49 protein-coding genes and 1 riboswitch (2 of these 50 running past the window's edge) are annotated in these 57,671 nt (G+C 35.0%); of the genes, 15 read left to right on the plus strand and 34 right to left on the minus strand.

Translation table 11 applies throughout. The features are described from left to right. The 4 genes in view from bshA to BLT04_RS05280 are tightly spaced (at most 27 nt apart) and all read left to right on the plus strand, a layout consistent with a single transcriptional unit that may run on beyond the window. Nucleotides 1-552, plus strand: partial view of an N-acetyl-alpha-D-glucosaminyl L-malate synthase BshA gene (bshA, locus tag BLT04_RS05265; protein ID WP_089754460.1) — the end only. It extends 597 nt beyond the left edge of the window; 552 of the gene's 1,149 nt are visible here — the last part of the coding sequence; the start codon falls outside the window, past its left edge; the stop codon is at nucleotides 550-552. Nucleotides 553-579: 27 nt separating this feature from the next. Beyond that, nucleotides 580-1,842, plus strand: coding sequence for a DUF2851 family protein (locus tag BLT04_RS05270; protein WP_089754462.1), 1,263 nt, complete (start codon nucleotides 580-582; stop codon nucleotides 1,840-1,842). Between the two features lie 6 nt (nucleotides 1,843-1,848). After that, nucleotides 1,849-2,070 (plus strand): PspC family transcriptional regulator, encoded by a 222-nt coding sequence (locus tag BLT04_RS05275; RefSeq protein WP_089754463.1) that lies wholly within the window; start codon nucleotides 1,849-1,851, stop codon nucleotides 2,068-2,070. A 2-nt stretch (nucleotides 2,071-2,072) separates the two neighbouring features. Next, nucleotides 2,073-2,585 carry a hypothetical protein gene (locus BLT04_RS05280; RefSeq protein WP_089754466.1) on the plus strand — a complete coding sequence of 171 codons (513 nt, stop codon included), beginning with the start codon at nucleotides 2,073-2,075 and terminating at the stop codon, nucleotides 2,583-2,585. 70 nt (nucleotides 2,586-2,655) lie between these two features. Here BLT04_RS05280 and BLT04_RS05285 read toward each other — a convergent pair whose 3' ends face one another. Together BLT04_RS05285 and BLT04_RS05290 are read right to left on the minus strand one after the other, a co-directional pair. After that, complete coding sequence (locus tag BLT04_RS05285) at nucleotides 2,656-3,390, minus strand: SIMPL domain-containing protein (RefSeq protein ID WP_089754468.1); 735 nt, start codon at nucleotides 3,388-3,390, stop codon at nucleotides 2,656-2,658. 220 nt (nucleotides 3,391-3,610) lie between these two features. Continuing rightward, nucleotides 3,611-4,357, minus strand: coding sequence for a hypothetical protein (locus tag BLT04_RS05290; RefSeq protein ID WP_089754470.1), 747 nt, complete (start codon nucleotides 4,355-4,357; stop codon nucleotides 3,611-3,613). Between the two features lie 180 nt (nucleotides 4,358-4,537). Between BLT04_RS05290 and BLT04_RS05295 the strand changes: the two genes are divergently transcribed. Together BLT04_RS05295 and BLT04_RS05300 are read left to right on the plus strand one after the other, a co-directional pair. Next, nucleotides 4,538-7,678 carry a UvrD-helicase domain-containing protein gene (locus tag BLT04_RS05295; RefSeq protein WP_089754472.1) on the plus strand — a complete coding sequence of 1,047 codons (3,141 nt, stop codon included), beginning with the start codon at nucleotides 4,538-4,540 and terminating at the stop codon, nucleotides 7,676-7,678. A 69-nt stretch (nucleotides 7,679-7,747) separates the two neighbouring features. Next, nucleotides 7,748-8,536, plus strand: a complete 789-nt coding sequence (locus tag BLT04_RS05300) for a hypothetical protein (protein WP_089754474.1) — start codon at nucleotides 7,748-7,750, stop codon at nucleotides 8,534-8,536. Between the two features lie 106 nt (nucleotides 8,537-8,642). Here BLT04_RS05300 and BLT04_RS05305 read toward each other — a convergent pair whose 3' ends face one another. The 7 genes from BLT04_RS05305 to folE form a co-directional block, all read right to left on the minus strand. Continuing rightward, nucleotides 8,643-9,152 carry a ferritin gene (locus BLT04_RS05305; protein ID WP_089754476.1) on the minus strand — a complete coding sequence of 170 codons (510 nt, stop codon included), beginning with the start codon at nucleotides 9,150-9,152 and terminating at the stop codon, nucleotides 8,643-8,645. A gap of 127 nt (nucleotides 9,153-9,279) precedes the next feature. After that, nucleotides 9,280-9,723, minus strand: coding sequence for a hypothetical protein (locus BLT04_RS05310; protein ID WP_089754479.1), 444 nt, complete (start codon nucleotides 9,721-9,723; stop codon nucleotides 9,280-9,282). Between the two features lie 189 nt (nucleotides 9,724-9,912). Beyond that, nucleotides 9,913-10,968, minus strand: a complete 1,056-nt coding sequence (locus BLT04_RS05315) for a hypothetical protein (RefSeq protein WP_089754480.1) — start codon at nucleotides 10,966-10,968, stop codon at nucleotides 9,913-9,915. A gap of 139 nt (nucleotides 10,969-11,107) precedes the next feature. Next, nucleotides 11,108-13,759, minus strand: coding sequence for a 4-alpha-glucanotransferase (locus BLT04_RS05320; RefSeq protein WP_089754483.1), 2,652 nt, complete (start codon nucleotides 13,757-13,759; stop codon nucleotides 11,108-11,110). Between the two features lie 127 nt (nucleotides 13,760-13,886). After that, the gene (locus BLT04_RS05325; protein ID WP_089754485.1) at nucleotides 13,887-15,053 is read right to left on the minus strand and encodes a T9SS type A sorting domain-containing protein; all 1,167 of its coding nucleotides are present in this window, start codon (nucleotides 15,051-15,053) and stop codon (nucleotides 13,887-13,889) included. A 291-nt stretch (nucleotides 15,054-15,344) separates the two neighbouring features. After that, nucleotides 15,345-16,811: a cysteine--tRNA ligase gene (cysS, locus tag BLT04_RS05330; protein ID WP_089754487.1), complete on the minus strand. Its 1,467-nt coding sequence runs from the start codon at nucleotides 16,809-16,811 to the stop codon at nucleotides 15,345-15,347. Between the two features lie 160 nt (nucleotides 16,812-16,971). Continuing rightward, the gene (folE, locus tag BLT04_RS05335) at nucleotides 16,972-17,640 is read right to left on the minus strand and encodes a GTP cyclohydrolase I FolE (protein ID WP_047401339.1); all 669 of its coding nucleotides are present in this window, start codon (nucleotides 17,638-17,640) and stop codon (nucleotides 16,972-16,974) included. Nucleotides 17,641-17,741: 101 nt separating this feature from the next. Between folE and BLT04_RS05340 the strand changes: the two genes are divergently transcribed. Together BLT04_RS05340 and BLT04_RS05345 are read left to right on the plus strand one after the other, a co-directional pair. Then, nucleotides 17,742-18,896, plus strand: coding sequence for a hypothetical protein (locus BLT04_RS05340; protein ID WP_089754488.1), 1,155 nt, complete (start codon nucleotides 17,742-17,744; stop codon nucleotides 18,894-18,896). Between the two features lie 84 nt (nucleotides 18,897-18,980). Continuing rightward, complete coding sequence (locus tag BLT04_RS05345; protein ID WP_089754491.1) at nucleotides 18,981-19,649, plus strand: hypothetical protein; 669 nt, start codon at nucleotides 18,981-18,983, stop codon at nucleotides 19,647-19,649. Between the two features lie 37 nt (nucleotides 19,650-19,686). Here the strand turns inward: BLT04_RS05345 and metF are convergent, their stop codons facing one another. The 7 genes from metF to BLT04_RS05380 form a co-directional block, all read right to left on the minus strand. After that, a complete protein-coding gene (metF, locus tag BLT04_RS05350) occupies nucleotides 19,687-20,646 on the minus strand; it encodes a methylenetetrahydrofolate reductase [NAD(P)H] (protein ID WP_089754493.1) in 960 nt (319 codons plus the stop codon). A gap of 81 nt (nucleotides 20,647-20,727) precedes the next feature. Beyond that, nucleotides 20,728-23,388 carry a methionine synthase gene (gene metH, locus BLT04_RS05355; protein ID WP_089754496.1) on the minus strand — a complete coding sequence of 887 codons (2,661 nt, stop codon included), beginning with the start codon at nucleotides 23,386-23,388 and terminating at the stop codon, nucleotides 20,728-20,730. A gap of 7 nt (nucleotides 23,389-23,395) precedes the next feature. Continuing rightward, nucleotides 23,396-24,487, minus strand: coding sequence for a fatty acid desaturase family protein (locus BLT04_RS05360; RefSeq protein ID WP_089754497.1), 1,092 nt, complete (start codon nucleotides 24,485-24,487; stop codon nucleotides 23,396-23,398). A gap of 81 nt (nucleotides 24,488-24,568) precedes the next feature. Next, entirely contained in the window at nucleotides 24,569-25,579 is a 1,011-nt protein-coding gene (locus BLT04_RS05365) for a homocysteine S-methyltransferase family protein (RefSeq protein WP_089754499.1), read from the minus strand. A gap of 134 nt (nucleotides 25,580-25,713) precedes the next feature. After that, on the minus strand, nucleotides 25,714-26,880 hold the full coding sequence (locus BLT04_RS05370) for an O-succinylhomoserine sulfhydrylase (RefSeq protein WP_089754501.1): 1,167 nt from the start codon (nucleotides 26,878-26,880) through the stop codon (nucleotides 25,714-25,716). A 71-nt stretch (nucleotides 26,881-26,951) separates the two neighbouring features. Then, the gene (locus BLT04_RS05375) at nucleotides 26,952-28,496 is read right to left on the minus strand and encodes an ACT domain-containing protein (RefSeq protein WP_089754507.1); all 1,545 of its coding nucleotides are present in this window, start codon (nucleotides 28,494-28,496) and stop codon (nucleotides 26,952-26,954) included. A 2-nt stretch (nucleotides 28,497-28,498) separates the two neighbouring features. After that, nucleotides 28,499-29,437: an alpha/beta fold hydrolase gene (locus tag BLT04_RS05380; RefSeq protein ID WP_089754509.1), complete on the minus strand. Its 939-nt coding sequence runs from the start codon at nucleotides 29,435-29,437 to the stop codon at nucleotides 28,499-28,501. Nucleotides 29,438-29,497: 60 nt separating this feature from the next. Continuing rightward, nucleotides 29,498-29,608: riboswitch (SAM riboswitch) on the minus strand. Nucleotides 29,609-29,795: 187 nt separating this feature from the next. On the opposite strand from BLT04_RS05380, the gene BLT04_RS05385 reads away from it, so the two are divergent. Further along, nucleotides 29,796-32,411: an MGH1-like glycoside hydrolase domain-containing protein gene (locus BLT04_RS05385; RefSeq protein ID WP_089754512.1), complete on the plus strand. Its 2,616-nt coding sequence runs from the start codon at nucleotides 29,796-29,798 to the stop codon at nucleotides 32,409-32,411. A 99-nt stretch (nucleotides 32,412-32,510) separates the two neighbouring features. On the opposite strand, the gene BLT04_RS05390 is transcribed toward BLT04_RS05385, so the two are convergent. Genes BLT04_RS05390 through BLT04_RS05405 form a run of 4 tightly spaced genes read right to left on the minus strand, consistent with a single transcriptional unit; the run spans nucleotide 32,511 to nucleotide 35,878 of the window. Then, on the minus strand, nucleotides 32,511-33,233 hold the full coding sequence (locus BLT04_RS05390) for a hypothetical protein (protein ID WP_089754514.1): 723 nt from the start codon (nucleotides 33,231-33,233) through the stop codon (nucleotides 32,511-32,513). Between the two features lie 56 nt (nucleotides 33,234-33,289). After that, nucleotides 33,290-33,784 (minus strand): hypothetical protein, encoded by a 495-nt coding sequence (locus BLT04_RS05395; RefSeq protein ID WP_089754516.1) that lies wholly within the window; start codon nucleotides 33,782-33,784, stop codon nucleotides 33,290-33,292. Between the two features lie 2 nt (nucleotides 33,785-33,786). Beyond that, nucleotides 33,787-34,278, minus strand: coding sequence for a hypothetical protein (locus tag BLT04_RS05400; RefSeq protein ID WP_139166212.1), 492 nt, complete (start codon nucleotides 34,276-34,278; stop codon nucleotides 33,787-33,789). A 28-nt stretch (nucleotides 34,279-34,306) separates the two neighbouring features. Then, nucleotides 34,307-35,878 (minus strand): hypothetical protein, encoded by a 1,572-nt coding sequence (locus BLT04_RS05405; RefSeq protein WP_089754520.1) that lies wholly within the window; start codon nucleotides 35,876-35,878, stop codon nucleotides 34,307-34,309. A 426-nt stretch (nucleotides 35,879-36,304) separates the two neighbouring features. Between BLT04_RS05405 and BLT04_RS05410 the strand changes: the two genes are divergently transcribed. Further along, complete coding sequence (locus BLT04_RS05410) at nucleotides 36,305-37,981, plus strand: T9SS type A sorting domain-containing protein (protein WP_089754522.1); 1,677 nt, start codon at nucleotides 36,305-36,307, stop codon at nucleotides 37,979-37,981. A 67-nt stretch (nucleotides 37,982-38,048) separates the two neighbouring features. On the opposite strand, the gene BLT04_RS05415 is transcribed toward BLT04_RS05410, so the two are convergent. The 7 genes from BLT04_RS05415 to BLT04_RS05445 all read right to left on the minus strand — a co-directional run bounded on the left by BLT04_RS05415 (nucleotide 38,049) and on the right by BLT04_RS05445 (nucleotide 45,080). Beyond that, complete coding sequence (locus BLT04_RS05415; RefSeq protein WP_089754523.1) at nucleotides 38,049-38,468, minus strand: OsmC family protein; 420 nt, start codon at nucleotides 38,466-38,468, stop codon at nucleotides 38,049-38,051. Between the two features lie 148 nt (nucleotides 38,469-38,616). Beyond that, entirely contained in the window at nucleotides 38,617-39,939 is a 1,323-nt protein-coding gene (locus BLT04_RS05420) for a DUF58 domain-containing protein (protein WP_089754525.1), read from the minus strand. A gap of 95 nt (nucleotides 39,940-40,034) precedes the next feature. Then, entirely contained in the window at nucleotides 40,035-41,066 is a 1,032-nt protein-coding gene (locus tag BLT04_RS05425; protein WP_089754527.1) for an AAA family ATPase, read from the minus strand. A 118-nt stretch (nucleotides 41,067-41,184) separates the two neighbouring features. Then, nucleotides 41,185-42,342 (minus strand): DUF4350 domain-containing protein, encoded by a 1,158-nt coding sequence (locus BLT04_RS05430; RefSeq protein WP_089754529.1) that lies wholly within the window; start codon nucleotides 42,340-42,342, stop codon nucleotides 41,185-41,187. 15 nt (nucleotides 42,343-42,357) lie between these two features. Then, the gene (locus BLT04_RS05435; RefSeq protein WP_089754531.1) at nucleotides 42,358-43,158 is read right to left on the minus strand and encodes a DUF4129 domain-containing protein; all 801 of its coding nucleotides are present in this window, start codon (nucleotides 43,156-43,158) and stop codon (nucleotides 42,358-42,360) included. After that, the gene (locus BLT04_RS05440; protein ID WP_089754533.1) at nucleotides 43,151-44,113 is read right to left on the minus strand and encodes a DUF4013 domain-containing protein; all 963 of its coding nucleotides are present in this window, start codon (nucleotides 44,111-44,113) and stop codon (nucleotides 43,151-43,153) included. The genes BLT04_RS05435 and BLT04_RS05440 overlap by 8 nt, the downstream gene beginning before the upstream one ends. Beyond that, entirely contained in the window at nucleotides 44,097-45,080 is a 984-nt protein-coding gene (locus BLT04_RS05445) for a stage II sporulation protein M (protein WP_089754535.1), read from the minus strand. Before BLT04_RS05445 ends, BLT04_RS05440 begins: the two co-directional genes overlap by 17 nt. Nucleotides 45,081-45,107: 27 nt before the next feature. Here BLT04_RS05445 and BLT04_RS05450 point away from each other — a divergent pair, with 27 nt between their 5' ends. Both BLT04_RS05450 and BLT04_RS05455 read left to right on the plus strand, forming a co-directional pair. Beyond that, nucleotides 45,108-45,854, plus strand: coding sequence for an RDD family protein (locus BLT04_RS05450; RefSeq protein WP_089754537.1), 747 nt, complete (start codon nucleotides 45,108-45,110; stop codon nucleotides 45,852-45,854). 172 nt (nucleotides 45,855-46,026) lie between these two features. Next, nucleotides 46,027-46,317: a GNAT family N-acetyltransferase gene (locus tag BLT04_RS05455; RefSeq protein WP_089754539.1), complete on the plus strand. Its 291-nt coding sequence runs from the start codon at nucleotides 46,027-46,029 to the stop codon at nucleotides 46,315-46,317. Here the strand turns inward: BLT04_RS05455 and BLT04_RS05460 are convergent. The 5 genes from BLT04_RS05460 to smpB form a co-directional block, all read right to left on the minus strand. Continuing rightward, nucleotides 46,306-47,277: a glycosyltransferase family protein gene (locus tag BLT04_RS05460; RefSeq protein WP_089754541.1), complete on the minus strand. Its 972-nt coding sequence runs from the start codon at nucleotides 47,275-47,277 to the stop codon at nucleotides 46,306-46,308. The genes BLT04_RS05455 and BLT04_RS05460 overlap by 12 nt on opposite strands. Further along, entirely contained in the window at nucleotides 47,274-48,098 is an 825-nt protein-coding gene (locus tag BLT04_RS05465; protein WP_089754543.1) for a UDP-2,3-diacylglucosamine diphosphatase, read from the minus strand. Before BLT04_RS05465 ends, BLT04_RS05460 begins: the two co-directional genes overlap by 4 nt. Before the next feature lie 57 nt (nucleotides 48,099-48,155). Continuing rightward, a complete protein-coding gene (locus BLT04_RS05470; RefSeq protein WP_089755535.1) occupies nucleotides 48,156-48,896 on the minus strand; it encodes a YebC/PmpR family DNA-binding transcriptional regulator in 741 nt (246 codons plus the stop codon). A 96-nt stretch (nucleotides 48,897-48,992) separates the two neighbouring features. Continuing rightward, nucleotides 48,993-50,483 carry an OmpA family protein gene (locus BLT04_RS05475; RefSeq protein ID WP_089754545.1) on the minus strand — a complete coding sequence of 497 codons (1,491 nt, stop codon included), beginning with the start codon at nucleotides 50,481-50,483 and terminating at the stop codon, nucleotides 48,993-48,995. Nucleotides 50,484-50,560: 77 nt separating this feature from the next. After that, nucleotides 50,561-51,019, minus strand: a complete 459-nt coding sequence (smpB, locus tag BLT04_RS05480; RefSeq protein ID WP_089754547.1) for an SsrA-binding protein SmpB — start codon at nucleotides 51,017-51,019, stop codon at nucleotides 50,561-50,563. 205 nt (nucleotides 51,020-51,224) lie between these two features. Here smpB and BLT04_RS05485 point away from each other — a divergent pair, with 205 nt between their 5' ends. Then, nucleotides 51,225-52,847: an ABC-F family ATP-binding cassette domain-containing protein gene (locus tag BLT04_RS05485; RefSeq protein ID WP_089754548.1), complete on the plus strand. Its 1,623-nt coding sequence runs from the start codon at nucleotides 51,225-51,227 to the stop codon at nucleotides 52,845-52,847. Nucleotides 52,848-52,924: 77 nt separating this feature from the next. Here BLT04_RS05485 and BLT04_RS05490 read toward each other — a convergent pair whose 3' ends face one another. Further along, nucleotides 52,925-54,619, minus strand: coding sequence for a T9SS type A sorting domain-containing protein (locus BLT04_RS05490; RefSeq protein WP_170828436.1), 1,695 nt, complete (start codon nucleotides 54,617-54,619; stop codon nucleotides 52,925-52,927). A 386-nt stretch (nucleotides 54,620-55,005) separates the two neighbouring features. Then, nucleotides 55,006-55,821, minus strand: coding sequence for a M48 family metalloprotease (locus BLT04_RS05495; protein WP_089754552.1), 816 nt, complete (start codon nucleotides 55,819-55,821; stop codon nucleotides 55,006-55,008). Nucleotides 55,822-55,929: 108 nt separating this feature from the next. Between BLT04_RS05495 and recJ the strand changes: the two genes are divergently transcribed. After that, entirely contained in the window at nucleotides 55,930-57,642 is a 1,713-nt protein-coding gene (recJ, locus tag BLT04_RS05500) for a single-stranded-DNA-specific exonuclease RecJ (RefSeq protein WP_089754554.1), read from the plus strand. Nucleotides 57,643-57,662: 20 nt separating this feature from the next. Beyond that, nucleotides 57,663-57,671: the beginning of a nicotinate (nicotinamide) nucleotide adenylyltransferase gene (gene nadD / locus BLT04_RS05505; protein WP_089754556.1), read on the plus strand. The gene runs 576 nt beyond the window's last position; 9 of the gene's 585 nt are visible here — the first part of the coding sequence; it begins with the start codon at nucleotides 57,663-57,665; its stop codon lies off the right edge, out of view.

The following is a 57,671-nucleotide window of genomic DNA, read 5'->3' on the forward strand; positions in this document are numbered from 1 at the left end:
CTGATTCACGTGTCAAATTTACGTCCGGTAAAACGCGTTGACGAAGTCCTGCAAATCTTTAAAAATGTTCAGAAAAAAGTAAAATCCAAACTAATTATCATCGGTGAAGGCCCGGACATGGAGAAAGTTAACCAGTTTTTGGAGGAAAATCCGGATTTAATTTCAAAAATTCGTCTTTTAGGTAAGGTTAATGATTTGTACAGAATTTTACAGCTTTCAGACGTATTTTTACTTCCTTCCGAACAGGAAAGTTTTGGTCTGGCGGCATTGGAAGCGATGGCGGCAAACACTCCGGTGATCAGCTCAAATGCCGGGGGAATTCCGGAAGTAAATATTCAGGGAGAAACGGGTTATCTGGCAGAAATCGGAAATGTAGAGGCAATGAGTAATTATACGATTAAATTACTGAGCAATGAAGAGCTTTTAACCAAAATGAAGAAAAACGCGAAAGAACAGGCGATAAAATTCGATTTAAAAAACATTCTTCCTATATATGAAGAAATGTATAGAACAACCATTGAAAAGTTTAAAAAAGAGTTGACAAAAGTATAATACATCTATTATATTTGCGTCACACTTATGACGGAAAAACTACTTCAATATCTTTGGAACTATAAGGTTTTCAAACATTTTGACTTCAAGGATATTGAAGGGAATTCCGTTGAAATAATAGATTTCGGGAAATGGAACACAGATTCCGGGCCCGATTTTTTATTGGCGAAAATTAAAATCAATAAGGTAATTTTTGCCGGAAATATTGAACTTCACGTAAAATCTTCCGACTGGATTTTTCACAATCACTCTCAAGATCCAAACTATCAGAATATCATTCTTCATGTTGTTTTTCAAAATGATACAGACATTGAAGAACTCAGCAAAAAGAATATTCCGACCCTAGAATTAAAAGATTATATTGATCCGGATATTTTTCATCGATATGAAAAATTATCAGAAGAAAATCAATTTATTCCCTGTGAAAAAATTGTAAGCCAAAATAAGATTCCGGTTAATTTTCATAAAGAAAATATTCTAAAAAAGCTGGAAGCAAAATCAAAGGAAATTGAGAAAAGTTTAGAGCAATACAAAAATAATTTTGAAGCCGTACTTTTCCATCATCTCGCCTACTCTTTCGGATTAAAAGTGAATGCATTTATTTTTAAGCAGATTGCAGAAAATGTCGATTTTACGATTATCAATAAAATCCGGCAAAACGAAACACAGCTTGAAGCATTATTTTTCGGTATTTCCGGCTGGCTTGAAAATCCGGTTGATGATCAAATGAAAATCTGGAAACGAGAATTTGATTTTATTACAGCTAAATTTACTATTTCTGATGTAAAAATTCATCCTAAATTTTTAAGACTAAGACCACCGAATTTTCCAACTCTCCGTTTGTCACAACTTGCAAATCTTTATTATCAGCACCAAAATTTGTTTTCAAAATTAATTAATTCCAAAAATTCTGATGATCTATTTGAAATTATAAAGAATGTAAAAGCTTCTGAATATTGGGATAATCATTTTAATTTCGGGAAGATTTCAACGGTAGACCAACCAAAGTTTTTAAGTAAAGACTTTATGGAATTAATTATTTTAAATGCAATTCTTCCCGTAAAATATACTTATCATAAATTTCATCGTGAAGAAATTTCAACTGAAATCCTCGATTTCTATAAAAAAATTTCATCTGAGAAAAACTCAATTATTGACAGCTGGAAAAATTTAGGAATACAATGTAAAACAGCGTTGGAAAGTCAAAGCCTTATTTATCATCATAAAAACTATTGCGAAACAAAAAATTGCTTAAATTGCGGTATCGGATTTAAACTTTTAAAAGAATAACCTCAAATGTTTGATAATATTCGTCATAAAATGGAAAGAGAATGGTTTGGCGTTCTCACAAGAATGGGAACCAAACTCGGAATTCCTGTTTCTAAACTTCGCGTTTTCTTCATTTATTCTACTTTTGCGACGGCAGGTTTTTTCTTTCTAATCTATCTTGGATTGGCTTTTATCTTATGGATAAAAGATATGTTTATTACCAGACGTCCTAGCGTTTTTGATCTATAATTATGGAATTTTTACCGATTACTTCAGCGGACGATTACAGAGTCCAAGAGATTTACAGCTCATATTCAAAGACCTTTCCGGAAGATGAAAGAAGGGACCTGAAAGAATTTACAGCACTTTTTTCTAAAGAAAATGTGAAAATAATTTCTGTTTCACATGAATCCAAAAATATCGGTTATCTGATTATCTGGGAACTGAGCAATTTTACTTTTGTGGAACATTTTGAGGTTTTTGCAGAGTTTAGAAGTCAAAAATTAGGTCCGTATATCACTAATTATTTATTCGAAAACTATCCCAGAATTATATTGGAAATTGAGCCCGAACATTTGGGTGATGATGCCAAAAGACGGTATTCATTTTATCAAAAAAATGGTTTTAATTTAATTGATGAAATGTACGTGCAGCCAAGTTATGGTGAAGGAAAAAATTCTATTAAATTATGGCTTCTGGCGAATTATTTTCCTGAAAACCTGAGCGAGGTCAAAGATGAAATTTACGATATTGTTTATCATTAAAATATAAATCCGAAGAGTGAATCTTCGGATTATCCATAGTAAACCTTGAAGGTTTGATTGTAATTAAAAATTAATTCACTTCATACTCCAATTTAATTGTAATACTCGCTTCTTTATCTTTAGAAGACGTGTTGAAAGTTCCGCCATAAGAATAATCTTCATTGGAATTGGGCGCTGTAATCTGAATCACTCCCATCGTTGCTTTTTTAAGACCACCTAAATGACTTCCTGAATTTTCCGCAATTTTTTCAGCACGTTCTTTTGCGTCTTTTGTTGCAGAAGCGATCATTTCCTGTTTTACGGTGGCAAGTTTTGTGTAAAAGTATAATGGCGATGAAGATGTAAATTCTATTCCGCGGTTAATAATTTCCGTAATATTCCTGGAAAGGTTTTCAATTTTCGCTACTTCTTTACTTTCAATGGAAACTGTTTGTGTAAGATTGTATCCCGAAAACTCGCCCTGAACATTATTTCCATTAGAATCCGTATAGTTTCTGAACTGCTTTTGAATATCTACCGAAGAAAAAACGATCTCATTTTGCTTAATTCCTTTTGACAGCAAATAGTCGTTGATGACTTTTCGATCCATTGCCAGTTCGTCGTAAGCTGATTTCAAATCAATATTATTTTTTGAAAAGCTTCCTGACCAGGTTATTAAGTCTGAGGTAAATTTTTTGGAACCAAGCCCTGTCACAGAAATTGTATTTTCAGATTTATTCCTGTTTTTAATCGCGCTTCCCAGAAGTCCGAGGCCAATGATAAATCCCAATGCCCCGATTGCAATCGCAATAATAGTTTTATTCATAAATATTTGTGAATTAGTTGATTTATTTTAATGAAAATAATATATCAATTCTCATTCCGAATTTTAAGATTTCTTTAACATTTAATTATTTTTGTTTGTCAATCTTAAACTTACACAAACAATTACTTCTTATATATTATTGTGTCGATAATTTCCGATAACTATTTTGAAAAATGCAAATCCACATAAAACTAATAAGATAAAAATTAGCCTTTTATTGTTACCTCTGCGTTTGAGGAGCGCGATACGACGAAATTCTTACAAAAACAGCTCTTTGAAACCTCATTAAATCTGCATCACTGCAAAATCCGTATTTCAAAATGTTCTGTCTTTCAAAACCACCGGCAAAAACGTAGTAAATAAAATTCTGAATCATTGACTTATCTACTTTTAAATCAGTGAAATACTTTTCACCTAAAGAACTTATCAGATAATTCATAAAATCAACATCGTCCCATTTATTTTTCACTTTTCCGATCGAAAAGCCTTGTCCTTTTGGCTGCACAAATTCTCCGGCTCTCGCTGCCAAAACCCGCGGATCAGATTTCTGAGCGATATAAGCTCCTAAATCACCTTTCAGCTTTTCAACTTTTCTTGGAGGATCAAGGTTTTTGGAATCTATTTTAAGATCTCCGGTAATTCCTTTCTTAATTTCAACTTCGGCAATTAAAGTGGCGGCTCTTGTAAGCATCACATTAAGCGGAGAACCGATATTTTCTTTGGTTACACTCTTATTTACACGCTCATACCCGGTTTTTACAAAACGAAGCTCATCACCTGCACGTCCTGAAACCATAAAATGGCCGTCCCGGTTAGAAACCACCCTTTCATCTGTTCTGATGTTGATAACTACAACGTCTGGCATCTCAATATTCTCTTCGGAAGTAATTTTTCCGAAAATATAATCCTGAGCATTGATGTTGATGAAAAATATAAATAATAAGAGAGAGAATAGTTTAAATTTCACGGACAGTTTTTTATAAAGCAAAACTAAAGTTATTTTTAAATATAATGATAAGTTTAACCACAGTTAACGTGTTTTAGGATTTCTTTTAGAGTTTTGTTTTTAAAACTGTTAAATCCGGGTTCAAAATTGTTAAAATTTCAGGTAAATTTTAGCTAAATTGCAGTTCCAATTGTTCTAAAAATGCAAAATTCTTATACAGTTATCAATGCTTCTGCAGGTTCGGGCAAAACGTATGCGCTCGTGCAAAGGCTTTTGATGATCTGTCTCCGGTATCCTAATCAGCAACATTCGATCAGGAATATTCTGGCACTGACGTTTACCAACAAGGCTGCCAATGAGATGAAAGAAAGGATTTTAACATGGCTGGGCAATTTTTCTGCCGATAATTTTGCTGAAAATCCTGATTTGAAAAATATTCAGCAGGCATTTGAACAAGAAGGATTAAAAATTACAATTGATGAACTTCATTACCGTTCAAAAAAACTGCTGGATTATGTTCTTCATAATTATTCTACTTTAAATATCGGGACGATTGACCGCTTTAATTCCAGATTGGTAAGAAGTTTTTCTTATGAGCTTGGTTTGGCGAAAAATTTTAACCTTAAAATTGAGGCAGAACCGTTTTTGATCGAAGCGGTAGATAAAATGCTGGATCAGATCGGGGAAAATGATGCTATTTCCAGTTCTTTTATGGATTATGTGGATTACAGTCTCGAAAATAATGAAAGAATTAACCTTAATAAAAACCTTTACGATTCCGCAAAAGAATTTGTAAAAGACATTCATTATGAACATCTTAAAAGCAATAAAAGCTTTGACGACACCAATTATGAAAATATAAAAAATACAATCCGGAAAGAAATTTCATTCAATAAAAAACAGGCTATTGAGGTTGCTACAAATTCAATTCAATTATTTCAATCGCGTAATATTGAGATTGAAGATTTCTCAGGGGGTAAAAAAAACGGGCTTGGACTTTTCTTTAACGAAATTATAAGGTTTTATAATAAAGAAAGAGCCACTTTCCCTTTTCCTACCAATGAAGAAACAGCTTTAGCAAATTATCAGAAAGGTGCTGCAACAAAATCCAAAAGCAAAGAAACGGATATTCTGGAAATTCTCGATCAGCTATTGGAAAACAGAATGCAGCTAATTATTTTATTCATCGAAACGCAGAAAAAAGAGAAAATTTTATCAGCACTTTTACCCTTAAAGGTAAATAAAGATATTCAGGATGAACTGCGAAAAATTGAAGAAGAAAATGATCTGGTTTTACTTTCAAAATTCAATATTCTTATTAATGAAAACCTCCGGAATGAGCCTTCTGCCTTTATTTATGAAAAAGTAGGTTCCCAATTTCAGCATTATTTTTTTGATGAATTCCAGGATACTTCAGAATTACAATGGCAAAATTTTGTTCCGTTGAGAGATCATTCTGTTTCAACCGATAATACTTCATTTACGCTCGTTGGCGATCCAAAACAGAGTATTTATCGATTTCGTGGTGGGGAAAGTAAGCTGATGCTTGATATTATTAATAAAAAAGAAATTTCGCCAAAAGAAGCTGAATTGCTTGTTTTAAAAGACAATTGGCGAAGCGCAAAGAATATTGTTCAGTTTAATAATGAATTATATCAATATCATTCAATAAATCTTGAAGAGGAGCATAAAAATATTTTCGGAACAGATGGCGAGCAAAGCTCAAAATCATCAATTTCAGGGCGGGTAAAAGTAAATCTCATAGAAAACCTCACCAATGAAGATTTCTACAACGATACATCCGAAAGAATGCGGAAAGATATTCAGGAAAGTTTAGATAATGGTTTTAAATTTTCTGACATTACGATTCTTTGCCGTGGAAATTTCGATATTTTCAGTTATTCTCAGAAATTAGGAAACTTGAAAGTTAATTACAAAGGTGAAGAGACAAACATTAAAACCATTTCTGACAAAGGCCTTACGCTGGAATTGTCGCATACTCTAAAAGCTGTTATTGAGTTTTTAAAATGGGAAACCAATCCGAAGAATAAGCCGAATCTGATCATGATGATGTACCATTTAAACAAATTGGGAAGAATTCATATGCTAGATTTTACGCTGGAAATGAAAGAAATCCTCGAAATTGGGTCTCATGAAGAAATTTTGCAGTTTATTCAGGAGAAATATTCTTTAAAGCTGAAGCAGGATAATTTCCCGAAGTTTAATTTATACAATTTTGTAGAATATTATATCAATGAATTTTCAGTTGAAAATAAAGAAACCGATTTCCTTCTGAATTTCCTGGAAATGCTTTTCAATTTTACACAAAATGCGGGAGCAAGCACGAAAGAATTTTTGAAATACTGGGATGAAGAAGCTTCAACTTATACTATTCAGGCTTCGGAAAATATTGATGCGATCCAAATTATGACGATTCATAAGGCGAAAGGGCTGGAATTTCCGATCGTTTTTATTCCGATGATGAATAAAAACCGTGATGCTGAATTTACCAACTGGTTTGAGACGAATAATGATGACGCTTTAAAGTCGGTGAATATCAATCAGTTTAATAAAAACCTGGAAGTTTATGATGAAGAAATTCAAAAGTTTAATAAAATCAATTCTTATAAAAACTTAGTCGACAGGCTTTGTTTACAGTACGTTGCGACGACGCGACCTGTGGAACAGCTGTTCTTTTATATCCAAAAAGCAAATAAAACATCAAATAATCTCGAGCTTCTGGAATTTCTTCAAACTAAAAACATCAATGAAAGCGATGAATTTGATTTATATGAAGTGCATCCTGAAATGCTTAAAAAATATTCAAAAGACAAGACTTCATCTTTTAAGACACAAGATATTCGTAATCTGAAAAATATTAACGAAAAAAGCACTTCTATAAAAATTGCTACACCTTCTAAAAATTATCAGGTCCGCAATGAAAAAGTAAGAATAGGGCTTTTTGTTCATGAATTGCTGTCAAAGATCAATACTAAAAAAGATGTTGAGAAAGTATTGGAAAGCTATGTTTTGGAAGGCCAGATCACAAGAGACGAGAAAAATGAAATTCAGGAAACTTTACAGCAGATCATTCATAATTACACTGAATTTTTTGATGAAAAATGGACTGTCATTAACGAAAAAGACATCATGATTTCTGAAAATGGAGAAAGCAGAATTTACCGTCCCGACAGAATTTTGAAAAACGATGAAGGTTATATTATCGTTGATTTTAAAACAGGAGAAGAAACGGAAAAAAATGATAGACAAATTGAAAATTATAGAAAAATTCTCGAAGGCCTCGGAAGAAAGATTTTAAAAACACAGCTTATTTATTTGTAAAAGTCAAAAATTTGCATAATATTTGCAACTATATTTACGGAATATTTCCAAACTATAAAAAAACATATAATGAGAAAAATTACGCAAGGCTTATTAATAGCTTTACTTGCATCGTGTTCTAATCCTAAATCCGATTCTGCAACGACTGACCAAAAAGATACTTCAGCTTCTGAGATGTCTACACCATCTACTTCGCCAATTGCAGGTAATTGGGTATCTGATCAATATGTAGAGAATGTTAAAAAAACAAAATCTGTATTTCAGAACAAAATATACGGAACAAAAGTTTTGTTTTTTAGCCTTAATGAAAATGAATTACAGACCGGTTCGGCAACACTTCACGGTTTTACAGATCATGAAGGTGGCTCTGATGTAGCAATTACATTCGACAAAGAAAAGAATGAATTTGTAAAAGATGATTCTAAAAAAACGGATGATCCTACTTTTAAAGATTCTTTTGAGGCAAAACTGAACAGTCAGAACAAGCTTGAAATGTATTTCCCTAAAACCAAAAAAACGGAAACCTATCAAAAATTAAGCACAGATCTGGATACAGAATTAAGAAAAATATTAATTGCAGGAAGTTATACTGATAAAGATTCTAAATCAAAGATTGACTTTTCTGCAGACGGTAAAGTTAATTTTGAAGGCTATAAAAGCTATAAGGTAATTTATGATTTTACTACAGGTCCTGGTTTTGACGGAATTATTTTCTATAAATCTGATCAAAAAAACACAAACGGAGATGTATATCAATTTAAAATAATTGCAAATACATTAGAGCTTCAGCTTATGAAAGGCAATGACAAGAATCCTAACTATACTCCTTCCGGAAAAAAATATATTTTAACTAAATAGTTTTAAAAATTTCGGCGGCACCTTTGGTGCCGCCGAAATTTTTTCATTCATAACATAAAAAAAGTACAATCCTTACATTGTACTTTTTGTTTTAATAAATGTAATCTTAAGCTGTAGGATCTGGGACAAAAACTCTTTGTGCCAATTCCTGGTCAAAAAGATATAACGCGGAAGGATTATCGCTTACCATTTTGATTTTAGTTACATATTGTGAAGCACTTGCTTCCTCTTCCACCTGCTCGTTAATAAACCACTGGAGGAATGAAGTTGTAGCAAAATCACCTTCGTCATTAGCATTTTTTACAATATTGAAGATACTTTTCGTTACCTTTTTTTCGTGTTCCAACGCTTTTTGAAAAATATCGATTGCGTTTTCAAATTCGTGTGGTGGTTTTGCAATTTCCCCTATGATAATTTCCCCGCCTACATCGTTTAAATAGTCGAACATTTTATCAGCATGCATTAATTCTTCTTTGCTCTGTACTCTGAAATAGTTGGCGATGCCATCCAGATCTTTGCTGGAAAACCAGGCAGACATTGAAAGATAATATTGTGCGGCGTATTGTTCGTGTGCTATTTGTTCGTTAATTAATTGTGCAATTTTCTCGCTAACCATAAGTAATAAATTTGTAGTCAAAATTATGGAATAAAACCCCGAAATCAAAAGATTTAATACTATTTAATAGAAAAAGGACAGAATCTCTTCTGCCCTTCTAACATTAAAAAATCAAAATTATAAACTATTAATTGGCTGCAGGAGCTGCCGTATTCATTTGTTTCTTCATCATTTTTCTGTCTTTCATCATTCCTTTTCTCTGCTCCATTTTGGCTTTTCTGTCAGCTTGCCATTTATCATATTGCTCGGGAGATAAAATTTTCTTCATGTCTGAATCCATTTGAGCTCTTTTTGCCTTCATTTGCTCCATTTTTGCCTGTCTGTCATCTTTGTTCTTATCAAACTCGGCTTTCATTTCAGCTTTTTTGTTTGCGTGAAGTTCTCTGATCTGCGCTACCTGAGCCTGACTTAGGTTTAGATCTTTCTGCATCTGTGCTAAATGTTCCTGCTCTTTTTGTTCTCTTTTTTGTTGGAATTCAGCTCTTTTTGCTTGTTTGTCCTGAGGAGTGGTTTGTGCCATTGCAAAACTTCCCATTCCGATAAATGCTATTGCCAAAACTAATTTTTTCATCTTATTAAAAATTTTTATATTATTAATTAATTGTTATACATCTGTTTGATTATTAATTAAAAGAGAAGTTAAGCGGAAATATTCATAAAAAATGTTAAATTTTACTATCAATAATTTAATTACGAAAATAAAAAAAAGAGCAGACTATAAAAATCTGCCCTCACACCACTTAAATATAATATATGAAAATTAATTCTTTGCAAATCCGCTTCGGAAACCTCCGTTTCCTCTATTTTCCCCACCTCTGCTTTCTCGTCCTCTATTTTCTCTTGGAGCAGAATTTTCGCTTCTTCTTGAACCTCCCTCATTTCTGAAGCCGCCTCCGTTATTTTCTCTTTTAGGAGCTTCTCTTCTTACCTCACTTCCTCCACGGAATCCTCCGTTATTTCTTTCACTTCCGTTATTTCCGTTGTCGGCTCTTTCAGTTCTGAAACCACCATTGTTTCTCACTCCATTATCAGTGTTTCCTCTGAATCCCCCATTATTTCGCACACCATCGTTATCTCTTCTGAATCCTGAATTATTAGTCGACCTATTTTCATTTTGGTTACGGAAACCTCCAGAATTATTTCCGTCTCTAACTCCACCTCTGAATCCATTATTTGGTCTTTGGCTTCTTACAATATTGAAAGTAGGATTATCATTTCTACGGAATTTCGCTCTGTCAACTCTGTAGATATTGATGTTCACGCTTCTGTAACGAGGCATTGGTCTGCAGATTGAAGCATAATGCGTTCTTCTGTAATTCTGAAAATAAACTACCGGGCTGTAACCGTGATAATAGCTGTTCTGGAAAGTCACAAAAATCCTCGGTCCCATAATTCTCTGCAAAGCGTAGAATCTGTCATAATACCATCTGTCCGGGTTATATCTGTAATAATTGTTCCAGCTTGAGAAGCTTACATACAAATTATTCAATCTCAGGATCTGATCGATTTGCCAGCGATTTAATCTGTTTTGAGCAAAAAAGCCATTCCAGTTGATGCTGATAATACTGTTTCTGTAATCATTATAATTATTCTGATAATAATCATTTTGATAATAATCCTGAGGATAGTTGTAGTAATAATCATCAGGGAAATAGTTCTGATCATCTTCATCATCATAATAGCCGTCGTCATATCCGTTATTATTTCCGTATCCGTCGTTATATCCGTTATTTTCGTAACCGTTATTATTTGGATACTGCTGAGCAAACGACAAAGTCGCCAGACTCAAAGCAAAACCTATTAATATTTTTTTCATTTTTATAGTCGTTAATTGGTTAGTGTATAGTAGAATATCTTTATTCTATCTTTTGGATATAAATAAAAAAAAGAAGTTAAATCTTTTGACATAACTTCTTTTAATTTATCATTAACTAATTGATAATCAAATGTTAAATTTACAATCTTCCACTATCTTTTATCCAGTTTGCTATTTTTTGATTAAAATTCGTCTGATTTTTGAGATCTTCAAGATTCAAATGCATTCTGTAGCGCCAATAATGCGGAAAAACTGCAGGATTATTGATTCTTTCATTCTCCATCTTAGGATTGGTAAGCTCTGTATCTGTCGCCAAAAATTCCTGTATCGGGAACACGGCCAGCATGGCATCATTATAAAGATGCTGCTTCATAATGATTTCCGCAAGATGGGCGTCCATTTCTTCCGGTGATTTTCCGTATTGAATCAATTGCTGGTTAAAATATTTCTGCGTCAAAGCAGGATCTTCTTTCCACCATTGCCTCAACGTAGAGCTGTCGTGCGAAGAAGCCGTCACTACATTCAGATAACTCGCATTTTTTGGATTATAAAAAGGAATATTATCTGATGGCATACGCTGCACTTTCAGGGCAACAATCGCCAGTTCATCCATTACCACAGGAACACAATCCGGAACCATTCCTAAGTCTTCTCCACAGATCAGCATTTTCGTAGCATTCAAAATCACAGGAAGTTTTTCCATGGCTTTTTCGTACCAAAGATGATCCTGTCTTCTGAAGAAATAATCGTGGTATAAATCGTAAATTGATTTTTTCTCCCAATCAGACAAATATTTATAAGAATCTGTATTATAAACATTAAATCTCGGATGATAAACCGTTTCGCCATTTTTTTCTTCCGTTAAGAAAAGGACATTCGCGCAAAGTGCAATTAATTTATCTTCAATCAAATCAACAGGATTTTTCTTGAAATAATCAGCTAATTTTCTCTGTGTATCAAATTCTTCTTTAAATGAATAGGTCCCGTCAAAATTATTATTCAAAAACTCAAGAGCATTCGCTTTTTCTTCTCCGAAATAATCCCAAAGAATCTGTTCGTTAATAAAAGGCTTACAATATCTGTCAAAATTAAACGGAATATGCAACGCCCTGAATTCATCCAGACTAACGGGAACCGAAGGATAAAAATATCCCAAAATCCCTTGTGTAGCTGAAATCGGCATTCTCCAAATTCTGAAAAACCCTAAAATATGGTCAATTCTCATCGCATCAAAATACTGTTCCAATGCTTTGAATCTGTTTTTCCACCACTTATAATCATCGGCTTTCATGGCTTCCCAGTTGTACGTGGGAAATTCCCAGTTTTGCCCTAATTCCGTAAACTGATCAGGCGGTGCGCCGGCTTGAAAATCCATACCGAAAAGTTCCGGTTCTGTCCATGCTTCCACCGAATGCCTGTAAATACCGATCGGCAGATCTCCTTTCAAAGAAACGCCTAAACTATGCGTATAATCTACTGCATCTTTCAACTGCTTATGAAGCTGAAACTGCACCCACGCATGAAGCATCGAAGCATCATAATCTTTACTTTTTGCCGTAAAAAATGGAGAAATTTTTCCTGCGATATATTTTTTATGCGTCTTCCATTCGTTAAAATTCGGTGTTTTGTATTTATCTCTCAACACGCAGAATGCAGCGTAAGGAATCAGCCAGCTTTCATTGTCTTTAATGAACTTTTTGAAGTTTCTGTCTTTGTAAATCTTTTCCTTTTCAGCTGTAAAAACCGCCTTCAGATATTTCCATTTTCCGGAAATCATCTTTTCGTAGTCGATTAATTCTAAAGAATTTAATTCTGCTTTTTCAGCTTCATATTCCTCAACTAAATCTTTCGGTAATTTAAAGTCGAGATTTTCCAACGAAATATATTGCGGATGCAAAGCATACACAGAAACGGCTGCATAGGGATAAGAATCCGTCCATGAATAGTTTGCCGTTGTATCATTGATCGGCAAAATCTGAATAATTCCAAGATTGGTTTCTTTGTTCCAGTCTGCCAGTTTTTTTAAATCTGCAAATTCACCGACCCCAAAACCACTTTCGCTTCTCAACGAAAAAACAGGAACCGCAACGCCCGCATCGTGATACATTTGATATAGCTTAAACCGGAAATAATGATTCGCAACAATCTGCAGAACATCTTTTGCGTGATTCGGTAAAGCAAATCTGTTTTCGCCTGTTTCAACATCGATTACTCTTCCTTCATTGATATCGTAAAGGCAATATTTAAATTGAATAAATTCATTCTCAGGAATCTCAACCGAAGTTTCCCAAACGCCAAAATCCGTTTGAGATAAATGAATTGCCTTTTCGTAATCCCAACTTCCTAATGAAGGAACGTTTCCAAACAAAACAAGCTTCCAGTTTGGGTTATAAACCGGAGCTTCAATTCTGAATAAATGCGTATGTTTTTTTAACACCGAAATTTTTTCCGGACGGAATTGATTCTGTTTATTATAAAGGATTTTATTGTTTAAATAATTTTCGGGAAAATTTTTATTATTCCATTCGTCGAAAATTGAAAACTCCTTATAATTATGTGGAAAATTAAGCTTATGTGGGACAAATTCTTCTCTCACAACATTTTCTTTTTCATCCACAAGCCGATAGATATAAGAAATCGATTTTGAAAAATAATCTACTTCACATTTCCACAAACCGTTTTCCGTGTAAAACATTTTATGAGCTTTAGACAATGCTCCGTCCTCATGAATCAGCAGCTGTAAAGCTTCTCCGGCTTTTGCATTGTACCCCAAATTAAAGTATAGCTTCATCTATATTTTTTTATAAAAATACATTATAAAATTGAAAAATAAAACTTCCTGAATATCAAATATTCATTAAAAAACCTTTCCGAGTGACATTCGGAAAGGTTTTTAGTTGTTATGTTCAATTGAAATATTATTCAGTAACCAGAATTTTTTTGTTCATCAGAATCTTGCCGGATTCCGAAGCAATGCTTACAATATAAGCTCCATTAATTAAATTTTTCAAATAAACCTGTTCATTTAAAGAACCATCTTTTACAGAAAGCGTTTGTTTAAAGACATTTTTACCTGAAATATCAAAAACATTTAATTTTATATTTCCTTTTACATTTTTATCATTGACAGCAACATTGATAAAATGCTCATCAACTCTTGTAGGATAAATATCAATTCCTGCCAAAGCATTCAATGAATTCGCTCTATCATTGGCAAAATATTTACTTGCTAAATCATAAATATGTAAATTTTGTTCGCCCGGAATTTGTTTTGCCTGTAAAGTTTTTAAATCGACTTCATATAAAGCAGCTCCTTTTGCACTGGCAATAACTACATTTCCTTTGACATTCACTGCAGAGCCGTTCACCGAATAATTTTCAGGAAGACCTGTAATTTTTCCAACAAATTTTGCCTTTAAATCTTTAGTTGAAACTTTAAAAACATTTCCTGAAGTTGCAAAAACATAGAAATTATTGTCCGCATCCGCAATCATATCACCTCCAAACCCAGATTCGATCGTTGTGAAAGAGTTTTTCCCGTTGGAAGCATCATCCTTAACGATTCCAAGGTCGTTAACAATGTATTGATTATTCTTTTTACTGATCTGTAAAAACTGTGTTCCGGAATTATTCATGGCATAAATATTTCCGTCATAACCTGTTGCCATTCGCGTTATATGAGAATTGATGTCGCACGAAGTGACTCTTGCAACACTGTTTTCGATCAAAGTAATTTCTTTGGTTTTCTGATTCAATACATAAATATTGGAAGAAAACATCGGCATATACAGCAAATTGTTATTGGATGCATCAAAAGCCAGGGCTGCCATCGCAACTGCCTGAGAATTATTGTAAGAATTTTTATCTTCAGTTACAGCTCCGTTTCTGGTTTGTGAAAAAACTTTTGCAGCAGTATCAGCCGTAAAAATTTTCTCTCCGGAAACACCGTTAGCGGCATCTATCGCACGGAAATCATTGAAAATAATACTTGGTGTATCTTTTCCGGCCAATGCAAAGAAATCTTGTTGTGCATAGGCATTTGCGCCAAATAATAACAAGAATACAGGGAATAAATGTTTTTTCATATGATAAAATTTTAGATTTGTAATTATTTTAGTATGACTAAGTTACACAATTTTTAAATTGAATAATAAAAAATTCCCTTGTTTGAATAAGAATTTTATTTAAGCGGATCGTTTTCATTCTGACGGAGGAAAAATCTATCGTACTAACAGATTCTTCATCACGCTTTGCTCCATTCAGAATGACAAACTTAATGCATAAAAAATTCCCGCAGATTCCATGGATTTCTCAGATTTTTATTTTCTGTGAAACTTTGTGGAATCTGCGGGAGATTATAAATATTTTTTTTAATATTAGTTTAAAACATAAGTTGTTCCGTCTCTGCCGTCTTTTAATTCAATGCCTTCTGCAAGCAATTTATCTCTAATTTGATCCGAAAGGTCAAAGTTTTTCGATTTTCTTGCCTGATTTCTCAGTTCAATTAAAACCTGCAATGTCTGATCCAGCTTTTCATTGTTATTTTCTTCGATCATCTGCAATCCTAAAACGTCAAAGATCAAAGCATTTAAAGTAGATTTTAAATCCTCTAAATCTTTAGTTGAGATCGTTTCTTTCTCATCCTTTAAAGCAAAAATATATTTCACGGCTTCAAATATATGAGCAATAAGAACCGGAGAATTAAAATCATCCGTTAGTGCATCATAGGCTTTATTTTTCCATTCTTCAAGACTAAAACCTGATTGTTTTTCGTCATTCGGAGTAATTGAATTTAAAACTTTTACAGCTTCCATTAATCTGATAAAACCTTTTTCGCTGGCAATCATCGCATCATTAGAAATATCCAAAACACTTCTGTAATGCGCCTGCAAAAAGCAGAAACGAACAATTGACGGATGGAAAGGCTTTTCAAAGAAATCATTTTCTCCTGTAACCAACTGCATCGGCAAGATGTAATTTCCTGTTGATTTACTCATACGCTGAGAGTTCATTGTCAACATATTAGCGTGCATCCAGTAATTTACAGGAGCAATATCATTGCAAGCTTTCCCTTGGGCGATCTCACATTCGTGATGTGGGAATTTTAAATCCATTCCACCTCCGTGAATATCAAATTTTTCACCTAAATATTTGGTGCTCATCGCAGTACATTCAAGATGCCAACCCGGAAAACCTTCTCCCCAAGGCGAATTCCATCTCATGATGTGTGCTGGTGATGCTTTTTTCCAAAGCGCAAAATCCTGTGGATTTTTCTTTTCTCCTTGCCCGTCAAGATCACGGGTATTGGCGAAAAGTTCTTCGATATTTCTTTTTGAAAGTTCGCCGTAATTCAGACCTCTTTTGTTGTATTCAAGAACGTCAAAATATACAGAACCATTGCTTTCGTAGGCAAATCCTTTTTCAATTAATTTTTGGGTCAATTCAATCTGCTCAACGATATGACCGGTTGCAGTCGGCTCAATATTCGGTGGAAGCAAATTAAACATATCCAGAACTTTATGAAAATCAACCGTATATTTCTGTACAATTTCCATCGGTTCTAATTTTTCAAGACGCGTTTGCTTTACAAACCGGTCGTTATTAACGTCTCCATCGTCTGTAAGGTGACCTGCATCGGTGATATTTCTTACATATCTTACTTTGTAGCCCAAATGCGTCAAGCTTCTGTAAATAAAGTCGAAAGAAAGGAAAGTTCGCACATTTCCCAAATGCACATTGCTGTAAACGGTAGGTCCACAAACGTACATTCCAACGTTTCCTTCTAATATTGGTTTAAAAATTTCTTTTTCTGAGGTAAGCGAATTATATATTTTTAATTGCATTATCTTGTTTTTGGTTAATGATTTTAAATTTAGTTTAAAGTTTTTCTAATTAAAAGACCGAAGTCTTTTAACAACAGCATTCACAGCAACAACAAATAATCGTTGTGATGAAAATTTTGTCTGAAACTTTTTTAAATTTTATCATTATTAATTTAATTTATCAATAATCCAATTTTGCATGACTTCCTACATAATGTAAGAATTCCTGTCTGGTAATAGGATTTGTTCTGAAAATACCGCTTAATTCCGCGGTAATCGTCGAACTGGACGTATCTTTTATTCCTCTGCAATTTACGCAAAGATGTTTTGCATCAATGATACAGGCGACATCTTTTGTTCCTAACGCTTCTTTCAAGGCATCCACAATCTGCATCGTCAATCTTTCCTGAACCTGAGGTCTTTTCGCATAATAATCAACTATTCTGTTGATTTTGGAAAGCCCGATTACTTCACCGTTTGAAATATATGCAACGTGTGCTCTTCCGATAATCGGCAAAAAATGATGTTCGCAGAATGAATATACGGTAATATCTTTTTCCACCAGCATCTGGCGGTATTTATATTTATTTGAAAAAGTGGAAATTCCCGGCTTATTTTCCGGAAGAAGCCCTCCGAAAATTTCGTTTACATACATTTTTGCCACCCGTTTCGGAGAGTCTTTTAAAGAATCATCGGTCATATCCATTCCCAAAGTTTCCATGATTTCCCCAAAAAGCTCCGTAATTTTTTCTATCTTTTCCTGTGGCGATTTATCAAAAGCATCTTTCCTTATTGGCGTATGTTCTTTTCCCGTGAAAATATCATCGTCGTTATCAGTAAAATCAACCATTTTCATTTAATTTGCCACAAAAATACGGATAATATTTATTGATTTATTTCAATTTTAAACTAAAAATATTATCTTTCAGGTTCTCATCTGTAATAAATACTATGATTATCGTTGAAGAAGTACAAAATGAAGTACAGAAAAAGGAATTTTTAGAGTTCCCATCAAGGCTTTACCAACACGACAAGAATTATATCAGACCTTTAAACAAGGACATCGAAGAGATTTTTACTCCCGAAAAAAACAAATTCTTCAAAACCGGAGAATGCAAAAGATTTTTATTTAAAAATAAACAAAACGAAACCCTTGGAAAAGTGGCGGTTTTTGTGAATAAATTTTATAAACAACACCAGCCAACCGGCGGAATCGGATTTTTTGATTGCATTAATAATCAGGAAACCGCAAATTTTATTTTTGATTATTGTAAAAGCTGGCTTCAGGAAAGAGGAATGCAAGCGATGGACGGGCCGATAAACTTCGGTGAACGCGATAAATTCTGGGGACTTCTGATTGATGGCTTTATCGAACCTTTGTATGGTATGAATTACAATTTTCCCTATTATCAAGAGCTTTTTGAAAATTATGGTTTTAAAATATATTTTGAACAGCTTTGTTTTTCAAGGCCGATTTTTGCTGAAGTTTCAAGAGTTTTTACGGTAATGCATGCAAAATACAGCAAAAACCCGAACATTTCTGCAAAACCTTTGAAAAAAAATAACCTGGAAAAATTTGCCAAAGATTTTACTGAAATATACAACAAAGCCTGGGCTGTACATGGAGAAGGCAAGCAAATGAGTGAAGGCAAAGTCCTGAAAATGTTCAAGACCATGAGACCTATTATTAATGAACATATTTCGTGGTTCGTCTATGAAAACGAAAAACCAATCGCCATGTGGATGAATATTCCTGATTTAAATCAATGGTTTAAATATTTGAACGGAAAGTTTGGCTTTTTTGAAAAATTAAAATTTTTATGGGTTAAAAAATTTAAAAAAAACGAAAAAATGGTGGGCCTTGTTTTCGGAGTCGTTCCCGAATGGCAGAAAAAGGGGCTTGAAGGCTATATGATCTGGGAAGGAACGCAACATTTAAGAAAACACACTGATTTTAAGACCACTGAACTCCAATGGATCGGTGATTTTAATCCTAAAATGATAAAAATTGCTGAAAATCTTGATACAACTATTACAAGAAAGCTAGCCACTTACCGTTATTTATTCGATCAATCTAAAGAATTTGAAAGACATCCTTATTTATAGAAAATTTTTAAGCATATTTTTAAATTTAAAAAAGAATATTTGTATTTTTGATAACAATTTGAAAAACAATTTATAATCATAAAAATGAAAAAAACAATTTTAGCTATATTATCAGTAATCTCATTTAGCTCTTATGCACAAAATACGGTAAGAGTTAATGAAGGGGCACATCAAGTTTTTTATAATGTAAATTCTAAGGGAGCAGGAAGAGCATTAACTTATGATGAAATTACAGGCTCTCCTTATGTGACGAAAGATTTTAAGGTAGCCAAAGTCGCTGATGATTATGAAAAAGTACCTGTAAGATATAACAGCTATAAGGATGAGATTGAGTTTCAGAAGGATGGAACAACAATGGTTCTTCCCAATGAGCCAAAATTTTCAAGAATAGAAATCTTGTCTCCAAAGCAGACATTGGTCTGGGCTGATACCGGTGATGATATGAAAGGATATTTCTTTGAACTTGCAGGCGGCAAAAATGCTCTTTACAAAAAGGTCAAGACCAGATTTAATGACTTAGTTCCTGCCGCTAATTCTTATTCACAAGAAAAACCGGCTTCTTTTTCAAACGCAGAGCCTGTTTATTATATTAAAACAGAAAAAGGGTTTATTAAAAAACCTAAAAGCGTAAAAGATATTACAGAACAATTCCCTGATAAAAAAGAGGCAATAGAAACATTTGTAAAATCTAATAAAATAAAATTCGGTAAAGAAGAGGACCTCATAAAATTAGTCAATTTCTTAAATCAATAAAAAATAAAGCCTTGTAAAATTTACAAGGCTTTTTATTTTAAAACAGCTCCCCTGCCACTTTTTTAATATTATCGCTTTTTCCCATCGAGTAAAAATGCAGAACAGGAACTCCAAAATCAAGCAATTCTTTGCATTGATTAATTGCCCATTCGATTCCGATTTCTTTTACGGCTTCATTATTTTTTGCACTTTCAACTTCGTTGATTAATTCTTCAGGAAGATCAATTTTAAAAACCTGCGGAAGCAATTTTAAATGTCTTTTTGTCGCAATCGGCTTAATTCCCGGGATAATCGGAACTGTGATTCCCATTTCTCTTGCCTTGGTAACAAATTCGATATATTTTTTATTATCAAAAAACATTTGCGTAACGATATAATCTGCTCCGGCGTCTACTTTTTGCTTTAGCCATTTCAAATCATAATTCATCGAAGGAGCTTCCATATGTTTTTCAGGATAACCGGCCACTCCGATGCAGAATTTATTATGTTCATCACAAATCTGATCATCATCATGAAGATATTTTCCACGACCTAGATTATTAATCTGATGAACTAAATCCATCGCGCTCGAATGCCCTCCCGGAGTGGCTTCAAAATATTGGTGCCCTTTCATCGCGTCTCCACGAAGCGCCATAATATTATCAATTCCCAAATACATACAATCTACCAGAAGATATTCCGTTTCTTCTTTGGTAAAACCTCCGCAAAGCAGGTGTGGAACAGTATCTACGTTATATTTATGCTGAATTGCGGCACAAATCCCCAATGTTCCGGGACGCATTCTGGTGATTCTGCGTTCCATTAATCCATTTCCTTTGTCAATATAAATATACTCTTCACGGGAAGTTGTAACATCAATAAAAGGAGGTTTAAACTCCATTAAAGGATCGATATTTTTATATAAATCTTCAATCCCAATTCCTTTTTGTGGCGGAACAACTTCGAGGGAAAATAAAGGTTTTCCGTTTGCGTTTTTTATGTGGTCTGTTATCTTCATGTTATATTTTGTTGCTTGTTGGTCGTTACCAGTTGATCGTTAAAACTAGAAACCAACAACTGTCAATCATTAACTTTTAAATTAATCTGCTAAATTAGGTGACAGCCATTTTCTGGCTTCCTGTAAAGAAATTCCTTTTCTTTTTGAATAATCTTTCAATTGATCTTCTGCAATTTTTCCCAATCCGAAATATTTTGCGTGCGGACTTCCAAAATAATATCCGGACACCGAAGCGGTTGGGAACATGGCTAAACTTTCCGTCAAATAAACTCCGATATTTTCTTCTACCTTTAAAAGATCCCAAATCGCGTGTTTTTCCAGGTGATCGGGACACGCCGGATAACCCGGTGCAGGGCGAACTCCTTTGTATTTTTCGGCAATTAAATCTTCATTGCTTAAATTTTCCTGATTGGCATAACCCCAATATTCGGTTCGGACTTTTTTATGTAAAAATTCGGCATAAGCTTCTGCAAAACGGTCTGCCAAAGCTTTTACCATGATGGCGTTGTAATCATCGTTTGCTTTTTCATATTCCTCTGCCATTTCATCGGTTCCGAAACCTGTTGTAACGCAGAAAGCTCCCATATAATCAGTTTTTCCTGAACTTTGAGGGGCAATAAAATCGCTTAATGCCAAATATTCTTTACCTTTTGATTTCTGAAGCTGCTGTCTTAATGTCAAAAATTTAACCTGCTCTTGGTTATTTTCATCAAAAATTAAAATATCATCAGTTTCGGTAGAATTAGCCTTGAAAATTCCGAAAATAGCTTTTGCAGTTAATGCTTTTTCATCCAAAATTTTCTTCAAAATAACCTGCGCATCTTTAAATAATTCTTTTGCCTGAGCTCCGACAACCTCATCATCAAAAATATTGGGGTATTTACCGTGAAGATCCCAGCTTCTGAAAAATGGTGACCAATCGATGAAAGGCACCAACTCGTTCAAATCCTGATTTTCAAAAACCTGTATTCCCAATTGGTTGGGAGTGAAAATCTCTTCGCTTTCCCAATCAATTTTAAATTTATCTCTTCTGGCATCTTCAAGCGAAACATATTCTTTGTCAATCTGTCTGTTTAAAAACTTTTCCCGGAATTCCGAATATTCGCTTTTTAAATCATCAACATATTCTTTATTTCTGTCACCGAGCAAAGAACTCACCACATTTACCGCCCTGGAAGCATCGTTAACGTGAACTACAGCATTTTTATATTTCAAATCGATTTTTACGGCAGTATGCGCTTTGGAAGTTGTTGCACCACCAATTAATAAAGGAAAATTTAAATTTTGTCTTTCCAATTCCTGAGCGATATAGACCATTTCATCCAAACTTGGCGTGATCAATCCGCTTAAGCCGATAACATCAACATTATGATCAATCGCCGCCTGAATTATTTTTTCAGCAGGAACCATTACTCCAAGATCGACAATTTCGTAATTGTTACATCCCAAAACAACGCTCACAATATTTTTACCGATATCATGAACGTCTCCTTTTACCGTTGCCATCAGGATTTTGCCGTTTGCAGGCCTTGTCCCATCTTTTTCAGCTTCAATAAAAGGCTGTAAATATGCTACGGCTTTTTTCATTACCCGGGCTGATTTTACCACTTGTGGAAGAAACATTTTTCCACTTCCGAAGAGATCGCCGACAACGCCCATTCCTGTCATTAAATTAACTTCAATAACGTGTAAAGGTTTGGCCGACTGTAATCTCGCCTCTTCCACATCTTCTTCAATAAAACGGTCGATTCCTTTTACCAAAGCGTGCGTGATTCTTTCCTGCAAAGGTCTGGTACGCCATTCGAGCTCTTCGACGACTTCTTTTTTGACAGATTTATGCTTCTCGGAATAATCTAAAAGCCTTTCTGTGGCATCTTCTCTTTTATCGAGAATTACATCTTCTACAAGACCTAATAATTCTTTATTAATTTCATCATAAACCTCCAGCATGGCGGGATTTACGATTCCTATATTCATTCCGGCCTGAATGGCGTGATAAAGGAAAACCGAGTGCATCGCTTCTCTTACGGTATCATTTCCACGGAAAGAGAACGAAACATTGCTCACGCCGCCACTTACAGACGCATACGGAAGGTTTTGACGAACCCATCTCGTTGCTTCAATGAAGTCGATTGCATTTCTTCTATGCTCGTCCATTCCTGTTGCCACAGGAAAAATATTTAGATCGAAAATGATATCTTCAGCAGGGAATTTCACTTCATTAACCAAAATATCATAAGACCGTTTTGTAATTTCAAGCCTGCGATCGTAGGTATCGGCCTGCCCGTCTTCATCAAAAGCCATGACAATAACCGCGGCACCGTATCTTTTAATTGCTTTTGCCTGTTTGATAAACTCTTCTTCACCGCCTTTTAAGCTAATGGAATTTACCACACATTTTCCTTGCGCAACCTGAAGTCCTGCCTCTAAAATTTCCCATTTTGAGGAGTCGATCATGATGGGAATTCTGGAAATATCGGGTTCGGAAGCAATTAAATTTAAAAATTTAATCATAGAAGCTTTTCCGTCGATCAATCCGTCATCGAAATTGACATCAAGGATCTGTGCGCCCCCTTCAACCTGATGACGGGCAATATCGAGTGCTTCCCCGAATTTTTCTTCTTTTATTAATCTTAAAAATTTCTTTGATCCGGCAACATTGGTTCTTTCACCAACGTTGATAAAATTACTTTCCGGGGTAATAATCAGAGGCTCAAGCCCCGATAATCTTAAATATTTCATCAATTTATTATTCTTCTAAAATAAAATATGCATTGTTTGCATTTTGCTTCAGCAAATCAACATGTTTGCCCAAAGCGGTAAAAATCGGAAACCTTTTATATGCCAAATTGTGTTCTTTGGCAAATTTTTCGATTTCGTCTGTAATTTCATTATAATATAAATAACTGTAATTCGGAAACAGATGATGGGCAACATGAAAATTGAAATTCCCTAAAATATTTCTTACAAACCAGTTATTTTCCTGTAAATCATTGGTAACTTCAAATTGGTGATGCAGCCAGCTGAACGGCAGTCCGTTTTTCTCATCCAATTTTGGAAAAGCATTGTCCGGAAGCGGATGCAGGGGTAACAAAACAAACAGTGCAAAAATACTTGCTGCAATAACCTGTAAAAACCAGGCTCCGAAAGCCAAGCCAGGCGATACCTTAAAAAACAAAACCGGAACGGCAATTTGATAGAAAAAATAAAATAATTTATAGCTTATCATTTTCACTTTTTCAATAGCCGGAATTTTGCCCTGCGTTTTTAAAATCACTCTTTCTTTATCAAAAAAGTCTCTGAAATCTCTGATAAACATCCAATTAAACAGATATAAAGGATAGACTAAAAAGAAAAAAAAGTGCTGATACTTCTGAACTCCTTTTGCTTTAATCCAGGGAACGATTAATAAAAGTCCGCTCTGCTCGATATCTGTGTCCCATCCATCCACATTCGGATAAGCGTGGTGACTTGCAATATGTCTTTTTTTCCAGATGTAGGAATTGGCGCCTACAAAATCGAAAATCTGCAAAATAAGTCCGTTTAATTTTTTGCTTTTATAAATATTATTGTGGGCAGCTTCATGAATTAAGTTTAAATAAATCAACACTAAAGAAATTCCCATCAAGACAAAACTCAAAATATAAATCAAAGGTTTTTCGGCATTAAAAAGCGCAAATACATATAAACCAAAATAGACCAAAGGCAAAATAATGGCTTTGATCTGTATATAAATATCCCTGTTTTCGGGAATGGCTTCTACACGTTGGTTCACTTTTTTTCTTAATTCATTAAACAATTTTGCATCGTCTGTATTTTTTAAATAAATCGGCTTTTCCATAATATTAAATTTGTGTGATATTTAAATTTAATATAAAAACCGTTCCTTTTATTATTGATTTAATAAAAAAAATCTATTAAATCAGACAAATTCCTTCAATTTTCTTGGCGGATATTGTGCAACCATATCTGCGATTGCTTTGATGTGGTCCGGAGTCGTTCCGCAGCAGCCTCCGATAATATTGATTAATCTTTTTTCTACGTATTCTTTGATCTGTGCCGCCATATCTTCGGGCGTTTCATCGTATTTCCCGAAAGCATTTGGAAGCCCTGCGTTCGGATAAGCTGACACATAAAATTCTGAATTATGCGCCAACGTTTCCAGATAAGGTGTCAACTGATTGGCTCCCAACGCACAGTTGAAACCTACACTTAGCAAATTTAAGTGTGAAACAGAAATCAAAAATGCTTCTGCTGTTTGCCCGCTTAACGTTCTTCCGGAAGCATCGGTAATTGTCCCTGAAACCATGATCGGAATATTAATTCCTCTTTCTTCATTAATTTCATCGATGGCAAAAAGTGCTGCTTTTGCATTTAAGGTGTCAAAAATGGTTTCAACCAATAAAATATCTGCGCCACCGTCTAACAATGCTTCCGATTGTTGTTTGTACGCAATTCTCAGTTCATCAAAAGTGATGGCTCTGTAACCGGGATCATTTACATCCGGACTTAAACTTGCCGTTCTGTTTGTCGGACCGATTGAACCCGCCACAAATCTTGGCTTATCCGGATTTTTTGCGGTATATTCGTCACAGGCCTTTCTTGCGATTTTTGCAGACTCAAAATTTAGTTCATACACCAATTCTTCCATGTGGTAATCTGCCATCGCGATGGTCGTTCCTGAGAATGTATTGGTTTCTATAATGTCAGCTCCAGCTTCCAGATATTTTTTGTGAACTTCTTCGATCGCATGAGGTTGCGTCAATGAAAGTAAATCATTGTTTCCTTTAACCGGATGTTCCCAGTCTTTAAAACGCTCGCCGCGATAATCTTCTTCCTCGAATTTGTATCGTTGAAGCATCGTTCCCATTGCCCCATCAAGAATTAAAATTCTTTCAGATAATGCTTTGTATAATTGTTCTGAATTTTTCATTTTATTTATTTTTTCATCGTTGAATTAATGATTACTATTTTTGCCATACGTTTCACATATAGCTATTATTGTTGAACCCTTCGGGTTCTGTTTTATCTATGGGTTTCGGCGGCGGCTTTGCCGCCGCCGAAACTTTAATCCAATGCCTGTTTTAAATCTTCAATGATGTCGTCTACATTTTCCAGCCCTACCGAACAACGAACCAGACCAGCCGTAATTCCTACTTCATTTCTTTCTTCGTTTGATAATTTGGAATGCGTTGTAGATGCAGGATGTGTTACAATTGTTCTGGTATCTCCAAGATTTGCAGAAAGAGAACACATTTTTATTGTATTTAAAAATTTTCTTCCGCCTTCAATTCCGCCTTTGATTTCAAAAGCAACAATGTTTCCACCCAGTTTCATTTGTTTTTTTGCAATTTCATAATTTGGATGAGAAGGTAAAAATGGATATTTCACAAATTCTACATTTGGGTGGCTTTCTAAAAACTCAGCAACTTTTATAGCATTTTCACAATGTTTTTCCACACGGATGGCTAATGTTTCCAAGCTTTTTGATAGAACCCAAGCGTTGAAAGGTGACATTGCGGGTCCAGTATTTCTTGCGAAAAGGTAAATTTCACGAATCAAATCTTCTCTGCCAACCGCGACTCCACCTAAAACACGACCTTGCCCATCAATTAATTTTGTTGCGGAATGCACCACAATATCTGCTCCGTATTTTATCGGCTGCTGGAGATAAGGTGTTGCGAAACAATTATCTACAATAAAAATCAGATTATGCTTTTTTGCGATTTTTCCAAAAAACTCTAAATCTAAAATCTCAATTGCCGGATTTGTAGGCGTTTCCAGATATAAAATTTTGGTGTTGGGCTGAATATATTTTTCAACGTTCTCCGCATCTTCTGCTTTGAAATAAGTTGTTTCGATATTCCATTTCGGGAAATATTTTGTGAACAACGTGTGGGTAGAACCGAAAACCGACTGACAGCTTACAATATGATCTCCAGCATTTAACAAAGCCGCAAACGTTGAATAAATTGCCGCCATTCCTGTTGCAAAAGCATATCCAGCTTCTGCACCTTCCATTTTTGCAATTTTATCGGTAAATTCGGTGACATTCGGATTTGAAAACCGGCTGTATAAATTCTTCGCTTTTTCTTCTGCAAAACTCGCACGCATATCTTCCGCATCCTGAAAAATAAAGCTGGACGTCAAATATAACGGCGTTGAATGCTCATCAAACTGGGTTCTTTCAGTTTGCGTCCTTATGGCGAAGGTTTCAAAATTTTCGTTTTCCATTCTTTTATTATTTTTCCATAGGTTTCACCTACGGCTATTGATATTGAACCCTTCGGGTTCAAATGGCTGTTTTATTTAGTTTCACTTAGTCTTAAAATATCTCCGAAAACCCCTCTAGCCGTTACTTTCGCTCCGGCTCCGGCTCCCATGATGACGATGGGATGCTCGCCATAACTTTCCGTATAGATTTCAAAAATTGAATCAGACCCTTTTAACTGTCCTAATGCGGAAGTTGCAGGAACTGAAATTAATTTTACATCCAACTCACCTTTTTCTTTTTGTAAGTCTCCATGTAAATCACCAACATATCTCAACACATGTCCTGGCTCTTGGTTTTCTTTAATTTTTTGATATTCTTCATCCAATTCTTCCAGTCTTGACAGAAATTCCGGTTTTGAAATAGATAATAAATTTTCAGGAACTAAATTTTGAATGTTGATATCATCGAATTCATTAATTAAATCTAATTCTCTCGCTAAAATCAATAATTTTCTTGCCACATCATTTCCTGACAAATCCTCTCTCGGGTCCGGTTCTGTATATCCTTTTTCCAATGCTTCATTGATGATGGTGGAAAATTTATCGTCTCTTAAAGAAAAATTATTAAAAACATAGCTCAGTGTTCCGGAGAAAACTCCTTTAATTCTTGTAATATTTTCTCCTGAAAGATGTAACAGCTTTATAGTATCAATTAATGGCAAACCTGCGCCAACATTGGTTTCATATAAATACCGTCTGTTATTTTTGTTCAACGTATATCTTAGTTTACGGTATTCTTCGATCGGAAGTGTGTTAAAAATCTTATTGGAAGAAACCAAATCAAATCCATTTTCTGCTAAAGCATGATAATTATGAACAAAGTCCTTGCTCGCCGTATTATCGACAACGATGAGGTTTTCCAGTTGATTTTCTTTTGAAAAATTAATTAATGCATTGATGTTTGATGAATTTTCGGCCACCAAAACCTCATCGTTCCAATTGCTGTCAAAGCCTTTTTTATTGAAGGCTATTTTTCTTGAATTGGCAACCGCCACCACTTTAAGATCAATTTTTTTACGCCTTCTGATTTCTTCCGATGACTGTAAAACCTGCTCTATCAAAGTCTTTCCAACATTTCCGTGACCGATGATTGCTAAATGAACTGTTTTTGGTTTTTTAGAAATTTCGGATTCGATGATATTTTTTGCTTTTTCATCCTGGGAAGAAGTTACAACAATATTTACCCGTTTTTCACTTGCAATTTGATTTAAAAGTAAAGGAAAAACGTTATTTCTGGCCAGTTCTGCCAGGACTTTGTTGAAATCTTCCGCAACAAAGCCTATTACAGAAACATTATTTATGCTGTAAATCTGAGAAACTTTCCCTGATTTTCTTTCTGCTTCAAATTCGTCAATCAGACAATTTACGGCTTTTTCGGAATCATTTTCATGGACTAAAATTGATAATCCGTTTTCGATTGCCTGTTGAGAAATTACTCCAACACTGATTCGCGCTAAAGTCAGCGCTTTAAAAATTCGTCCGTCAATACCGATTTCACCTAAGAAATCTTCTCCTTCAAATTTGATGATTGATCTGTTTTTTAAAAATTTTATTTCGTTAGCATTAATCTTACTCATTTCTACAAAATATTTTTAATGATGTTATTTAATTGTTCGTATTCCATTAAAAAGGCGTCGTGCCCGTGAATTGATTGGATCTCGTGACAGAAAACATTTTTCTTTTTTTTTGTAAGCTTTTCAAAACACATTCGGATTTCAGAAGCCGGGAAAAATAAGTCTGTATCAACGGAGATCATGTGCATTCGCGCCTGAATTTTCTCCAATTGATCTTCGTTGGCATTAATATTCATCAGCAGATGATTCATCAGCTTGTAAGACTTTAAACTAAATCTTTCGTTTAAAGCATTTCCGTGATAAAAAAGCCAGTCTTCTGATTCTAAAATCTGTTTTTCCTGATTGTATTTGTTTTGAAATCTATTGTTTAAAGATTGAGGCGTTCTGTAGCACAACATCGCATGAATTCTGGCTTTTTGTAGCGGTTCATCATTTTGATTTAATAAAAATTTCTGAACCAGGCATTGTGCATGCAGCCAGTCATGGGTTTTGAAATCGCAGGCAATAGGAATGAAAATTTCGGCAATACCAGGCTTTTTTACCAGCATTTCCCAGCCGATTCCGCCACCTAAAGAACCTCCGATAATGGCGTATAAACTTTTAATATTTAAAATTTCAAGACCTTGTAAAAAGATATTGGCAATATCTGCAGTCGTAAAATCTTCGTATTCATCAATAAAAAAACCATCATAGCCGTTTCCGGGAATATTGAAGCACAAAACAGTATATTTATTTGTATCGATCACCTGATTTTCACCGATCAGCTGCTTCCACCAGCCTTTTTGTCCTGAAACATCTGAATTTCCGGTCAAGGCATGATTAACTAAAATTATCGGTGCCGAAAACAGGTCTTTCCCGAAAAGCTGATAGCTCAACGGGATATTGTATTCCTTTTGGGAATTTGTACGATACGAAAGATTAATATAATTTAGTTCTGTTTTCAATTCTATTTATTTTAAATACAATTGAAAATGCCATGAGAAATGGCTGAAAAGAACTTCAGTAAGTTATCTGTCCAAAATAAATTTATTTGGTAGAACGTAGCACCTTCTTCGCTTGCGCAAAGGGTTGCTAAGGTTTCACAGGGTCTGTCCCTCAACCTTTCTTGATAACATTTTCAATATTTGAATGAACGAATGCCGCAAAGATAAAACATTTCTTTTAAATATTTATAAAAAATTAATTTAATATAAAAAAGCCTGCAATAAAAAGGCTTTCCGGGATCTGTTAAGAATTATTCAGATTAAAAGAATTGGATTTTTTTTTCAAAAAAACTACCTTCGTAATGAAAAATGATGAGATATGAGTGCCGAAAAACAAAGATTACAAGATAATAACTGGAAAAACTGGGGGCCTTACGTAAGTAACAGACAATGGGGAAATGTACGTGAAGATTACAGCCCAAACGGGAATGCGTGGGATTTTGCCAATCATAATAATGCCGAAAGCTATGCCTATCGATGGGGAGAAGAAGGTATTGCCGGAATTTCTGATGTGAAGCAGCTTTTCTGTTTCGCTTTGTCATTCTGGAACAAGAAGGATAAGATGGTAAAGGAGCGCTTTTTCGGGTTGAGCAATCCTCAGGGAAATCATGGTGAAGATATTAAAGAGATTTTTTATTACTTAGACAACACCCCTACTCACAGCTATATGAAGATGGTGTATAAATATCCTATCAACGAATTTCCGTACGACGATCTCCTTAGAGAGAATGGGAGGCGCAGCAAAAAAGAGCTCGAATATGAGCTTTTCGATACAGGGATTTTTGATAATGATGAATATTTTGATATTTTTATTGAATATGCCAAAGCCGATCAAAATGATATTTTAGTAAGGGTTACGGTTTGCAACAGAAGCCAGATCGATGCCCCTATTGTGGTGGCTCCGACCGTTTGGTTCAGAAATAACTGGAAATGGGGGTACAATACCTATAAAGGCCAGACCAATGCTTCAGATAATGGCTGTATTGATATTAATCATGACAGTATTCCTATTAAAAAGTTTTACTCAAGAAACAATAATGCCGAAAGCGTTTTCTGTGATAATGAAACCAATACCCCAAAGCTACATGGAGCCGTGTATTCCGGAAATACCTATTTTAAAGACGGTATCAATGATTATATTATTTACGGAAGTAATACCATAAATCCTGAAAAAAGAGGAACCAAAGCATCTTTTTTAATTGATGAAACAATTGCGGCCGGCCAATCCAAAACATTTGATTTCCGGTTGTCTCCCAATGAATTGGACGAACCTTTTTATCAGTTTGATGAAATTTTTACTACAAGAATTGATGAAGCGAATGAATTTTATAGCGAAATTCAAAATGACGTAACCAATGATGATGAAAAAAACGTGCAAAGGCAAGCGTTTGCAGGATTGCTCTGGAACAAGCAGTTTTATCATTATAATGTCGGAAAATGGCTCAAAGGAGACCCTAATTTTGTTGCTCCGAGAGATTTCAACAATTATGTCAGAAATACGGAATGGAATCATATGCACAACAAAGACATAATTTCCATGCCTGATAAATGGGAATATCCTTGGTATGCAACCTGGGATCTGGCCTTTCACTGCGTTCCGTTTTCCATTATTGATGCCGAATTTGCAAAAGGGCAGCTTCTTTTACTGACCAAAGAATGGTATATGCATCCCAACGGGCAGCTTCCGGCTTATGAATGGAACCTCAGCGATGTAAACCCGCCTGTACATGCGTGGTCCTGCTTCCGGGTTTTTAAAATTGATGAAAAGCAGAACGGAAAACCCGATCTTTTATTCCTTGAAAAAGTTTTCCAGAAACTGCTTCTGAATTTCACTTGGTGGGTGAACAGAAAGGATAAAAACGGTAAAAATATTTTTGGAGGAGGTTTCCTCGGGCTCGATAATATCGGAGCTTTTGACCGCAATATGAGCCTTAAAGACGGGCAGCATCTTGAGCAGGCCGATGGGACAAGCTGGATGGCAATGTACGCTTTGAATATGATGCGAATTGCGATGGAGCTGGCTCAGTATTACCAGGTTTATGAAGATATGGCGATCAAATTTTTTGAACATTATCTTTATATTGCCGAAGCCATGGAAAATTTGGGAGAAGGAACAAAAGGCCTTTGGAACGAAGAAGACGGTTTTTTCTATGACGTCCTTCAGCTTGGAAACGGCGAGAGCGCTTCTCTTCGACTGAGAAGTATTGTCGGGCTCATTCCTATGTTTGCGGTAGAGATTATTGATCATCATTTACTGGAAAAGATGCCGAATTTCACTGCGAGAATGGAATGGGTTTTAAATAACAAGCCTGAACTCACCAAACTGGTCTCTCACTGGGACGAAGAAGGCCATGGCAGAAAGCATTTAATGAGTATTCTCCGTAAAAACAGACTGTCAAAAGTTTTGTCAAGAATGCTTGATGAGAAGGAATTTTTGAGCGACTACGGCATTAGGGCAATGTCTAAGGTGTATGAGGAAAACCCGTTTATTTTTTCCGTTCATGGCACCGAAAATGTAGTGTATTATACTCCCGCGGAAAGTGACAGCCGAATGTTTGGCGGAAACAGCAACTGGCGGGGCCCGATTTGGTTCCCGATCAACTTTTTGATTGTTGAAAGCCTCCAGCGTTTCCATTTTTATTACGGAAACAGCTTAAAGGTTGAATTGCCTACAGGAAGTGGTAACAAGCGGAATCTTGATGAGGTTGCTCAAAATATCAGCGCAAGGCTGTGCTCTATTTTTTTAAAAGATGAAAATGGCGAAAGAGCTTTTAACGGCGGAAATGCGAAATTTAATTATGATGAATATTTCAAAGATTACATCACATTTTATGAATATTTTCATGGCGACAATGGCCGCGGAGTCGGTGCCTCTCATCAAACAGGCTGGACAGCAACTGTTGCTAAGCTCATGAAACCCAGATTAACGATATAATGTAAGAATCTCCGAAGTTTTCGGAGATTCTTTATTAATAATCAATTCTATAATTACTGTTTTAAAATATTGATTTCATGAAATATTTACGGAAATAAGCTATTCGTTTTTTATATTTTTCCGATAAAAATTGATTGTCTTATCAATAATATTCACTTTTAGAATTCCACTTCGCATACCTACAAAAATATTTCTTTCATCAAATGCTACAATTGAATTAGGATAAAGACTTTCCCAAAATTGATTCTCAAAAATTTTTGTTACTTTATTACTTTCCTCTGTATTTATCTCATAAAAATTTTTGTGAGAGATAATTAAAATTTTGTTCTGAAAGCTTGTTATTGCAGCTGGTGCGTCATCAAAATCAGTTACTTTTATGCAAGTAAATTTATTTTTTATCCTTTTTAGTTCATATAAGGCACCATCAGATATTCCCATATGCGATAGTCCTTGTATGAAATAAATTTTGTTTTTAAATTTTAAAATATCTACTGTATTTCCAGGCTGAATTACTATAAGTTTTTCCTGCAAATTTTTTGTTCTAAAATATAGTGCTCCTCCCCATTCTCCTTCGTCTATACCAATTAGTTTTCCTCCTTCGATTTCTAATTCAGACCTCTCGCCTTTTCCTTTTTTTTCAATTATTAGTTCTTCTTTATTTTGTTTTCCTAAATAAATATCCTTTGAATGATTCAAAGAATCCCAATCTCCCGAATATAATTTTGGAATAGAAGCTTCAACAAAATTATCCGGAATTTTTATTTCTTGACTAAACCCGTAAAAACAAATGGGAAACAATAAAAGTATTAACATTTTTTTCATAGCTCATGTTTTTTATAGATTAAACCGCAGATTAGATCTGCGGTTTAATTTTTTATTTATTTTGCAGAATAATCTGGACTGTCATATCCTCTAACACCAATGAATTTTATTTTTTCAATTTTCATATTGGAAAAAAATTGGGCAAAAGTAGTATTCCACTGACCATGATATTGTAATACCATATCCTTTATCTGGCTTGGTATTTCATTTTCAAAAGCGATTTCTAGCCATGGATACTGAAATGAATTATCTGATGCAACATTAAGCATGTTTCTATCACAAAAATATAAATAAAGAGTATAATAATGAGGATCATTAAATATTTTGCTATCATAACTTATCATTACAATATTTACATTTTTGTTCTGTAATTCATTATAGAAGCTTGAAAAATTCTGACCGTAAAACTGGGTTTTATTTGGTATTATTGATTTTAATTTTGGTACCACACCATTATAAAAAGTTATATAATCGTTCGCTGTCTGCGCTTTGCAATTATAAATAAAAAATAGATTTATTATAAGTAAAGCTTTGATGAATATTGATTTCATATCTACTTAAGACTTCTATCTGGACTATTATATCCATTGACACCTATGAACTTTATTTTTTCAATTTTCATATTAGCAAAAAATTGGGCAAGAGTAGAATTCCATTTTGAACCAGATTCTTCTACCATATTTTTTATTTGTGATGGAATTTCATTTTCAAATGTAATAGCAATACTTGGAAATTGATATGTATTATCGGTTGAAATACTCCACATATTAGTATTAGCAAAAAATAATCTCAAAATGTAGTATTTCGCTCCGGGATCTGTCTTAGTGTCATAATTTAACATAACGATATCGATGTGTTTAGTTAATAACTCATTATAAAAATTTGAAAAGTTTTGCCCATAAAATTGGGTTTTATTTGGAACTATAGAGTTTAATTGAGGAACTACACCATTATAAAAAGTGATATAATCACTTGTTGTTTGTGCTTTACAATCGTATATAAAGAATAAATTTGATATAAATAAGATTTTTAATAATGTTTTCATAATATAATTATTTAGATATTGGGCTTGATTATGGACATTTAGAAATTTTTGCTCTTTCATCCTTTAATCCATTTACTGTTATCGGTTCTATTGAAGCATTAATTTTTTTTAAATTACCATTTCCATCAACTTTTGCAATACTCATACCAGCGTTTAATTGTTCAAAAATGTGCGCTAAGCCAACAGCTCTAGAGTCATAAGTTTCACCTGAAGTATCTATTGTTGTACTTTTATTATTAAAAATAGCTTTCATTTTTTCAATTTCATTCCACAATACACTATTTTCTAAAAAGCCATGAGTATCGGGATCATAATTTTCACTTCTAGGATATAATGCTAAAAAAGCACCTGCAGCTGCCTTATCATTTAATATTAAAGAATAAACCTCTTGTACACCATTGCTCATTCCATACACAAAACGTACCTGAAAAGTAGAATTAGGTTTTATAATCTCCTCCAGCATCCCATAGAGATCTCCGGCAGAAGGTACTCCGGGAGTTCCGGGATGTGAATGCCCATCACCAATATAAGGAGTTGATAATAAATTGGTAGGAACATATGAATTAGTCGAATCCCCTTCTTTAGCGGGCGTTACTTGGTATCCACCATTGGCATTCTGCCCTAATGCTAAAGCCCATTCTTTTGGTCCGATTGCTTTCGGCCTTAAAATATCATCCATCTTGGTTTTTACTTCACTGTTTTTATAAACTACGTTGGCTTTTGCTATTGATGTTTTTGCTTTCTCGCAAGGGTCTGTAGAAGTCGTAGGATTTGTAATAATCACCCCAGAACCATCGCCATTACAATCTGCCGAAAGGTTATCGGTTTCGCCTGTTGAAGATGTCTTGTGGGCAATTGGGTTGAGGTGAGTTTCATTCAGGCAGTGGTCGTACCATCCTATAGTATTCCCATGACTATCTAAAATAAGATCTGTACAATCTGTCGGATTATCACCCCACGGTACTTCATCTTTAGGTCCGTTTCCGCCATTATACCATCCTCCGTTAGGCGGGGGAACATCACCGGGATCTATAGTCCCGCCGGAATCACCATTTCCACCGGGAGTACCGGGGATGGGAGGACAATCACCTACACCATCATTAAATCCTACCGTAGAAGTCACACTCCCATCCAGAGAATAGGAAGTCACGCTCCCTGTAAAATGTTGAAAATCTAAAGGACTTCCATCTTTGGGATCATACTCAATGATCTCTGCTTTTATTACCTGTCCGTTGGTTTTCTTTACTTCAAGATTGTAAACGGCATCAGTATCATTTATATTTTCAACCTTGAAAACATAATAAACATCAGTGCCATAATTAGCTTCTACAATCGCAGAAGTTTCTATATTTCCGATCGAAAGGTCTTGCTTCCCTGAAATGGAAACAGAGCTTAAAGGAACTTTCATGTCTTTTCTTCCCGATTCTTTGTAGATAAAGTTTTCTACATTGGGAATATCTTTCAGCTTTACCATTCTGAATTTTGAAGCATTGGGATTCACCGCACTGTGCTGTTCATTAAGAAGGTCATTCCGGCAGGAATACAAAAAAATAGAGATCGCTACCAATAGGAATAGCCTGAGAATAAATTTTTTGTTCATACATTTTGTTTTAAAATAGAAAATATAATTTTCTTATTCACCTCGAAGTGAAGTTCGCAAAGCTAAAACTTAATTATATCTGAAACAATCGATTATGCGTAGAGGTTAATACTTTACAAGTATTAGCTTTATCTGTTTAATAATGATAACAGAAAACATTTTATGAGTTGAAAAAATGCTGAAACCGGTGATCCTGTCGGTAATAGTTTGAAAATATTCAATCTAAGAAACAAGCCCAAACTTTACCACTCATCAATTGAGGGGTATTTTTATTTCCTTCTTATATATGCCAAGAATATATTGAAAATAAATTCTTTTATTTTCCAAACTTAAAGTAAAAATTTAATGTTATTTTAATCATTATTGTGAATTATTCATAACATATTAACTAAATTAGCACTCAAATAATTAAAAAAGTATTTTTTTATGAAAGGAAAATTACTACTTACAACATGCTCGATATTATCTGGTGTGTTGTTTAACCAGATTAATGCCCAAGAATATCAGCCCATTTCTGTACAAAGCGGATTTAATGCTGATGTTATCGCAAACGGCATCGGCCCGTCTGCTTCATCTACAAACAATGATGTTGACGGAGTAAGCTATGCATTTATCTCCACTGATTTTCAATTGACCTCTTCCAGCACGCCGCTTACTTACGGACTGCCTGCAAACGGCCTGATCAACTCAGTTGTGGGAAGCACTCCGGGATTAAGCTATCAGCTGGCATCTTACAGCGCCAACAACGCATTAAGGCTTCAAAACCCCAATGACGCGGGTACCATTACTTTTACAACTCCTATTGCTGCAGTAAGCTTATATATGCTGGCAACAGGCGGTAGCGGACAATGTACGGTAGATGTTGTAGCAAATTTCACAGACGGAACATCACAGACTTTTTCAGGAATAAATATTGACGACTGGTATTACGGCCCGAATTATGCCATTCAGGGAATCGGGAGAATCAACATTATGAATGATAATCTGGAATCAGGATACGGAACGGACCCGAGATTGTACCAGATTCCATTAACGATGGATGTTGCCAATCAGTCAAAACCGATACAAAGCGTTACGGTAACCAAATCAGGAGCCGGCGGAATTCCAAATATCTTTGCGTTTTCAGCTGATGCCTATACTTCTTGCCCGGCGCCTACAAACATCACATATACTTCTGCCATGGCAGGCGCCACATTAAGCTGGGCAGCGCCTACTGTTATCCCTTCATCAGGATACGATTATTACTACAGCTCATCATCTACTCCTCCAACTGCGACAACTACGCCGTCAGGAAACGTAGCAACAGGAACTTCTGTAACATTAAACAGCCTGGCAACAGGACAAACCTATTATTTCTGGGTAAGATCAAATTGCGGCGGCACAGTGGGATTGTGGAAAATGAAACCTTTTACAACCGGACAGATTTCCAGCACATATACTGCGGGTGATATCAACACGATGTTTAGCTCAAGCTTCCCTACTCCGACAGATGTGACGAATTGTCCCGGAGCTATGACCATGACGGTTCCTGCAGGATATAAAATTAAATCAACCAGCGTTTCTTACACCATGTCTACAGAATCAAACGGCTGGATGTCTGAGCAGAGAAGCATACTGGTTTCATCAAATAATTCAATGGCAGAGGCTCAGGTAACTTCCGGTTCGGGATCAACATCAGGTACATATTCTTACGAAAGAACAAATATTCCTATTGCAAACGGATTAACGGGCGACGTTATTTTCGAGCTTAGAGCCTGGAGAATGTATGGCGGATCTGACTGTAATGCTGATTACAACAAAGTAGATAACAATACCTGGAAAGTAACGTTAACGCTTGAGCCTGTTGGTCTGGCTGTTAATGAAGTGGCTGCCGGTAAAAAGGAAATTCTGGCATATCCAAATCCTTTTGTTGATGTGGTAAATATCCAGAATATCGAAAAGGTGAAGCGTCTTTCTGTAACCGATCTTTCAGGAATTACAATAAAAACAATTGATAATCCTTCAGCAACATTACATTTAGGTGATCTGAAAACAGGATTATACATCTTAACATTAACAATGAAAGATGGATCAGTTAAAAGCACAAAAATTATTAAGAAATAATGTAAACCTTCAATAAACAAAAAACCGGATTCATCATCCGGTTTTTTTTATTTAATTTATTTTGAGATTAAGCTTTTTCACCATTCACATAGACTTCATAACCAATTTCAACATTAGGTTCTAAAGTTTTTGAAACGGAGCAGTATTTTTCGAAAGACAATTCTGCCGCTTTCAGCGCTTTTTTAGGGTCAATATTTCCTTCTAAAAAGAATGTAACCTTCATTGACTTAAAAGGTTTTGCATCCGCTACAGGTATTCTTTCACCTTCTACTTCAGCTTTGAAACCGGTAATTTCCTGTCTTTGCTTTTTTAAAATAGAAACAACGTCTATTCCGCTACATCCTGCAACTGCCATCAAAACACTTTCCATCGGGGAAACTCCTTTTGCGCCGGGCTGCGTTGTGTTATCTAAAAGAATTGAATTCCCTTGAGAATTGGTAGCTTCAAATAAAAAATCGTCGTTTATTCTATTAAGTGTTATTTTCATTTTTAAGTCTTAATTAATTTTAAATATTTTGAAACGCTTTGACTCCGCTTAGCGTGACACCGGTTAAATATTGTGCTTTAAACAGATAGTATTAGAAATGTCACGCTAAGCGGAGTCGAAGCGTCTAAATCAATTTTATCTTACAAAATTATAAAATTCCCCGCGCTTTTATCTCTAAATATTTATTGATAACATCGATATTCAAATTCTCGGGAAGCGTATAAACCGTGTAAATCCCATATTTCCGAAGTTCCTGGATGATTAATTTCTTTTCAAACTCAAATTTTTCAGCGATAATTTCATCATAAATTTCCTGCATGCTTTCAGGGTTTTTATGAATTAAGGTCTGAAGTTCTGCATTTTTAAAGAAAACCACGACCAATAAATGGTTTTTGGCAATTCCGCGGAGATATTTTAACTGCCGGTTAAGTCCGTCAAGGGTTTCAAAATTAGTAAAAAGCAAGATCAGGCTTCTCTGATTGATTGAATATTTAACATCCTGATACAAACGGTTAAAATCACTTTCAAAAAAGTTGGTATTAATATTATAAAGAGCTTCTGAAATCTTTTTAAGCTGCCCGGATTTGTTTTCTGCGGCGATCTTATTCTCTGTTTTTTTTGAGAAGGTCATCATCCCGGCGCGGTCACCTTTTTTGAGGATAATATGAGAGAGTGCCATTGTTGCATTGATGGAATAATCCAGCAGGCTTAATCCATTAAAAGGCATTTTCATCGTTCGCCCTTTATCAATCAGCATAAAAATACGTTGTGCTTTTTCATCCTGGAACTGGTTTACCATCAATCGATTGGTCTTGGAAGTCGCTTTCCAGTTGATCGTTCTGATATCATCACCCGGAACATATTCTTTGATCTGCTCAAATTCCATGGTGTGGCCCAGTTTTCTGATTTTCTTGATTCCGCCTAATAAAAATTCGCTTTGAAGCGCCATCAATTCATACTTTCTCAAATGAATAAAAGACGGATAAGACGGTAGATTCGCATCTTTCTGAAACTTGAATCTCTTTGAAATAAAACCTACCGGTGATGATGCGTAAATATTTAAACTTCCAAAATGATATTCTCCTCTTTCTTTTGGTTCTAAAGTGTATTGAAAATAAGTATTCTTTCCTGATTCAATCTGCTTTTTAATCATAAAATCCCTTTTCTGAAACTGAAACGGAATTTCATCAATAATCCTCGCATTGATTGTAAAGCCATAATTATTTTTAACATCAATTTTCACTGAATTTTCATCGCCGTTGGATAATTTTTCGGGCAAAATTCTTTGTGCTAAAATCCCTTCTTTTTGGTTAAAAATAAGAAGATAATCCACCACCGCCATCAAAAAGCAAAGCAATAGTAAAATATGTGCAACAATCATAAAAAAAGGAAAGAAAAATGCCAAAACATAAAGCATTCCCACTCCGGTGAGCGCGAAAAAAAAGCGTGTATTGATGTATAAATTCTTCATGTTGTAAAGGGCTAGGAATTAGGTTTTAAAATTTAGGGATAGACTGCAAATTAAACAGTGTAATTTTTCTAATCTTAAGCCTTAATTTCTATGATCTACCTCGGAATCTCTATTCCTTCTAAAATTTGTCTGATAATCTCGTCGGCGGTTAAGCCTTCCATTTCTCTTTCCGGCGAAACGATTACACGGTGTCTTAAAACGGCATAACTTGCCTCTTTGATGTCTTCAGGAGTGACGAAATCTCTTCCTCTTAATGCTGCAAAAGCTTTTGAAGCCGTCAATAACGCTAAACTCGCTCTTGGAGATGCGCCAAGATACAGGAACTGATTTTCTCTTGTATTAATGATGATTTTCGCGATATATTCCATCAACTGACTTTCAACAATGATTTCTTTAACCAAATGCTGATAATTTTTCAGTTGCTGAGCCGTAATTACGCGATGTACAACTTCTGTTTTATCTTCGTTTTTGCTTTCGTGCTGATTTTTGATGATAGAAATTTCCTGCTCAAGATTCGGATAACCGACATTAATTTTGAATAAGAAACGGTCTAACTGCGCTTCCGGAAGCCTGTATGTTCCTTCATGCTCGATCGGGTTCTGAGTGGCAATTACAAGGAACGGCTCTTCCATTACATAGCGCGTTCCGTCCATTGTGATCTGTCTTTCTTCCATTACCTCGAATAAAGCGGCCTGAGTTTTTGCAGGTGACCGGTTGATCTCGTCAATTAAGATAAAATTAGAAAAAATCGGGCCTTTTTTAAATTCAAATTCAGAATTTTTCATGCTGAAAATTGATGTCCCCAAAATATCAGAAGGCATCAGATCCGGCGTAAACTGGATTCTGCTGAAATCTACATCGATCGTTTTTGCCAATAATTTTGCAGTGATCGTTTTTGCAACTCCCGGAACGCCCTCGATCAAAACGTGGCCGTTTGACAGAAGCGCAACCAAAAGATGCTCGATCATACTTTCCTGACCGACAATTACTTTCCCGATCTCAAATTTTACTTTTTCTAAACTTGCACGAAGCTCGATCATATCAATTCTGGATTGAAATTCGCCTTCTTTTTTATCAATATTTATAGAACTTTGATTTTCTACATTTTGATTTTCAAGGTTTTCCATAAATTTTATTTTTTTTATTTGGCTCTACAACCAATTATTTTTAATGTTATTCAAATCGCGTTATTAATCGGATTTCATCCGATTCTCCTTTAAATCGTCCCTTCGGGACTCTTTTTTATTATTTTAAAATCTCGTCTAAAAGCTTATTCATTTTTGCAAGATCTTCTTTCAGCACGTGGGCGTACGGATCCTGGGCTTTTTTAATAAAATTTATTGCTTCATCAATCATTTCCATGGTTTTTCCTGTTTTTAGCTGAAGCTTTTTTGCAAATTCCTCATCTAAATTCTGAGTATCAATCAAAAGATCAAGCCTTACTTTATTTAAGAAATACTGTGCCTTTTTCACCATCATATCATGAAAATCGCCTTCCTGCAAATACAGATTTCCGATACTTTTCACAAAATCTACGGAAGTATTTCTCAACGGCTCAACAATCGGAACAATACGCTGCTTTCTTTTGGCATTAAAAAAAATAAATAAAAGCAGGCCTCCTAAAAGTACCCACCAGGCGTATTTCAGAGCTGGTTTTGAAAGGATAAACCTCATAAAAAACTGAGATTCTTTGGTGGAGCTTTCTACAAACCAAACTGTTTCTTTATCATCAAGATAGGAAAATACATCTGCGGCATATTTTACATTTCCGGGTTTAAGAAGATAATAATTAGTGAGAAAAAGCGGCTCGCTATGAACGTAAATATTTCCTTTTCCAAATTTTACTTTTATGAAATTTGCCTGATCGTCATTTTCTTTTTCAACCGTTTTTCCGAGAACCTCAACATTTGGTTTAATGTAAGAAAAGCCTCTTCCAGACGGGAATTTATCTAATTCAATAAAATCATTCTGGTATTTTTTATCCGTTAATTTCAACACATTTTGCTCATCAAAAGAAATCTCAGAATCATAAAAACCGATACTGTCTGAAATATCTTTCGGCATATTGCTCACGATCAGCATTGCATCAGAACCATGGGAAACTTCATCTAAAATTTTCTTCCAGGAAGGAACATCGATATCGTTTTCAACAACTAAAATATTATGCGGGGACTTTTTATTTTTATTGTAATAATCGAAAGGAGATTCGCTTGTTTTTTTCAGGTTATTTTTAAAAAGATCTTTTATTTCCTGATTAAAGATATATAATCCGAAGGGTGATTTTTCGTTTATGTCAAAATTCTTCCGCCAGTCTGTGATTTCTTTTTTATTAACTTCAAGCAATGCCAGGATCACCATAACAATGATGAAAAGGATAGCATATATTTTGAAAGTTTTATTCATTTTATAAAAATTTAATTACGGTTTAAAAGCCTGATACTGATCTTTAAATTTAAGGTACTCTTTTTCTTCAACATTGAATTCTCCGTACCAGACGTATTCAAAAATGTAAGAAAGATTATAAAATTCATCCTTCAGCAGTGGAGCTTTTAATTCTGCTACATAATCTTTATTGGTTTTTTCTGGATTCCAGCTGATGAGTTTTTTATCGCTTAATTTTTTAAGTATAAATAAGAAGTGATACCGGATGGCAGAGCGGTAATCTCCTTCATTTTCAAATTTTGCTATGCTTTCCGGAAAATTTATCTCGTGGATATTTTCATGAAGCTCTTCATCTTTAATAATCACCTTTTTATTTTTCTTTCCGAAGAAAAAGCTTCCGTTTTTATCTAAAATATTTTTCACGATAACGTAAAGTAAAAAACCGACAAGCAGAATTCCGAAAAGACGGACAATGACCCATGTTGCATTCACTGACTTACCGAAGCTTGTTTCGCCGAAAATGCTTTCTATTATTTTCCTGATTTTCCGCTGTAGCTTTTCCCAAAAAGACTCGGTAGGCTTTGTGGTTGAATAATCAAACTCCGGCCCTTTATATTTTGACTGAAAATTATCTTTAAACTTTTTCGGATAGACCGTATTTTCGGAAACGGGATGATTAATCAACACAGAATCTGCACGGTACATATTTTTGTAATGCCCTGTGCTCACAGAATCTACATAGTCTTCGACAACCGTTGGAGGCGGCTCTGTTTCGTCCTGGGCAAATATAAATCCGGTGGAAGAAAAAATCAGTAAGAAAAAGAAGATTTTACTCATTGGTACCTATCGTGTCTATTTCTGCTAGCTCTATTTTCTGATGAAGATCTGTTCTGCTGTCATAATACATTAATCCGGAATTGATGTATAATAAATTCATGACAATTAATGAAACCAAAGCTGCTACGCCATAAATAACAAAAAATAACACCCCGAAAGTTCCCGTCATAGGATTTTGCTCAAAACTGCCGTCCGGTGCAGAAGTGAGAATCGAGCTGTAAAACATCATCATCGGAACAAATGTAAAGATCATGCTAATGATATAATAAATAATCATAAAAATAATTGTTGATCCCCAATATTTCCAGTAAGGGGAAGCTTCTCTGCCGTTCGGGTAAGAAAACTGTGACCTTATTGCATAGCTTAAGCTTTCAAAAAAACCTCGGTTGCTATTGAAATAATCATATGTAAGAAATGTAATGACGTTAAATAATGCCGGGACCAGAAAAAGCATGATTACAATTCCTATTAAAAGAAAAATTAAAACATAAGAAATTAAAAATAGTATGAATGATACAGGAATGACAAGAAATGTCAGCCCTAAATACAATTTAAAGATCTTGCCCGAATTTTTTTTAAAATCGCTAAGAATTTCATCGGTTTTTATTTTTGTCTGTCCTTCAGAAACTCTTTTGGAGTAAAAAACGGGAAATAGAAAATTCACAACCGTTAAAGCCGAATACAAAAGGAATATTAAAATCATGGTCACGATAAACATCCCCATATTATCTTCAAAATATCTGGCCATATAATCGCTTTGACCGGCCATATTTCCGTTGATAAATTGTCCGAAAAAGTTTCGGAAGCTAAATACACCGACCGCCACAAGGAGAATCAGCAAAAGGCCGTTGATCAAGAAATAATTTTTGAAAAAATTTTTGCCGTATGATTTGAAAAAATTGAAGGTATCAGTGATAAAAGCTCCAAAATCTCTTTTTTTATAAAATTGTATCATTTATCTGGTTATTAAGTTTTTTATTAACGATAGATGGATATACGAAATAGTAAAATCCGATAATGGCCAAAGAGCCGAAAATAATGATTAAATTAAGGATCAGAGGCATTTTTAAGGCATGTCTTGTAACGTAACCTTCGATAATTCCTGCGCAAACCGTAAACGGAACGGTACTTAAAAATATTTTAAAAGAATCTTTAAACCCTATTTTAAAAGAATTAAACCTTGAAAACGTCTTTGGAAATAAAATGGAGGCTCCCAAAATCAATCCGCACATTGCTTCAACGACCATTGCAAAAATCTCAAAAACACCGTGAAGCCAAATTCCTCTTGCGCTGTCTTTTAAAGCTCCGTAATCATAGAAAAAATACTGAAAAGACCCCAACATGATACTGTTTGAAAGCAAAGCATACAAAGTTCCTACTCCGGCAAAAATCCCATACGCGTATAGCTTGGCACCGACGCCGATATTATTAAAAATTAGCCCGATCGTGCTTCCCCACGTTGAGCCGCTTTGATAAACTCCTACTGCATTGCCTTTTTTGATATTTTCGATAGTCTCATTGACATAGCCTTCGCCGAGAATAATATTGGCGAAATTTTTATCATAAATAGCAGAAAGCACCCCCATCAGCGTAAATAAAATAAAAAACAAAAATGCGTACATCAGATATCGCCTGTATTGATAAACCAATAAAGGGACTTCTGTTTTGAAGAAATATAAAAGCCTGTTTTCTTCAATTCTCTTTGTTTTGTAAATTTTCTGGAAAATCTGGGCAGAAAGATGGTTTAAATAAACTGTGGTATTGCTTTTCGGGTAATACGTCTGGGCAAAAGACAGATCATTAATCAGGTTAATATATAACGAAGACAGGTCATCAGGATTTTTTTTAATTTTCCCTTGAATAACCTGTTCAATTCCCAACCATTTTTCTTTATTTTGTTTAATGAAATAAACCTCTCTCATAATTGTCAGGCTAAAATAATAAAAATTATGTCTCAAATTGCGATTAATACATCACAAAATGTAAATATTAATTTCAACATCGCCGGTGTTGGAGAAAGAATGCTTGCGTTTATTATCGATCTCCTTATAAAAATAGCTTTCATACTGATTATACTTTATATTTTTTTTAATCTTTTAAATTTAGACGGCCTGTTAAACGGGCTTGATTATTGGTCTCAGGCAGCAATTATTATTGCTATCACATTTCCAGTTTATGTTTATCCAGTTGTTCTGGAAAGCCTGATGGAAGGACAGACGCCCGGGAAAAAAGTCATGAAGATAAAAGTCGTAAAAATAGACGGGTATCAGGCGAGTTTTGGTGATTATATGATCCGATGGTTTTTCAGATTAATTGATACTTCTTTTTTAGGAGTTATTGGATTAATTTCTATGATTGTTTCAAAAAACAACCAGCGTTTGGGCGATATTGCATCCGGAACGGCGGTAATTTCTCTAAAAAACAGCATTAACATTTCTCATACCATTCTGGAGAACATTCATCAGGATTATGTCCCGTCCTTTCCTCAGGTTATCGCATTGAGTGACAATGACATGAGGATTATTAAAGATAATTACACAAAAGCTTTGCGTATCGACGACCGGCAGATTATTACGAAGCTTTCTGATAAGATAAAAGGTATTTTAAAGCTAGAAATTGATCCTACAAAAATGACGGAACGGCAGTTTATCAATGTTATTATTAAAGATTACAATTATTATACAGGAAAAGATTGATTAGTGAATTGTCAATTTTGCTTCGCAAGGAATTGTTAATTATCTTCACGATAAAAATTCACGATAGAATCGAATTGACCGTTCACGATTCACATTAAAAGCTTTTCTTGATTTACATCAAAACTGATACGGTTCAGTTTTTGTACTTTTATTCTCAATTAAGATTTAAATTATGAAATTTGAAAACAATAAATCAGGAAACGGCGGAGTTCTTACGTTAAATAACGAAATAAAAGAAATCGGCAGATTGACATATACCATTTTCCCTGAAGACAGTAAATTTATTATTTCTTTCGTATTGGTTCACCCTGAATTTGAAGGTCGCGGAATGGGAAAATTTCTGGTTGAAGAAGCCATCAAATTCGCCAGGGAAAACAACTGGAAAGTTTATCCTCACTGCTCTTATGCAAGATCTGTGATGATGAGAATGAATGATGTGGATGATGTTTTTTTAAAGAATTAACACTTCATTTACCAATATTTCTTCAATATTATCTGGATAGTTTACTTTGAGATGATGGTCGGAAGCTACCCAATCCATTATTTCATTCATGTCTAAAATCTTAGAATTTGGAATTCCCATTTTATCTAAAGCGCATGCATTGCATTCCTGTTCGTATTGATTGTGAATCGGGATTACAAATAATTTTTTATCCATAAAAAGCGCTTCTGCAGGAGTTTCAAAACCTGCGCTGCATAAGATCCCGTCGCAACTTTCAAAATATTTTAAATATTGAGTCTCGTCAATCGGGAAAACTTCAACATTTTTAACCTTTACATGAACTTTACTGTCTTTTGAAAACACTTTCCATTCAACAGGAATCTGTCTCAAAACTTTAAAAATATTTTCGTCTGAAAAACTCGGTAAATACACCAAATAGTAACCTTTTTTATCGGGATTTAAATTTCTGATCTTATGTCTGATAACCGGTTTTTTGATTTGCGGATGATAATTTTCAAAATGAAAGCCAATTTTCCTTTCGCTCGGAACATAATATTTCAGGATCATTTCACCTAAAAAATCCTTCTTCTCCGGTTTTGGCGTTTCCTTGAAGCTCATTGAAGCCTGATGACTCAATTCGATCATCGGGAATTTTTTTAATTTTGAGGCCCAACCTGTTAAAGGCTCATAATCATTGATAATTAAATCATATTGTGAAAGCTCTAATTCTTTTATTGTTTTTACCGCATGGAGAAATTTATTCTCTGTAAACGTTTTTCGATAGGATAAACCTCCCGTTTTATTGTAAAGCAGCGAAATACCTTTATGCTGGAAATTAATGTCAAAATCAGCCTTTAATTGCGACTGATGACCACTGATTAATGTATCAACCGAAGCATATTTTTTAAGAATGGGAACAATTTCCTGTGCTCTTGCCACGTGCCCGTTTCCGGTTCCCTGAAATGCGTATAATATTTTCATTTAGAAAAATTGGTTACTATTTTCAAAAGCTCATCACTATCCATATCCTGAATTTCCTCAACATCATCTTTCAGCAAATGTTTGTGATCGTCATAATAAAAAATCTTCCATTCGCCTTCGTTGTATTCCAAAGCAGATAAATTTTCGATCCAATCCCCGGAATTCAGATAAGTGCAGGATCCTTTTTTATTAACAACCTCACGAATCTGCGGCTGATGGATGTGTCCGCAAATTACGTAATCATAATGATTATCGATAGCTAATTCGGAAGCTGTCAATTCAAAATCACCGATATATTTTACTGCTTTTTTTACGTTATTCTTAATTTTTTTTGAAAATGAATATTTTTCCCTACCCATTTTCTCTAAGAACCAATTTACAACATTATTGATTACAATTAATAAATCGTAGCCTTTTCCGCCGAGTTTGGCGATCCATTTTGAATGCTGTACGGATGCGTCGAAAACATCCCCGTGGAAAATCCAGGTTTTCTTTTGATTTACGTCTAAACAAATTTTATTGCAGACTTTAAGCTTACCTAATTCGAAGTCGGTAAACTTTCGGAACATCTCGTCGTGATTGCCCGTAATGTAGTAAACATTTGTGTTTTTGGTGGCAAATGAAAGGATCTTTTTGATCACTTTCAAATGAGGTTTAGGGAAGTAAGACTTTTTGAATTGCCAGATATCGATAATATCACCATTCAAAACTAACGTTTTAGGCTGAATAGAATTAAGGTATCTCATTAATTCTTTAGCCTTACATCCATAAGTTCCCAAATGAACATCCGAAATAACAACTAACTCAACGTCTCTTTTCATAGTTTTATGCAAAGAAACTAATTGAAAGTTAACTATATATGAATGTTATATTATTTTTTATAGAGAGTTCATCAGCTCTTCAGTGATTTCCATGTTGTGATACACGTTTTGTACGTCATCATCTTCCTCAAAACGATCAAGCATTTTCATGTTTGCTTTGAACTGCTCTTCTGTAACTTCTTTAGTATTGTTTGCAATTCTCTGAAGCTCTGCGCTTTTGGCTTCGATTTTCAATTCGTCTAATTTATGAGACAAAGAGCCAAAATCTTCAAAAGCCGTTGTGATCATTACCTCATCTTCATCTTTTTCAACTTCTTCCGCTCCACCGTCGATCATTTCCATTTCGAAATCATCCCAATCCATTTTTATTTGTGCTAAATCAATTGTGAAAATTCCTTTTCTGTCAAAAATGAATGCTAATTCACCATTTTTCCCCAAATTTCCGTCAAACTTATTGAAGATCGCTCTAACGTTGGCTACAGTTCTTGTGGTATTGTTGGTTGTACATTCTACGAAAAATGCAACACCACCTTGTCCGTATCCTTCATAGGTAACTTCTTCATAGTTTTCAGCATCTGCACCGCTTGCCTTTTTAATCGCTCTTTCAACGTTATCTTTTGGCATGTTTGCACCTTTCGCATTTTGGATGCATCTTCTTAATGCGGGATTAGCTTCCACATCCGGACCTCCGGCTTTTACTGCCAAAGCAATGTCTTTACCTATTTTAGAAAAAGTTTTGGCCATTTTATCCCATCTGGCCATTTTAGAAGCTTTTCTATATTCAAATGCTCTTCCCATTTTTATTTTTAAATTTTCAACAAAATTAATTAAAAGTAAACGAAAAAAAAATACCTCCAAAAAATTTGGAGGTATTATTTATTTAGAAAAACTTAATTATTTTTTCTTTTTAGCTGTAGCTTTTTTCTTAACTACTTTTTTCTTAGCAACAGCCTTCTTAACTGGAGCGTCAGTGTAATCTTTCTTAGCGATTGCATTCCACTCGTCAGCATTTGTAATAGCTTTTACAACTACTTTTCTGTCAACTTGTCTTTCAGCATCAGTTGCTTTTTCAGAAATTGTAGCTTTAGATTCTCCAACACCGATAGATTTAAGAGCATTAGCATCTACACCTCTTGCATCTAAAGCAGCAACTACAGCAGCAGCTCTTTCTCTAGATAATTTTAAGTTGTAAGCTTCAGCACCTTTAGCATCAGTTCTACCTTCTAATAGATAGTTACCTCCGTCTTTTTTAATGATTTCAGAAGCAGCATCTAGAGCTGGAGTAGATTCAGCCTTAATAGTCGCTTTGTTGAAGTCAAAATAAACGCTTTTTAATCTCGTTTCAACCTCACCAGCAGTTACTTCTTTAGGTTTAGGACATCCGTTGTACTCAGGAAGACCTGGAACTGTAGGACAAGCATCATCTTTATCAAGGATACCGTCACCGTCTGTATCTGGCCAAGGACAACCGTTGTTTTCAGCAGGACCTGCAACTGTAGGACAAGCATCATCTTTGTCGATTACACCATCACCGTCAGTATCTGGCCAAGGGCATCCGTTGTTTTCAACCGGACCAGCCACTTCTGGACATTGATCGTCTTTATCTGGAACTCCGTCACCGTCAGTATCAGGACATCCCTGGAATTCTGGTAAACCTGGTGTATCAGGACACAAATCGTCTTTGTCTAAGATACCATCCTTATCTCTATCTCTGTTACCAAATCTAAAGTTCAAAGATGCAGAAGCTTGCCAGAAGTTTGCCACTGTAGATTTATCACCTGGAGTTGATACGTAATCTCCCTGTACTCCTAAACCGAAGTTTTTAGTTAACCAGAAGTTTACACCAGCACCAGTAGAAACTGTAAAGAAGTTAGCTTTACCGTTTTCGTTACCATCTTCTCCGTTTGTTACCCACTCACCGTTTACATCAGTTCTTGGGAAAGTAAGAGCAGTATAGTCGTGTCTTAAATAGTTAGCACCAACTCTCAAATATGGATCGAACCAAGATTCTTCATTCCATAAAAGACCAGCAGCTTTAACTTGTAAACCAAGACCTGTCATTAAGAAAAACTCTTTACCCATGTTGAATCTTTTGTTTTCAACATTTCCTACAGACGTTTGCCAGTCTACTACAAAACCTTTAGCAACGTTTCTTGCAACTGTAAGTTTAGATAGTGGAGGTGTAATAGAGAAGTTGTTCGTATTGAACATTGTCTTCGTCAAATTGTTAGCAGAGAACGTATTACTGAATTTATCACGTACTGCTGTATGATTTTCCGCGTGAGCACCAACTCCGATCATCCACGGATTGTTGGTAGTCTGAGCGAATACAGTAGAGGCAACCGTAAGCGCCAATGCTGAAATTCCTAATTTTAGATTTTTCATAGAATTAAATGATTAAATAATTGATAATGCAAAATAAATATAATTTTTCTTTATATACAAAGTTTTTCAAATGATTTTTAACTTTTCTTTAATATTCTGTCCAGGTTTCGTTTATTTTCTCTATCTTTTATGCTCTCCCTTTTATCGTATAGCTTTTTACCTCTTCCAAGGGCGATCCATACTTTGGCTTTTCCCCTGTCATTTATATATAATTTCAAAGGTATGATAGTATTACCTGCATCTTTTAATTTTTTTTCAAGCTTTTGTAATTCTTTTTTGTGCAAGAGCAATTTTCGTTCCCTTTTTGTCTTATGATTGTAAAAAGTTCCTAATTTATACTCGTCAATCATCATATTAATGATGTACAATTCCCCATCAATAAACTGACAGAACGATTCTGTGATTGATGCTTTTGAAGAGCGCAAAGATTTTATTTCGGTACCGGTTAAAACCATTCCCGCTTCCATTTCTTCGATGAATTCATATTCGAATCTCGCTCTTCTGTTTAATATATTGACTGTTTTCTCGATCTTCATTTCGTGTATGATTCTTTTAATTACGGGTTTAATTGAACTTTATCCAACTCTTTATTAAATCGTCCCTTCGGGACTTTCCCAGCTTTATCTTTAAATTTCGTTAATGAAATATACAAAAATACCTTTCATTTAAAAACTTGACTATTACATTATTATAAATTACCCAAATTCTTTTCGTATTTTTGCGCCAAATTTACAAAACTATATGTTAACAGTATCTAACTTATCTTTACAATTCGGGAAAAGAATTCTTTTTGACGAGGTAAATATTATGTTTACCAAAGGGAACTGCTACGGTATCATCGGAGCAAATGGTGCAGGAAAGTCTACATTCCTTAAAATATTAACGGGAAAGCAGGATCCAACAACAGGACACGTATCTCTGGAACCAGGGAAAAGAATGTCTGTTCTTGAGCAGGATCACTTTGCTTATGATGAATTTACTGTACTTGAAACTGTTTTGAGAGGAAATAAGAAATTATTTGAGATAAAAGAAGAGATGGACGCTTTGTATGCCAAAGAAGATTTCTCTGATGAAGATGGTATTAAAGCCGGTGAATTGGGAGTAATTTATGACGAAATGGGCGGCTGGAACTCAGAATCTGATGCACAAACCATGCTTTCAAACGTTGGAATTAAAGACGATATGCACTGGCAGATCATGGGCGAGCTTGAGAATAAGGACAAAGTAAAGGTTCTTTTGGCCCAGGCACTTTTCGGAAATCCTGATGTTTTGATTCTCGATGAGCCTACGAATGACCTTGACATTGAAACAATTGCCTGGTTAGAAGATTTCTTGGCTGATTATGAAAATACAGTGATCGTGGTTTCTCACGACCGTCACTTCCTGGACACGGTTTGTACGCACATCGGAGATTTAGATTATGCTAAGCTTAACCTTTATACGGGTAACTACTCTTTCTGGTATCAGGCCTCTCAGCTAGCTACAAGACAAAGAGCTCAGGCTAACAAAAAAGCGGAAGAAAAGAAGAAAGAGCTTCAGGATTTCATTGCAAGATTCAGCTCAAACGTTGCAAAAGCCAAACAGGCAACTGCAAGAAAAAAAATGATCGATAAACTGAATATCGATGACATCAAACCTTCATCAAGAAGATATCCTGCCATTATTTTTGAAATGGAAAGAGAAGTGGGAGATCAGATTTTAGATGTAAAAGGTCTTGAAAAAACAAAAGACGGAGAATTATTGTTCTCAAATATTGATTTAAACCTTAAAAAAGGTGATAAAGTAGCTGTTTTGTCTAAAAACTCTTTGGCAATTACAGAATTTTTTGAAATCTTAGCCGGAAATACGGAAGCAGACAAAGGAACAGTTGCCTGGGGAGTTACAACAAACCAGTCTCAAATGCCTTTAGATAATACTAAATTTTTCCAGGAAGATATCAGTCTGGTAGATTGGCTGAGACAATTCACTAAAAATGACGAAGAGCGCCATGAGGAATTTATAAGAGGATTCTTAGGAAGAATGCTTTTCTCAGGTGATGAAGCGTTGAAATCTTGTAAAGTGCTTTCAGGAGGTGAAAAAATGAGATGTATGTTCAGCAGAATGATGCTTCAGAAAGCAAATGTTCTGTTATTGGACGAGCCGACCAACCACTTAGACCTTGAAAGTATTACGACTTTGAATAATTCATTATCAAACTTTAAGGGAAATCTTTTATTATCTTCTCATGACCACGAGATGCTTCAGACGGTCTGTAACAGAATTATCGAGCTGACTCCAAAAGGAATCATCGACAGAGAAATGACTTACGACGAATATCTTGGTGATAAAAAGATTAAGGAATTAAGAGAAAAAATGTATTCTTAATAAAAAGAATAATTTATAAAAAATAGCTACTCAATTAAGAGTAGCTATTTTCATTTTATATATATTTTAATTATCATCTATTTCTTAATGAAATTATGTGTTGATGATGTGCCATCAGAGTTTTTCATTGTTAAAATATACGATCCCGTTGATAATTGAGAAACATCTATTTTCTGATCTATTTTATCCTTTGAAATAACCAGCTTTCCTGAAGCATCAAAGATTTTAACATTTACAACTTTACGATCAGTTTTTACATATAAATAATCGCTTGTCGGGTTTGGATATACTTTTACACCATTTGACAGCTGATTTTCTGAAGTTGCTAAGCTTACGCCTGTCAACGATATATTATCTACCAATACATAACCCATATTTCCGGTTGCAGGAGAATGGTTATTAAACCCAAAGTAATAAACACCCGTTGAAGCCGGCGTAATGGTAAAAGATGCCGGCGTAGATGTTCCTACATTTAGATCAGGATAATCCTGAATAAGATTTACCATTGATGTATTTATAGGTGATGTACCATATGCGACCTTAAAATTTTGAGGAGAAGCAAGATTAGAATAATCAAAAGTAAAAGTATAATTAACACCTGCCTGTAAATTTATCCCCTTAGTATAGAACCATGCATTCGTATCTTCAGAATCTGTATAAACAAATATCACATTAGACGAAAAGCCTGCAATTCCTGTAACATCTCCGACAGACCAATCAATTCCTGCACTCAGGTTTTGAGATGAAGTACATGTAGGAAGAGAGGCGATTGCTGTAGAATCAAAATCTTCACTGTAAGGAGCATTTACCGCTCCGCAAGGCGTTGTAAAATTAACCCCAACAGCATTCCAGTCACTTGTGCTCGCTCCACAATTTGATCTTACCCATACATAATATGTTGTTGCTGAAGTTAAACCTGTAAGATTTGTCGTTGCTCCCGTTATTCCCGTGCTTGTAGGTGTAGCAGAGCTGCTAGGAGGTGTATTAGAAGTACTTTGATAAATCTCATATGAAGAAACACCGGAAACAGCACTCCAGGAAATAGTTGCAGAATTAGTCGTTATATTTGAAGCGGAAACATTATCCGGCTCAATACAGCTGTTCACGATCTTATAAGAGAAGCCAAAAACACACAACATTCCTGTAGATACCGATGTTTTTTTTACCGATACGTTAGAAATATTTTTAATCTGATTTGCCGCATTAATTGGTAGACCAATCTCATATAATCTCGGATCATTTGAGTTATTTTCTATATTATCTGTAACTCTACTTACTCTCCCTATACCTTTTATAGCATATGAAGAACCGCCATACCAATCATTTATTGAAACATTTGTAAAGGTTTGAGTCGTGTTATCTGCAAAAGTTACAATAATATCAGCTGTAGAATTCCCGCTTCCGGTAGTTGCGAGCATGTATAATTTTGAAGCTTTAGGATTTGTACTAAAATTCAAAGTTCCCATATCATTGGCATTCACCAACTTTAAAGCATTACTTGAGCTATAAGAAGCTAATTGAAATGATAATCCTGCTGTATTTGCAGAATTGATTAATCCGCTACTTGGCAAACCAGAAACAGGAGAAACCCCTAAACCGTTTACAAAATCAGCTGACATAAATACATACCCGTTGGCAGGAGAATCTACACTTTCTGTAGTACTTGAAGATGAAGCACCAGTACCATTTGCAATAAGATCCGCACCATAACCGCTCGTCACATTCAATGTTTGATAGCTTTGAGCATTAACTTTACAAAATAATGAGGTCATCATTAAACAAAAGAAACCTACTGTAATTTTTTATTCATAATTTATCTTTTTATGTTCCACAAATATAATTTTCTTTTGCGTTAAATCAATAATTTAACTATATTTAACAAATTATAACAAATAATACCTAATAAATTTTATAATATATATAAATAAAACACGAAATTATTATAAATCATTTTCTAATTTTAAAGAATAAAATTTTATCGTTCAGTTGTATCTGTTATTTTCAAGATGGTGAAAATATTTTTTCAGCAAGTTATATTTCTCCTTTTTACGTGATTAAATATTTCATTTTTTAAGAAAAAAGCCACCGAAAAAACACTTGTCAGACACAAAAAAAGCCTCAAATTAATTTGAGGCTTCCTATTTTATTAAAAGTTAATTTATTTTGTAAGTTTTGTTGTTGGTAAAGTAACGGTTCCCGGATCTTTCCACAAACCATCTTTTTCGGCACGTTTTTTCACGGCTTCCGCCCTTTTATTGCTGTCCGGGTGTGAATTAAACATTTTTTGGAATCCCGACTGGGCTGTTCCGCCTTCAGACAATAAAGCCAGCTTTTTAAATGCAGTATAAGCTCCCACTACATTATATTTATTTGCCTTCATAAAATCATAAGAATACATATCGGCCTGAGATTCCTGCTTTTTACTGTGGGAAGCGTCTAAAAATGCATTTGCCATTTTACCTACCTGGCTCTCATTGAGGGTTGCCACCGTAGACGAAGCGGAAGAAGCCGCATCAAGAGCTGCAGCTTTTAAGTACGCCGATTTAATCGCGTCTTTTGTATCCTCATTTTTTACGTGACCGATTTCGTGACCGATTACAGCCAATAATTCATCATCCGTCATAATATCCATTAAAGACGAGAAAACACGCACACTTCCGTCTGCACAGGCAAAAGCATTGATGTCTTTTACTTTATACACTTTATAATTCAGGGTAAGTCCGTCTTGTGTTTTATGTTTCCCGAAAAGCCTGTTAAGTCTCACGGTATAAGGATCTTTTGGCCCTGCAACAGGATTATTTTTGTCCATATAATCTACAGACTCTTTGGATAATTTTACCGCATCGGCATTGCTGAAAGTAAATACTTTTGCCCCTTTGGAAACAACATCGGCCGCCTTTCCGAGGTTAATTTTTTGTGCATTAACAGAATACATCGCCCCCAGGAAAAGAAGGCAGAGACTAACTTTTTTCATAATTATTTTTAATTTGGACAGTGAAGATAACTTTTTTTTAACAATTTTCAGGTCAAAACTTCAGACCTATGATTTCAAAATCCTGTTTTTTTTCCCTATTTTTGTGAAATGAGTCAAAAATGGATTTACAAGCCCGAACCTGATGAGGAAATCGTGGACGGATTAAGTTCGTCACTTGGTTTTGGAACTTTTGAATCTAAACTTCTCGTTCTTAGGGGAATTGACAATTATCAAAAGGCAAGAGAGTTTTTCAAACCAAACCTTACTGACATTCATAATCCGTTTTTAATGGCTGATATGCAGAAAGCGGTGGAAAGAATTGCCACTGCGATCGAAAACGGAGAAAAAATATTAGTGTACGGAGATTACGATGTAGACGGCACCACTGCCGTAGCTCTGATGTACCTGTATCTCAGCAAAATTGTTCAGAAAAAATATTTAGACTATTATATTCCCGACAGAAATTCTGAAGGGTACGGAATTTCAACGGAAGGCATTGATTTTGCCAAAGAAAACGGCTTCTCACTGATTATTGCTTTAGACTGCGGGATCAAGGCTTTGGATATGATTAATTATGCCAAAACGCTGGATATTGATTTTATCATTTGCGATCACCATTTACCGGGAGACGAAATTCCTGATGCGGTAGCCGTTCTTGATCCAAAAAGAAACGACTGCAGGTATCCTTTTAAGGAACTTTCCGGATGTGGTGTTGGTTTTAAGCTTTGTCAGGGGCTAAATACGATCTACAAGCTCCCTGAAGCTGAATTATTTGAATTAACAGACCTTCTCGCCATTTCTATCGCTGCCGACATCGTTTCGATGACGGGTGAAAACAGGGTTTTAGCTAAAATGGGACTTAAAATTCTCAGAAAAACCAGAAACTTAGGATTAAGATTATTAATTCCTGATGATAAATTATCACATTTCGAAATCTCAAATATTGTTTTTGAAATTGCTCCGAAAATTAATGCTGCAGGAAGAATTTCGCACGGGAAAGCCGCTGTCGAGCTCATGGTTTCCGATAATCTGAAGCACGCTCATCAGATCGTAAGCGACATCATGAACCTCAATGATGAAAGACGTGAATTGGACATGAATTCTACACTTTCCGCATTAAACCAAGTTATTGAATCGCAGCAGGAAACAAAATATACAACCATCGTTTATCATCCAGAATGGAACAAAGGCGTAATCGGAATTGTAGCTTCAAGATTAATTGAAACCTATTACAAACCGACCCTGGTTTTCACAGACGGAAATAATGGTGAAATGGTAGCTTCTGCCAGATCCGTTTCAGATTTTGATGTACATGAGGCATTGGATCTTTGTTCGGAATATTTCCTGAAATTCGGTGGGCACCACGCTGCGGCAGGGCTTTCAATGGAAAAAGATAAATTCGAGGCATTTAAGCTTAAGTTTGAGCAAATCGTTTCTGAAAAAATCAAGGAACATCAAAAAGAACCTTCCATTACGATCGATTCTGTGATTGAAATTGACGAGATCAACCGTGAATTCATCAATTTTCACAGAAAACTGGCTCCTTTCGGACCTCACAATATGAAACCGATTCTGGCATTGACCAATCAAAAACTTTCGGGGTATGTAAAAACGATGGGGAAAGATAATAATCACCTTAAATTCTACATCAAACAAGAATCTACCGGAAGAAATATTGAATGTGTCGGTTTTAAATTGGGACAGTTCTCGGAAGATTTTAAGACCAAAAGATTTGATATTGTCTTCACGTTAGAGGAAAATCACTGGAAAGGAAATGTGACGCATTATTTGAATATAAAAGATGTTAAGTTTAGGGATTAACTAAACCCTACTACCTAAAAATGAAGAAA

The organism is Chryseobacterium soldanellicola (assembly GCF_900100115.1).
GTDB classification, from domain to species: Bacteria; Bacteroidota; Bacteroidia; order Flavobacteriales; family Weeksellaceae; genus Chryseobacterium; species Chryseobacterium soldanellicola.

Coding starts and splice junctions, on each gene's coding strand:
- BLT04_RS05415 (WP_089754523.1), bottom strand. CDS start 38,468: ATGAAAATAACACTTAATAGAATAAACGACGATTTTTTATTTGAAGCT.
- BLT04_RS05365 (WP_089754499.1), bottom strand. CDS start 25,579: ATGAAAAATTCAGAACAATTATACAAAGCATTATCTGAAAGAATTTTA.
- BLT04_RS05325 (WP_089754485.1), bottom strand. CDS start 15,053: ATGAAAAAACATTTATTCCCTGTATTCTTGTTATTATTTGGCGCAAAT.
- BLT04_RS05425 (WP_089754527.1), bottom strand. CDS start 41,066: ATGGAAAACCTTGAAAATCAAAATGTAGAAAATCAAAGTTCTATAAAT.
- BLT04_RS05445 (WP_089754535.1), bottom strand. CDS start 45,080: ATGAGAGAGGTTTATTTCATTAAACAAAATAAAGAAAAATGGTTGGGA.
- BLT04_RS05280 (WP_089754466.1), top strand. CDS start 2,073: ATGGAATTTTTACCGATTACTTCAGCGGACGATTACAGAGTCCAAGAG.
- BLT04_RS05455 (WP_089754539.1), top strand. CDS start 46,027: ATGAAATTTGAAAACAATAAATCAGGAAACGGCGGAGTTCTTACGTTA.
- recJ (WP_089754554.1), top strand. CDS start 55,930: ATGAGTCAAAAATGGATTTACAAGCCCGAACCTGATGAGGAAATCGTG.
- BLT04_RS05410 (WP_089754522.1), top strand. CDS start 36,305: ATGAAAGGAAAATTACTACTTACAACATGCTCGATATTATCTGGTGTG.
- BLT04_RS05400 (WP_139166212.1), bottom strand. CDS start 34,278: ATGAAAACATTATTAAAAATCTTATTTATATCAAATTTATTCTTTATA.
- BLT04_RS05315 (WP_089754480.1), bottom strand. CDS start 10,968: ATGAAAAAAATATTAATAGGTTTTGCTTTGAGTCTGGCGACTTTGTCG.
- BLT04_RS05460 (WP_089754541.1), bottom strand. CDS start 47,277: ATGAAAATATTATACGCATTTCAGGGAACCGGAAACGGGCACGTGGCA.
- cysS (WP_089754487.1), bottom strand. CDS start 16,811: ATGCAATTAAAAATATATAATTCGCTTACCTCAGAAAAAGAAATTTTT.
- BLT04_RS05490 (WP_170828436.1), bottom strand. CDS start 54,619: ATGACCTCATTATTTTGTAAAGTTAATGCTCAAAGCTATCAAACATTG.
- BLT04_RS05430 (WP_089754529.1), bottom strand. CDS start 42,342: ATGAATAAAACTTTCAAAATATATGCTATCCTTTTCATCATTGTTATG.
- BLT04_RS05420 (WP_089754525.1), bottom strand. CDS start 39,939: ATGAAGAATTTATACATCAATACACGCTTTTTTTTCGCGCTCACCGGA.
- BLT04_RS05340 (WP_089754488.1), top strand. CDS start 17,742: ATGATTATCGTTGAAGAAGTACAAAATGAAGTACAGAAAAAGGAATTT.
- BLT04_RS05405 (WP_089754520.1), bottom strand. CDS start 35,878: ATGAACAAAAAATTTATTCTCAGGCTATTCCTATTGGTAGCGATCTCT.
- smpB (WP_089754547.1), bottom strand. CDS start 51,019: ATGAAGATCGAGAAAACAGTCAATATATTAAACAGAAGAGCGAGATTC.
- BLT04_RS05320 (WP_089754483.1), bottom strand. CDS start 13,759: ATGAAGCTATACTTTAATTTGGGGTACAATGCAAAAGCCGGAGAAGCT.
- BLT04_RS05390 (WP_089754514.1), bottom strand. CDS start 33,233: ATGAAAAAAATGTTAATACTTTTATTGTTTCCCATTTGTTTTTACGGG.
- metH (WP_089754496.1), bottom strand. CDS start 23,388: ATGAAATATTTAAGATTATCGGGGCTTGAGCCTCTGATTATTACCCCG.
- BLT04_RS05360 (WP_089754497.1), bottom strand. CDS start 24,487: ATGGAAAAGCCGATTTATTTAAAAAATACAGACGATGCAAAATTGTTT.
- BLT04_RS05465 (WP_089754543.1), bottom strand. CDS start 48,098: ATGAAAAGAGACGTTGAGTTAGTTGTTATTTCGGATGTTCATTTGGGA.
- BLT04_RS05305 (WP_089754476.1), bottom strand. CDS start 9,152: ATGGTTAGCGAGAAAATTGCACAATTAATTAACGAACAAATAGCACAC.
- BLT04_RS05270 (WP_089754462.1), top strand. CDS start 580: ATGACGGAAAAACTACTTCAATATCTTTGGAACTATAAGGTTTTCAAA.
- BLT04_RS05345 (WP_089754491.1), top strand. CDS start 18,981: ATGAAAAAAACAATTTTAGCTATATTATCAGTAATCTCATTTAGCTCT.
- BLT04_RS05310 (WP_089754479.1), bottom strand. CDS start 9,723: ATGAAAAAATTAGTTTTGGCAATAGCATTTATCGGAATGGGAAGTTTT.
- BLT04_RS05495 (WP_089754552.1), bottom strand. CDS start 55,821: ATGAAAAAAGTTAGTCTCTGCCTTCTTTTCCTGGGGGCGATGTATTCT.
- folE (WP_047401339.1), bottom strand. CDS start 17,640: ATGGTTGATTTTACTGATAACGACGATGATATTTTCACGGGAAAAGAA.
- BLT04_RS05450 (WP_089754537.1), top strand. CDS start 45,108: ATGTCTCAAATTGCGATTAATACATCACAAAATGTAAATATTAATTTC.
- BLT04_RS05475 (WP_089754545.1), bottom strand. CDS start 50,483: ATGAAAAATCTAAAATTAGGAATTTCAGCATTGGCGCTTACGGTTGCC.
- BLT04_RS05440 (WP_089754533.1), bottom strand. CDS start 44,113: ATGATACAATTTTATAAAAAAAGAGATTTTGGAGCTTTTATCACTGAT.
- BLT04_RS05295 (WP_089754472.1), top strand. CDS start 4,538: ATGCAAAATTCTTATACAGTTATCAATGCTTCTGCAGGTTCGGGCAAA.
- metF (WP_089754493.1), bottom strand. CDS start 20,646: ATGAAGATAACAGACCACATAAAAAACGCAAACGGAAAACCTTTATTT.
- BLT04_RS05285 (WP_089754468.1), bottom strand. CDS start 3,390: ATGAATAAAACTATTATTGCGATTGCAATCGGGGCATTGGGATTTATC.
- BLT04_RS05275 (WP_089754463.1), top strand. CDS start 1,849: ATGTTTGATAATATTCGTCATAAAATGGAAAGAGAATGGTTTGGCGTT.
- BLT04_RS05470 (WP_089755535.1), bottom strand. CDS start 48,896: ATGGGAAGAGCATTTGAATATAGAAAAGCTTCTAAAATGGCCAGATGG.
- BLT04_RS05395 (WP_089754516.1), bottom strand. CDS start 33,784: ATGAAATCAATATTCATCAAAGCTTTACTTATAATAAATCTATTTTTT.
- BLT04_RS05375 (WP_089754507.1), bottom strand. CDS start 28,496: ATGAGTAAGATTAATGCTAACGAAATAAAATTTTTAAAAAACAGATCA.
- BLT04_RS05300 (WP_089754474.1), top strand. CDS start 7,748: ATGAGAAAAATTACGCAAGGCTTATTAATAGCTTTACTTGCATCGTGT.
- BLT04_RS05385 (WP_089754512.1), top strand. CDS start 29,796: ATGAGTGCCGAAAAACAAAGATTACAAGATAATAACTGGAAAAACTGG.
- BLT04_RS05485 (WP_089754548.1), top strand. CDS start 51,225: ATGTTAACAGTATCTAACTTATCTTTACAATTCGGGAAAAGAATTCTT.
- BLT04_RS05435 (WP_089754531.1), bottom strand. CDS start 43,158: ATGAGTAAAATCTTCTTTTTCTTACTGATTTTTTCTTCCACCGGATTT.
- BLT04_RS05370 (WP_089754501.1), bottom strand. CDS start 26,880: ATGGAAAACGAAAATTTTGAAACCTTCGCCATAAGGACGCAAACTGAA.